A 53,821-nucleotide genomic window follows, 5' to 3' on the forward strand; every position below is an offset into this window, starting at 1 on the left:
ACGCTCGATGAACATGGCCACACGTTCCCAGGCATGCGCGAAGCAGGTGTCGAAAGGCTGGGCGTTACGCCACTCAAACGCACCCATGTCCAAGGCGTGGTCGCAGGCCAGGCTTTGGACCACTTCATCGGTCATACGCTCATGCTCGGAAAGAATGAGCCCGGACGATACCCCCGGCTGCCCGGCGACGAGGCAGGCACGCCAGTGGCTTGGCTCGGGCGCGATCCGGCAGATGACATCGCCGATCTGGCTGCAGGCGCCGACACCGATACCGAGCAGGTCATGCCGCTCGCGCCGGGGCACGCCGAGCAGATCGCAATGCCGCTGGCCGTCGCCGTTGCGCACCGGCAGTGCCAGCCCGGGCCGCTGATAGTGGTCGCCACCGAGCGCCTGGTAGCCGGCCGCACGCAGCAGCCTCCAGGCCTGCAGCCAATTCGCCGGCAACGGGTACCCGGGCAGCAGCGCCGGTGACGGCAGCACGATACGCTCCGGCGCCAGCTCCAGCACCCGCTGCAAGCGCTGCAGGAACGACTCATCGGCGTAGCACGGAACCCGCAGCTGGTAATAGCAGGCGGTGAACCCGACCTGCTGGGCTTGCGCCAGCATCGCCGGGCCATCGACGCCGGCATGATCGATCACCGTCATCCGCGTGCAACCGACCTCACGCAATGCCGCAGGCTGGACCTCACTGGCCGCATCCAGGCGCACCTCGACCTGCGGCCTGGCGATGGTGCACAGCTGGTTCGGCACGGCATCCAGCAGGCGTCCCAGCAATGCCGGCGGAAGGTGTTCGACAATGCCCGGCTGCAGCACCATGGCGGCCACTTCGCGGTCGCTGGCCAGCATGTTGGCGTGCAGGCCAAGGCACACCAGCAGGGCATCCAGAATGTTCTCCGCGCGCTCCATGTCATGTGGCGGGGCGCAGAAGCCCAGCGTCAACGCACGCGGAATGAGATGTTCGTTGCTGGCCTGCAGCGCGGCGCGCCAGCCGGCTTCGGCGAAGCCGGGGCTCAGCTCCGCCGGCGCCGGGAAAAGTACGTGCGCCGGCTGCTGCAGCAATGCGACATGCAATGTGGCGTCATCCATCCCGGCGGTCTCTACTGACATGCCTGCATCCTCGCGCACGGACCGCCGGGTTTCACTGATCTGGATCAAGCGCGGCGCTGTTTCTCCGCCACACCGGCATCGATGGCTTCGGGCAGGTCGGTCTCACGGTCCAGCTGCGGGAAGTTGCGACGCTCCATGCGGCGGATGGCGAAGTGCATCCACGCCAGGGAAATGCTGACCAGCACGAACAGCAGCATGAAGCAGCTGCTCCAGATGCCAAGCGCATCGTTCAGCGCGCCGAACACGATGGGCAGGATGAAACCGCCGAGGCCACCGATCATGCCGACAACACCGCCGACCGAGCCCACATGCTGCGGGTAATAGACCGGGATGTGCTTGTATACCGCGGCCTTGCCCAGCGACATGAAGAAGCCGAGCACGAACACCAGCACGGTGAACAGGGTCACGCTGATCGCCAGATGGAAGCTGATTTCGCCATGGATGCCCTGCACGATGTAGCGGGTATCCGGATAGGCCAGGATGAAAGTACAGATGCACGACACACCCAGCGTCCAGTACATCACCCGGCGTGCGCCGATGCGGTCGGACAGCCAGCCGCCCACCACCCGGAACAGGCTGGCCGGGATCGAATAGCACGCCGCCAACATGCCCGCCGTGGCTACGTCCATGCCGTAGGCGCCAACCAGATAGTGCGGCAGCCACAGTGCCAGCGCGACGAAGCCGCCGAACACGAAGAAGTAGTACAGCGAGAAGCGCCACACCTGCAGGTTCTTCAACGGCGCCATCTGCTGGGCGAAGGACATCGGTTTGACGCCGCTGCGGCGGCGTTCTTCCAGCGACGGATCTTCCTTGCTGAACAGATAGAACAGCACGGCGGTCACCGCCAATCCCACCGCCCACAACTTGGCCACCATCATCCAGCCGGACGCCACCATCACCAGCGGGGCCAGCAGTTTGGTCACTGCCGACCCGATATTGCCGGCACCGAAGATGCCCAGTGCGGTGCCCTGCTTCTCCGCCGGGAACCACTTGGACACATAGGTGACGCCGACCGAGAAATTGCCGCCGGCAATGCCGACGAACAACGCGGCCAGCAGGAATTGCGGGTAGGTCTGTGCATAGGTCAGCAGCCAGGTCGCCACCGCGCCGCACAGCATCACCAAGGTCATCACCTTGCGGCCGCCAAACTGGTCGGACCAGATGCCGAGGAAGACGCGGATCACCGAGCCGGTCAGCACCGGGGTGGCGATCAGCAGGCCGAACTGGGTGTCGTTCAAACCCAGCTGCTCGCTGATCTGGATGCCGATGATGGCGAAGATCATCCACACCGCGAAGCACACGGTGAAGGCGAACGTGCTCAACCACAACGCACGTTGTTGTTCGCCGCTGCTGATGTTCTGTAGATTCTGGCTCATTGCCACTCCTGGGGGGTTACGTCTTACTCGGCCTGTGCTTCGATGTCTTCAAGCCCGCGCACCGGGTAGCGCTCGCGCAGCTCAAGCAGGAACTGCTGCAGGTCGCGTTGGCGCACCTGTAGTTCCAGGTAGTCACTGATCTGCGCCCGCACCTGCTCGAAGCCGAGCGCTTCGCCGGTTTCGGCCGCCACCACGTCCACTACGTGGTAGCCCCAGCGCGATTCCACCGGGAAGCCCGCCAGCCCTTGGCGCAGGCGGAACACCTGGCGGTCGAACTCCGGCGTGGTCTGGCCGCGTTGCAACCAGCCCAGCTCGCCGCCTTTGCTGCTGGATGGGCATTGCGAGTGACGCGCGGCCAGGTCGGCAAACACATGCGGCTGTTCAAGCAGCTCGGCAATCAGCTTCTCGGCCTGGGTGCGCGCCTTCAACCGGCCGGCGATATCATCGGCCGGCGCCGCCAGCAGAATGTGGCGTACGCGGATGCGGTCGGGTGCACGGAACTTTTCCGGGTTCTGCGCGAAGTAGCGTTGGCAGTCGTCCTCGCTGGGAACGCGGTCCTCCAGCGTCTGCTCGATCAACTGCTGGATGCGCGCTTCCTCGCTGGTCTCCTGGCCGGCGCCGGGTACATCGGCCAGGCCGAGCCGCTCGGCCTCCAGCCGCAGCAGCTCGCGCACCACCAGTGCACGTGCCGCATCGGCACGTGACTGCTCGGGGCGCATCGCCCGATGGAATTGCATCTCGCGGGCGATATCGGCTTCATTGATTGCCGTGTCCTGCACGTACAGGCTGCATGGCGCCGGCTGGCCGAGGCCACGGGTTCCCGCATCCTGTTCGTGATGGTGGCCGGCTTCGGACGGCACCGACTTGTCCGAGTCGATCACCGTGATCGGAAGTATGCGTGGCAGGCTGCCCATGGCTTACTCCCGCGGACCGTAGCGCAGCGTGGCCTGACGACGACGCACCACCTGGTACGGCCGCCACAGGTAACTGAGCGGCACGCTCCACACATGCACCAGACGGGTGAACGGTGCGATCAGCACCAGCGTCAGGCCGAGGAAGATGTGCGCTTTGTAGACCCAATGCACGCCTTCGACATAGTCGGCCGCGCCGGCACGGAAGGTGACGATGTGCTGCGCCCACTCGGCCAACATCACCATCACCCCGCCGTCCAGATGGCCGGCCGAGACCTTGATGCTGTACAGGCCAAGACAGAGCTGGGCGAACAGCAGCACCAGCACCAGCGTGTCGCCAAAGCTGCCGATGGCGCGGACCCGTGCATTGGTCAGCCGCCGCACCAGCAAAATGGTGATGCCGACGAAGCACAGCGCGCCGAAGAAGCCACCGACCACCATCGCCAGCAACTGCTTCTGCGAGGAGGTGATGAAGGGCTCATACAACGCATGCGGGGTCAGCAGGCCGACAAAATGGCCACCGAGGATGGCGATGATGCCGATGTGGAAGCAATTGCTGCCAATGCGCATGCCGCGATCCGACAGCAACTGGGTGGAGCCGGTACGCCAGCTGTACATGGCCTTGTCATAACGCGCCCAGCTGCCGATCAATAGCACCGCCACCGCGATGTAGGGATAGAACTGGAAGGCGAACTGATTGAGGTAATTCATGGCTGGATCTCCCGCGGCTGCGCGCGTGCCGGTGAACGATGGGGTGGATCGCAATCCTGCGAAGGCGCATCGGTGCCGAAGCGCACCGCCTCTTCCTCCCACAGGCTGTCCATGGCTTCGACGGTGTCATCGCGCACTTCCTCGCTTGCCCGTTGCCGCAGCACCGCCAGGTTGACCTTGCCTTCGCCGGCCTCGACCAGGATTTCCAGCAACACCGCATGCGGCAGCTGCCGCTCTGCCGCACGCGCGGCGAGCATGCCGGCGATGTGGCCGATGTGGTGCAGCCAGTCCTTGGCCTCGGCCTGCGGCCGGTGCGAGAGGTATTCCAGCAACAGCGGCAGATAGTCCGGCAGTTCGCGCGCATCCAGCTCGAAACCGTTCTTGCGATAGGCGTCGATCAGGTCGACCATGGCCTGACCACGGTCGCGCGACTCGCCATGGATGTGTTCGAACACCAGCAGGCTCATCGAGCGGCCACGGTCGAAGGTGGATAACCAGCGGTCCTGCGCATCCAGCGGATCACTGGCCAGCAGCTCGCGTACGAAGGCCTGCAACTGCCCGCGACGGGCCGGCGACAGCGCCGGATCGTCGCAGGCCTCAAGCAGCTCCTCGCCATGCTGCCAAAGCTCGTCACGCGGGTAATCCAGCAATACACCAATCAGCTTGAGCACACTCATTTCGTCACCTCGTGCCGGTGCTGGCGATTTGGATGCACCGCAAAGGTGGTGTTCTTGCGCTGGCTGAACAGGTCGGCCGGGCTGTCACCGTTGCAGCCATTGCCGAAGGTGAAGCCGCAACCGCCACGTTCGCCGAAGGCGTCGTTGGCGTACTCGCGGTGCGCGCTGGGTATCACGAAGCGGTCCTCGTAGTTGGCGATGGCCAGGTAGCGGTACATCTCTTCGACCTGCGCCGGGGTCAAACCAACCTGCTCAAGCACGCGCATGTCTTCCACGCCATCGACGTTCTTGCCGCGCCGCCAGGCACGCATTGCCATCAAGCGTTCCAGCGCCCGCACCACCGGCGCTTCGTCACCCGCCGTCAACAGGTTGGCCAGGTAACGCACCGGAATACGCAGCGAAGCGATATCCGGCAGCTCGCCGCTCATGCCGACGTGGCCACGCTCGGCCGCCGACTGGATCGGCGACAACGGCGGTACGTACCAGACCATCGGCAAGGTGCGGTATTCCGGGTGCAACGGCAGTGCCAGCTTCCAGTCGATGGCCATCTTGTAGACCGGCGACTGCTTGGCCGATTCCAGCCAGCTGTCGGGGATGCCTTCGGCACGCGCGGCTTCGATCACCGCCGGGTCGAACGGATCCAGGAAGATGTCCAGGTGGGCCTGGTACAGGTCCTTCTCCGCCGCCACCGATGCGGCCTCGGCAATGCGGTCGGCGTCGTACAGCATCACCCCGAGGTAGCGGATGCGGCCCACGCAGGTTTCCGAACACACGGTGGGCTCGCCCATCTCGATGCGCGGGTAGCAGAAGATGCACTTCTCGGATTTGCCGCTTTTCCAGTTGTAATAGATTTTCTTGTATGGGCAGGCCGACACGCACATGCGCCAGCCACGGCACTTGTCCTGGTCGATCAGCACGATGCCGTCTTCCTCGCGCTTGTAGATCGCACCGGATGGGCAGGCTGACACGCAGGCCGGATTGAGGCAGTGCTCGCACAGGCGCGGCAGGTACATCATGAAGGTCTTCTCGAAGGCGCCGTAGATTTCCTTCTGCACCTTGTCGAAGTTGTAGTCACGCGAGCGCTTGGAGAACTCGGTACCGAGGATTTCCTCCCAGTTCGGGCCCCACTCGATCTTTTCCATGCGCTGCCCGGTCAGCAGCGAGCGCGGCCGTGCGGTCGGCTGATGCTTCAGCTCGGGCGCGTCGTGCAGGTGCTGGTAGTCGAAATCGAACGGCTCGTAGTAGTCGTCGATCTGCGGCAGGTCGGGGTTGGAGAAGATCTTGGCAAGCATGCGCCAGCGGCCACCGGCACGCGGCACCAGCTTGCCGGCGCTGGTGCGCACCCAGCCGCCGTTCCACTTGTCCTGGTTCTCCCATTCCTTGGGGTAGCCGATACCGGGCTTGGTTTCAACGTTGTTGAACCAGGCGTATTCCACGCCTTCGCGCGAGGTCCACACGTTCTTGCAGGTGATCGAGCAGGTGTGGCAGCCGATGCACTTGTCCAGGTTCAATACCATCGCAATCTGGGCACGTACTTTCATCACACCACCTCCCGTGCTGCGCCCGAGGCATTCGAGTTGGATTGCTCGTCATCCAGCCAATCGATCTTGTCCATCTTGCGCACGATCACGAACTCATCGCGGTTGGTACCGCAGGTACCGTAGTAGTTGAAGCCCCATGCCAGCTGCGCGTAGCCGCCGATCATGTGGGTGGGCTTGAGCACGATGCGGGTCACCGAGTTGTGGATGCCGCCACGGGTGCCGGAAATCTCCGACCCCGGCACGTTGATGATGCGTTCCTGGGCGTGGTACATCATCGCCATGCCCGACATCACCCGTTGACTGACCACCGCACGCGCGGCAATCGCACCGTTGACGTTGAACAGCTCGATCCAGTCGTTGTCCTCGATGCCGGCACTGCGCGCGTCGTCCTCGCTCAGCCACACGATCGGTCCACCACGCGACAGTGTCTGCATGATCAGGTTGTCGCTATAGGTGCTGTGGATGCCCCACTTCTGGTGTGGGGTGATCCAGTTCAGCACTATCTCCTTGTTGCCGTTGGAGCGCTTGTTGAGCAGCGGCTCCACCGTGCGGGTGTTGACCGGCGGCCGGTAGCTCATGAAGGCCTCACCGAAGTCGATCATCCACTCGTGGTCCTGGTAGAACTGCTGGCGGCCGGTGATCGTGCGCCACGGAATCAGCTCGTGCACATTGGTGTAGCCGGCGTTGTAGCTGACGTTGTCGTCTTCCAGCCCGGACCAGATGGGCGAGGAAATGATCTTGCGCGGCTGTGCCTGGATGTCACGGAAGCGGATTGCCTCATGTTCCTTGCCCAGCGCCAGATGCGCGTGCTCGCGGCCGGTGAAGGTGCTCAGCGATTCCCAGGCCTTGACCGCGACATGGCCGTTGGTTTCCGGGGCCAGATGCAGCACCACTTCGCAGGCATCAATCGCTGTGTCGATGGATGGTCGGCCCTTGCTGATGCCTTCCTCCAGCACGGTGTGGTTGAGCTTGCCGAGGAATTCAACCTCGTGCTTGGTATCCCAGCTCATGCCCTTGCCGCCATTACCGAGCTTGTCGAGCAATGGACCGAGCGAGGTGAACTTGCGGTAGAGATTCGGGTAGTCGCGCTCGACCACGGTCATGCTCGGCATGGTCTTGCCGGGGATGGCCTCGCACTCGCCCTTCTTCCAGTCGGCCACACCGAACGGCATGCCCAGCTCGTTGGGCGTGTCGTGCAGGGTCGGCACCAGCACCAAGTCCTTTTCAACACCGAGCACGCCCGGTGCCATGTCGCTCAGCGTGCGTGCAACGCCCTTGAAGATGTCCCAGTCGCTGCGTGATTCCCAGGCCGGATCCACTGCCTTGGACAGCGGATGGATGAAGGGATGCATGTCGGAGGTGTTGAGGTCGTCCTTCTCGTACCAGGTGGCGGTCGGCAGCACGATGTCCGAATACAGCGCAGTGGTGCACATGCGGAAATCCAACGTGACCAGCAGGTCGAGCTTGCCTTCCGGCGCCTCGTCATGCCACTTCACGTCCTCGGGCTTGACCGCGCCCATCTCGCCCAGGTCCTTGCCCTGCAGGCCGTGACGGGTGCCGAGCAGATGCCGCAGCATGTACTCATGGCCCTTGCCGGAGGAACCAAGCAGGTTGGAGCGCCAGATGAACATCATGCGCGGGTGGTTCTGCGCGGCATCAGGATCGGCGAAGGCAAAGTCCAGCGAGCCGTCCTTGAACTTGGACAGCGCGTAATCGGCCGGAGCGATGCCGGCCTGTTCGGCCTCGCGCACCAGCTGCAGCGGGTTGCGGTCCAGCTGCGGTGCACTCGGCAACCAGCCCATGCGCACCGCGCGCAGGTTGAGGTCGGCCAGGCTGCCGCTGTACTTGGATGCATCCGCCAGCGGTGACAACAGTTCGTCCACCTGCAGCTTTTCGTAACGCCACTGCCCGGTGTTGAAGTAGAAGAACGAGGTGCCGTTCATCTGGCGCGGCGGACGGCTCCAATCCAGGCCAAACGCCAGCGGCTGCCAGCCGGTCTGCGGACGCAGTTTTTCCTGCCCCACGTAATGCGCCCAGCCACCGCCGGTCTGGCCCACGCAGCCGCACATGACCAGCATGTTGATCAGGCCACGGTAGTTCATGTCGTTGTGGAACCAGTGGTTCATGCCGGCGCCGACGATGATCATGCTGCGACCATGGGTTTTGTCGGCAGTGCGGGCGAACTCGCGGGCGATCTCGATCACCTCGGCGCGTGACACGCCGGTGATGCGCTCCTGCCAGGCCGGCGTACCCGGCACATTTTCGTCGAAGCTCTTGGCGACGTTGACGCCGCCGAAGCCGCGATCAACGCCGTACTGCGCCAGCAACAAGTCATACACCGTCGCCACCAGTGCTTCGCCACCATCGGCCAGCGGCAGGCGGCGCAGCGGGATGTTGCGCTCAAGCACTTCTTCGGCCGGCGCAGCGGTCCAGCCGTCGCTCTCAATGCCACCGAAGTACGGGAAGCTCACTGCTTCGATACCGTCGTGGATATCGGCAAGGCTCAGCCGCAGGCGGGTTTCATGGCCATCACTGGCCTTCTCCTCGATGTTCCACTTGCCCTTCTCGCCCCAGCGGAAGCCGACCGAGCCGTTCGGCACGGTGATGTCGCCGCTGTTCTCGTCGAATGCCAGCGTCTTCCATTCGGGGTTGTTGCTCTCGCCCAGCCCGCCCAACTCACTTGCGCGCAGGAAGTGGCCCGGCACCAGGCGGCCGTCGGCGCGTCGCTCCACGCGCACCAGCATCGGCATGTCCGAGTACTTGCGGCAGTAGTCCTGGAAGTACTGCGAGGGCGTATCGACGTGGAACTCGCGCAGGATCACGTGGCCGAAGGCGAACGCCAGCGCGGCGTCAGTGCCCTGCTTGGGGTGCAGCCAATGGTCGGTGAGCTTGGCCAGCTCGGAATAGTCGGGGCAGATCGACACCGTCTTGGTGCCGTTGTAGCGCGCCTCGGTGAAGAAGTGCGCGTCGGGCGTGCGCGTCTGCGGCACATTCGAGCCCCAGGCGATGATGTAGCGGCTGTTGTACCAATCAGCCGATTCGGGCACGTCGGTCTGCTCGCCCCACACCTGCGGCGAGGCCGGCGGCAGATCGCAGTACCAATCGTAGAAGGAAAGACAGGCACCACCGAGCAGCGACAGGTAGCGCGCACCGGCCGCGTAGGACACCATCGACATCGCCGGAATCGGCGAGAAACCGACGATGCGGTCCGGGCCGAACTCCTTGGTGGTGTAAAGGTTGGAGGCTGCGATGATCTCGTTGGCCTCGTCCCAGTTCAATCGAACGAATCCGCCCATGCCGCGACGACGTTTGTACTCGCGCGACTTGGCCGGGTCCTGCACGATGCTGCCCCAGGCCTCGACCGGTGACATGGTCTTGCGTGCCTGCCGCCACATGCGCAGCAAGGTGCCGCGGATCAGCGGATATTTCAGCCGGTTGGCGCTGTACAGGTACCAGGAATAGCTGGCACCACGCGGGCAGCCGCGCGGTTCGTGATTGGGCAGGTCCGGGCGGGTGCGCGGGTAGTCGGTCTGCTGGGTTTCCCAGGTGACCAGGCCATTCTTGACGTAGATCTTCCAGCTGCACGAGCCGGTGCAGTTCACGCCGTGGGTGGAGCGCACGATCTTGTCGTACTGCCAACGGGCGCGATAACTGTTTTCCCAGTCCCGCCCTTCGCTCTTGCTGAACCCATGGCCGTCGGCGAAGGGTTGTGGATCACGCTTGAAGAACTGCAAGCGATCAAGGAAATAGCTCATGGTGAATCTCCGTTCGCAAACTGCTGCATCGTGGCTGTGTGTGTCATCTGGCTGCGGTGCATTGCTTTCTCAGCAGGGGGTTTCGGCCCCGCGCCGGTAGTACCACCACCAGGTGACGACCAGGCAGGTGATGTAGAACGCAATGAAGCCGTACAGCGCCATATCCGGGCTGCCGGTCAAGGTGATCGATGAGCCGTAGCTCTTGGGAATGAAAAAGCCGCCGTAGGCACCAATGGCGCCGGAGAAGCCGACCACGGCGGCCGATTCAATGCTGGCCTGGTGTGCAGCGGCCTTCTTGCCTTCGGCGCCTTCATTGGCCGACAGGCGCTCATGCAGGGTGCGGAAGATCACCGGGATCATCCGGAACGTGGTGCCGTTGCCGATGCCGCTGAGCACGAACAAGGCCATGAACGAGAGCAGGAAACCGTAGAAGTTGCCGCCCTGGCCATTGCTTGGCAGGAAGTGCAGCACGCCGAACACCGCCGCGATCATCAGTGCGAACACCCAGAACGTCAGCCGCGCACCGCCCCAGCGGTCGGCCAGGCTGCCGCCCACCGAGCGCATCAACGCGCCCAGCAGCGGACCGATGAAGGCATAGGCCAGCGGGTTCACATCCGGGAACTGGCTCTTGACCAGCATCGGGAAACCGGCAGAAAAGCCGATGTAGGAACCAAAGGTGCCGATGTACAACCAGCACATCAGCCAATTGTGCTTGCGGCGGAAGATCACCGCCTGCTCGGAGAACGAAGAGCGGGCGCTGGTCAGGTCGTTCATGCCGAACCAGGCCGCAATCGCGAACAAGGCGATGAAGGGCACCCAGATGAAGCCGGCGTTCTGCACGAACAATGGCGCGCCGCCATCGACCACCGCTTGCGGTGCACCGCCCAGCGCGCCAAACACGCCCACCGTGATCACCAGCGGCACTACCGCCTGCGACACCGATACGCCGACATTGCCCAGCCCCGCGTTCAAGCCCAGCGCCATGCCCTGGCGTTGCTTGGGATAGAAGAAGGAGATGTTGGACATTGACGAGGAGAAGTTGGCACCGCCGAAGCCGCAGAGGATGGCGATCAGCACGAACACCCAGTACGGCGTGGCCGGGTTCTGCACCGCGAAGCCCAGCCACAGGGTGGGAATCAACAAGGACGCGGTCGACAACGCCGTCCAGCGGCGGCCGCCGAAGATCGGGATGACGAACGAGTAGAAGATGCGCAGGGTCGCGCCGGACAGGCTGGGCAGTGCCACCAGCCAGAACAGCTGATCGGTGCTGAAGGCAAAGCCGATCTTGGGCAGGCTGATGGTCACCGATGAGAACAGCACCCATACCGAAAACGCCAGCAGCAGCGACGGTATCGAGATCACCAGGTTGCGGGTGGCAACCTTCTTTCCGGTGTGTTCCCAATAATCAGGATCTTCGGGTCTCCAATCGCTGATGACGCGACCCGGACCTGAACTGCTCTGTTTTGCGACATCGCGACTGGCACTCATGCATCGCTCCAAGGCTGTGTGATACGGCGCTGGCTTGCTGTGCTGTTTGCTTGCCCAGCCGCCACGGCGTCATTAAGCCCGGCGCCCCCTGGGGCAGTCTTGATCTTGATCAATCCAACGGCGCTCTCACGCCAACTACCTGACAAATATCAACTGAGGCTGACAACGTCCGCCGAATTGCGGCGCTGCGCACCGCGTTGACGCACGCTGTCACGTACATCCACATCGAACTGCAATTGCAACGGTTGCGCCTGCGTGTGCAGGGTGAAGCTCAAACCATCACGGCACGGCAGGCGTGCCTGCAGCGCCAGCACGTCCTCGCGGGGCAGCTTGACCATCAACGTGTGTGCATCGCCATCCAGCAGCGCCTCCGCCGTGTCGTGCAGCTGCAAGCGCTGCGACAGGGCTCCGGGCGTGCCAAGCCAGGTCTGGTTCTCCAGCACCTCGCCAGCGAGCAGGCGGGCCAGCTCGCTTTCGTCAACGCGCAGCCGTAGCGACTGCGACTGGATCTGGACTTTCATGAAGCAACTTCCTCCCATTGGCGGGGGGTATTGCAGTTCACAAGGCGGGCTTCGGCACCGGCTGGCAGCGGCAGTTCCAGGCCACCGAGGCGGCGTTGGAACATGCGTAGCGAGCGTGGCCCATCTGTACCCGTGACCATTTCGTACAGGAGGGTGCGACATGTGCCGTCGATGTTCAAGTACATCGGTACCGGTTCCCCTGAATAGGTCACACAAGACGCACCGGCATCACGCAGCTGTCGCAGCAGTGTCACGTCCAGCAGGGGCATATCGATCGGCACCACCCACGCCGGCCCGTCGTCCAGGGTTGCCACCACGCTGTGCAGCCCACCCAGAGGGCCACAGCGCGGCACCGAATCGGGCACCGAATCAAAGCCGGGGTAGTCACCGCTCACCTTTACCGGGTTGGCACCGAGTGCGCCCAGCAGCGCACAGCTGTGTTCAAGCAGGCTGCGCCCACGCCAACGCAGCAGCGCCTTGTCCTGGCCCATGCGGCTGGACAGACCGCCGGCCAGTACGATGCCGGCGACCGGCACCGGCTCAATGCGAGTGGTCGTGGACATGCCCGTCGATATGCGCGTGTTCGGTGTCGGGTTGGCACAGGCTGCAGCCTTCGCTCCACTCGCTGTCGCCATCCTGGTAATGCTCCTGCTTCCAGATCGGCGAACGGTGCTTCACGCCCTCGATCAACTGCCGGCAGGCACGGAAGGCCTCGTCACGGTGCGGGCTGCCAGCAGCCACCACCACCGCGACATCGCCAACGGCAAGGCGGCCTTTTGCATGGGCCACGTACAACTTGATGCGCGGGCCAAAATCAGCCGTGATAGCGGCGATCAAGCGCTCGAACTCATTCAATACCAGCGGCTCGAACAGGTCATAGGTGATGCCCAGCACCGGCCGCCCCTGGTTCAGATCACGCACCTTGCCGATGAAGACATCGATGCCGCCGAAGCCGGGATCGGAGACGAAGGCGATGCCTTCGCTGGGATCAATCGGCGCATCGGTGCGGTCCACCACTTTCCACTGGTTCTCGAAGCTCATTTCAGCCTCCACTTACCGGCGGCAGGATGGCCACCCGCCCGTCGCTGGGCAGCAGTTCGTTGTCACGCAATACGCGCTGTTCATCGGCAAAGGCCGAGTAATCCACCAGCCCGGCACGAAACTGCGGGAAGCGCTCCTGCAGCAGTGCACGCAAAGCCCGGCGCAGGTCGCTGACCTGCCCGCCTTCGACCGCCACGCTGAGCTGGCGCTGCGCATCCAGCTCCGAGAACGCACCAAACAATTGAACGATGATCTCTTTCATGCCATCTCCTGCAGGCTCAGCTGCACCGGCTCGCGGTGGCCCCAGCCCTGTACACGTACCAGACTGCCGGCCGCGGCCAGATCGTCATCACCCTCCAACACCACCCACGCATTGGCGCGCAGCATGGTCTTGAGGCGGAACGACTCCTGCCCGGCCAACACACTCACACTCAAACGCCCGCTCGCATCGGCCTGCACCTGCGCGCGCGCATGGAAACGCAGGCCCGGCGGCTTGCGCACATCGGCCTGCAAGGGCAGCTGCAGCGCGGTTTCTTCGGCCAGCCCCAGCATGTGCCGCAGCACCGGTTCGGCGAAGAAGCGCAGCCCTACCGCTGCGGAAATCGGATTACCCGGCAGGCCGAAGTACAGCGTGCCATCGGCCAGACGCGCGAACAGCAGCGGCTTGCCAGGACGAATGGCCACTTTGTGGAACAGGATCTCGGCACCGCGCGCGCGCAGCGCATCGGGAATGAAATCGTAGCGCCCCTGCGACACCGCGCCGGTGCTCAGCACCACGCGGGCGCCTGCAGCCAAGGCTGCGTCCAGTGCCGCATCAAAGGCGGCCACGTCATCGCTGACCACGCCGTTCCAAACGACGTCGGCGCCAGCCGCACGCAGCCGGCTGAGCAGGAACGGGCGATTGCTGTCGCGGATCTGCCCGGACTGCAACACCGCGCCCGCGTCGCTGATCAGTTCCTTGCCGGTACTGATCACCGCCACCGGCGGCTGCTGTTGTACCTGCACGGCGGCAACGCCGAGCGCATGCAGCAAGGTCATCGCGTTGATATCCAGCGTCGCACCTGCGGCAAGCACGGTTTCACCCTGCGCCACGTCCTGCCCACGCAGGCGCACGTGCTGGCCCGGCTTTACCGTTGCCTGCAGGCGTATGCGGGTGGGACGGCCGTCGACGGCGTCCAGCACCTCGATCTGTTCAACCGGCACCACGCTGTCCAGGCCCGAGGGCATGCGCGCGCCGGTCATGATTTCCCAGGCCTGCGCCGCATTACCGTCCGCGGCACCATCACCTGCGGCCTGCCAACCCTGCACCTGCAGAATGCTGCCTGCCGCCAGCGGCTGGCCGCCTGCGCGCAGGGCAAAGCCGTCCATCGCCGCGTTGTCGAACGGCGGCAGATCCTGCGTGCTGAACACCGGTGCGGCCAGTACACGATCAGCCGCAGCGGCAATCGCCACCTGTTCGGCACGGGCCGATGGGGCCGCGGCAAGCAACTGCTGCAGGGCCTGGGCATAACTGATCATGCGTGCGCGCCCCCATCCATCATGGCCAGCGCGTGACCCAGCACCGGCGTGAGGATGTTCATGCACTGCGCGGCCGCACGTGGGCTGCCCGGCAAGGCGATCACCAGCAATCCATCAAGCTGCACCACCTCGGCGCGGCTCAGCCAGGCCAGCGGGGTGTGCTGTGCACTGAGCCCACGCAGCATCTGCGCCAATCCCGGCACCGCACGGCCACCCAGGGCCTGCAAGGCTTCCGGGGTGAGATCACGCGGGCCAAGACCGGTGCCGCCCGTGCACAGGCATAGGCGCACGCCATCGGCCGCCAAGGCGCGCAGGCGCGCGACCAGCGGTTCGATGCCATCAGCCAGCACTTCATTGCTGACCACTTCACCGCCCAGCGCCTGCAGGCCCTTGACCAGCACCGGCCCGGATTCGTCAACGTAATCGCCACGGCTGGCGCGGTCGCTGAGGGTGATCACCGCACAACGCGCTGCACCCAGGGTCTTGGGCGGACGCGGGCGGAAACGTTCCAGCTCACCTGCATCCATGCCTTGCGGGTGCGTCCACACGCCGCTCTTGCCGCCTTCCTTGAACAGCAGACGGATGCCGCTGATCTCCAGCGCTGGCTCGACCGGCTTGCTCAGGTCATACAGGGTAAGCAGGGCCGCATTGACGCCGGCCAGGGCTTCCATCTCCACGCCGGTGCGGGCCTCGCTGGCACATTCGCACCACACCCGGATCGCCTGCCGCTCCGGCACCGGCGCGCAGTACACGCGTACCAGTTCCAACGGCAGCGGGTGGCACATCGGCATCAATGCCGAGGCCATCTTGGCGCCCTGCAGGCCGGCAATTTCCGCCATCACCAGCGCATCGCCCTTGGGCAGGCGCCGCTCCACGATCAACGGGTAGGCAATTGGCCCTGCGATCAGCTCACCCACCGCCACCGCGCGACGGCGGGTGATGCGTTTGTCGCGCACATCGGCCATATGGAATGCCGCACTTATCTGCCCACTCATTGCTTGTCTCATCCTCCAATCGAGGCCAGGTGCGGGGTAAGCCCGGTCTGGCCGAAATGCAGTCCATGCCCGGCCGCCTTGAGCCCGAGCTGGGTGGTGATGCGTGCCAGCAGTGCGTCCTGGTCATCATCGGACTGCAGCAAGGGCCGCAGCGCCACGCCAAAATCGCCGAACAGACACAGCCGCAGATCACCCCGTGCGGTTACCCGCAGGCGATTGCAGCCTTTGCAGAAATCCTTTGAATACGGCGCGATTATGCCGATGCGGCCGCGGTAATCGGGGTGGCCGAACTCACGCGCAGGGCCGGCATCGCCGCCACGCTGGCGCTCGCTCCAGCCAGCGGCCAGCAGTTGCTCGATCACCACATCGGCGCGCAGGTGATGGCGCTCGAAGTACTCGCGGTTGTCGCCGGTACGCATCAGCTCGATGAAGCGCACGCTCATCGGCCGCTCGCGCAGGAACTCCATCCACGCCGGCAGTTCGTCGTCATTGAGCCCGCGCAGCAACACCGCGTTGAGCTTGATCGACTGCAGCCCCAAGGCCTGCGCCAGAGTGAGGCCTTCCATGATCTCGGGCAGGCGGTCGTGGCCGGTGATGGCGTGGAAACGTTCGCGCTGCAGGCTGTCCATGCTGACGTTGAGCGCGGTCAGGCCGGCCCGGTGCCAGCCCGGCAGATGCCGCGGCAGCAGGCAGCCATTGGTGGTGATGGCCACCTTGCGGATGCCCGGCACCTGCGCCACGGTGGCGATGATCTGGGTCAGGTCCTTGCGCAGACTAGGTTCGCCACCGGTCAGACGGATCTTGTGCATACCCAGCATGGCAAAGGCGCGGACCAGCCGCGCAATCTCGTCCACCGCCAGGAACTGCGGGCGGCCATCGGCCTGGTAACCATCGGGCAGGCAATAGCTGCAACGGAAGTTGCAGGCCTCGGTCAGCGACAGGCGCAGGTATGGAAAGCTGCGACCGAAGCCGTCGGTGAGTTGGCTCATGGCTGTTTCACCTCCTGACTCCACGTTTCCACGCTCGCCCGGCATGCCGGGGTGCCCTCGCCTGTATTGAATGGCTGTCAGCCTACGTGGCGAATTGCGTCGATGGCATGACTTAAATCAATTCAGACCCCAGCCGTGCCCCCGATGCCTGTGGCAGCATGGCCTTTCCACGGATACCGCCAATGTGACGCCGATCATGATGCTCAGTGATTTCAACGACCTGCTCAGCGCATCCGCGCAACAAACCGAGCCACAACGCCTGCTGTTCGTGTTCGTGAAGGCCGAGCTGCCCGAGTCTCCGACGGCCGATCAACACGCCCGCCACGACAATGGCGAAGGCGGAACCCTCACCGCCGTGTTGTGCGTGGACAAGGCCCCGCAGGACATCACCTCGTTCGCCGCACTGGCAGCCGAATCCGCCGCTACCGGCCAGGCCTGGGACCTGGTGTTCGTCGCCGCGCTGGATGGGCGCGCAGGCATTGCCCCGTCCAGTGATGAAGCCGCACAGCCACTGCGATTGATGGTCAATGCCGTCAACGACGGCCAGATCAGCCGCTTCGCCGCGTTCGACCGCGACGGCACGCCCGTACAGTTCTACTAGCTCGCCAGCTGCAGCAGCAGGAAAAACACCACCAACACGGTGTTCACGCCCCATGCCACGGTCAGGCCGCGCGCGGCCATGCCGTAATTGGGGTTGTGCGCACTGGGAGCGGCCCGCCATACCGCAGGAATGATCCAGCCGGTGTAGAGCAGCAGCACCGCAAACAGACCCAGCAGCAAAGGGGTGCGTCCCTGGTCCAGCGCCCATAGCGCGGCGGCCCACAACAGGTTGCTGGGGATCACCCCCTGCAGCCAGAACACCCGCCACAGCCGTGACGGCGGCAGCTTGTCGTCTGAGGTATGCATCGAACTGACAGCAGTCATGGTCTGGACTCCTGGGTTGGGCAGCACTGTACCCGAGCTTGCACCTGCCGGACGAGCGGGTCAAATCCGCAGGCGAACCACCGTGCAAGGGCAGCGCAGAGGGCGGTGACGCCGGCGTGTTCCGGCACGCATCGTCAAGCGCGTGGACCGTTGCTGCCTGGCGTGATCTGCACGCCGATCAGGCGCGAACCACCAAGGTCACTTACCGCCGTCCGCGCTTGCCCTCGCCCGGTCCGCCGCGTTCAGCCACAACCCGCGCGTTCTCCATCGCCAGATCAAACACTGCCATGCGGTAAAAGCAACGGTAGCGATGACGAGCGAACGCATACCCGCACCAACGCGAGCACAGCGCGGCGCGGGCGCCCATATCCAACTTCCCGTCCGAACAAAAACGGCGCATTGCATCTGTTGCCATCCACCAACCTGTCCAACAGCGCAGTGCGCCCAACATAGGCGCCGGGCGATGCCGTGCATGCGGTTTCCACTACTTCGGCAAGCAGCGATGCCCGGGCGATCCTTTCGCAATCGGTTGCGGAGCACGCGGCCTTCCAGGCAGCGAATCAATTCCCCCTTGGCCGCTGCGGGCAAGTGCGCACAGCGTTGCTCCCAGCACAAGATGCCGGTCGTAATGGCGCGGCGTTCAGCACCGGTTTGGCTTGAGCTGAGATGCTGCCAATCACCTACATCGGCATGACGAACCATCCCAAGCACGCAAATTCCAAGCGTCCTTCGGGCTCGTAGAATCGAGCTGCCGGGGACATCACGGCAACACGGCAGCCAGCCTTGCTGGCCGCAAGCGAACTTTTCCGATTGAGCAACCTGCAACAGGAAACATCAATGAACGTCCGCGAACTCCTGCAGTCCAAGAAGCAAACCGTAGTCACCATCGACAGTGAAGACACTATCGGTGCAGCCGCGCACAAAATGAGCGCGAACAAGATCGCAGCACTGGTGGTGATGAAGGACGACGCACCGGTTAGCATCCTTTCCGAAAAGGACATCGTGCGCAGCGTGGCCGACGACGGCCCGCAAACGGTACGCCGGGTCATCTCCAGCCTGCCCTCAACCGGTCTGGAAGTAATCTCGCCCGAAGCAAGCCTCAAGCAGGCCATGGCATTGATGACGTACTCGCACCACCGCCACCTGATGGTCACCGAGACCTCCAAGCTGGTCGGCATCATCAGCCTGGGCGATATCGTCAAGAACCTGCTCAGCGAACTTGAGCTGGAGAAGGCCGTGCTGCAGGACATCTACACCGCCGCGCACTGAGCCCCCGGCGAGCGTGCAAGCCTGCCCGTGCATCTAACAAGCACGGCCATCAGCGCAACCACGCTCGCCAGATCAGCAGTGATCGCCCGTTGACGATAGCGCACCACCGGCAGCGCGCCGCCGCGCCTTGATCCAATCCTGACCTTGATGACCTCCCTTTACCTGCGCCGCCGGTAACAGCCGTGCCGCGTGAAGGACGTCTGGAAAAATGGATGCGGTCGGAAACAAGCGCTTAACCCTGAACTTGGCAGCATGCGGGTACACTTTGACGCAGCCAATGCCATGACCGCCGCACGCAAATTCCCACAAAGAACCGCCCTGTTGTGCCCCGCGATGGGCACCGCCCTGGCGTGTTTCATCCGGGCCAACTGATCATGGGGCTCAGCGCACAGGTACTCTCAGAGGAGCAGTGGCTACGGTTGAGCGCATCGCACAAGCATCACGGCAGCGGGCCAGAGTTCTGGGAAGCGTATCGCGACATACTGGACACGGCCGCACTGCATGGCGATGGGGCTGCCGCTGCCAATGAACTGGCAAGACTCGCCGTGCAACTCGGCGTGACCGAAACCGCGCTCTTTCTCTGAGCCAGACCATGGACAACGAACTGCTGACAGAAAGCATTGGTTGGGCTGCATCGGTGATCCTGCTGGCCACGTTGATCCGGCAGATCGTCAAACAGGCCCAGGCTGAGCACCCGGAAACCCTCTCCACCTGGCTGTTCGTTGGGCAGGCAGCGGCTTCAATACTGTTTGTCATCTACTCCGCGCTGGTAGGCAACACGATCTTCGTAATCACCAACAGTTGCCTTCTACTTACCGCGCTGGCGGGGCAGTGGGTGTCGCGCCGCAAGCGCAGGCGCGCCACGTCCGCTGAGCGCTGACGGCTCCGCCAACTCGGGATATTGCTTCAGAGCACGAGCTCACTGTCCGTATGGCTCCGCAGCATCTGCCGCCCTGCAGAATGGCGCCGGCATGCGCGGAGCTGTTCATGGATCCGGGGCCGACGGACGCGTGGACGAACGACCCAGTGGGCAATCTGCGTCCGGCTACGCTTCCTCCTCGATATCGGGTGGCTGCACGCGACGCTCGCGGCTGGTGTCCTGATCCTGCGCCATTCGTCCCTGGCGCCGCGCGGGCTCTGCCATCTCCAGTAATTCGCAGCTGTCGGAAGCGAGCAAGCTTGGGCTTGTTTCCAGGGGTGTTGTCATTGTCGGCATCCTGATTCATGGGCAGCGTTCCCGAAAGCAAACAACCACACGCTGCAAGGAGTTCCTGTCACGGAATGTCAACGGCGCGTAGACATTCACTGCTGCGATTGAACGCCACACTTCGCCGGGCAAGCCTTCAATGAACAGGGGCCGCAGCGGGCGATCACTCTTCACAACTTGCTGGCAGACCTGCACGCGCTGCTAGCAGCACGTGGATCAGATTTACTGTTGCCAGCACGGCCGCATCAATGCCGGCATCGTCCAATTCCACGAGGCACGAAGATGATACGAGACCGCAAGGATCCGCCCGAGCCTTCCGAGGAGCGCGACTGCCCCGAGTCAGGCCAACAGCGTCGCCAGCGCAAAGAGCACGAGAGTTCCAATCACGACGAGGCGCTGGAAGAAACCTTCCCCGCCAGCGACCCGGTATCGCCTTTCGTTCCTGCCAAGGCGCCGGATTGATCAAGCGTGGGGTGGCCGGCGTTCCGGCGACCCCACGCCCTCAGGGTCGATCGCTACGTGCGTTTACTGCCATGGCGGGCAACATGCATGCATACACCGGTGTTCGCATTTGGCCATCCCCTTGCCGCCGCGCAATCCCGGCAGACTCAGAGATAGTCTTTGCGGGCCTTTTCCGCGCGTGCGGCACCGATGGCGGTCTCCACATCCTTCTGCTCCTCGGGCGGAGGCAGAACCGCAGGAATGCCAAGACTCTGCAGCCAGAGCTCCCGGGCCCAACCGGCGGTGTGGTAAAGGTGATGGTCTTCCTGCTTCTCAACGGCTTCATAAGCCTGCTTGAGTATTTTTGCCGAAGCGCCGCCCTGTTCGGCAACCTTGCCGATCAACTCCCAATTCTGGTGGTCCTTGGTTTCCGCCAACACAACGCATTCGGCTGCAACCAACTCGGCTGCGGCCGGCGTGTCGTTCTTGATTGCCATTTCGATGGCGGCTACCAGCGATTTGCCATGATGGGCAACTACCTGCCGGCCGGGACTGGCCATCTCGGTATCAAGGCCGAGCTCCTTGAAAACCCGCGTAAGTATTTCTTCATGGCCACGGGTTTCTTCGAGATAACCCTCCCACTCTTCACGCAGGTCGTCGTTCTGTACCGCCTTCAAGGCGGTCGTGTAGATCTTCTGCCCACCGCGCTCGGTCTCAAGTGCCTGAAGCAGCAACTCGGTGACCTGGGCGCTATCTGTCTTTCTGGCCATGACGGCTCTCCTGAGGGACGAACGTGTGGTGTAGCGGCAGCGACGATAGCGATGCGTGAGCGCCCGTGAATGCAACGCGAACACGCACCGGCCGTGTGTGCAGAAGATATGGAAGGCATCGCCAGTCGCGGAGCCCCCGTGCTGGCGCATGTCAAAGTCAAATGGCGAACTACGGATCTGCGCGTAGTCGTGCTATTGCGTTGCCGTCGCGGCAAAAAGAACGAGTAATCCGATCAATCAGCATGGGAGAAGCAGATTTCCACGCGAACCCATGGCAGCGGCGTGCGTACGCCAAGGGTGATCGTCAACCCACCATCAAGGCCCAAGGGGCTTTGGATCCGGAAAAGCGGTAACGCAACCCTTCGTGGTCCACCTGCGTGGCGATGTTCCCGAGGTTGTCGATCATTACATGCAGATCAATCAAGGCTGCCGCCGCCCTGCTCGCAGCGTGGCGCAGCAAGTCATCAAGTGGTACGCGTTCAGTACGCAGCAACTTCACCGCGCGACGTCCCAGTCCCGGACCTTCCAGGAACATGTTCAAACCGTTCAAGATACTTCTCCCTTTGCGGGACCCACCCTGTACTAGCCTCACTGGTATACAGCAAACCAACTCCTGAATTGGCAACCCGCCCTCACACCTCCTGCGGGGCTTCAGCTGCTGGATACCGCCGCCACCGGAATGGACTGGCTTGCCATCGCCGCAACACTGGCCGCCAAAACGTATGCGGATGCCTCACGAGCCACCGCCATGCGCAGAGCGTAAAGCCTGCTGCAATGTGATCAATAGCGCGGGGCTGGAATCTCAAAAGCCGAGTTGATTGGCCACACCAGGTTCGATGTGCTGAAACCTTGAGCCTCGCCGATTTTCAGCCATGCTTTGGCGATTGCGGGTTCAACAACCGGCTTCCTGTACAGCAGACACATGTGCTTCCGGTCCGGCTGCCCCAGCAGCGCGATCTGCCCCGCGACGTCGACCTTGATGATGTAGATTTCACCTCGAAAGAAGGGCATCCAATGAACTGTTCCGGGATAGTCCACTTTCCATCTTGAATTCGCACTGTCAGTTGCAGTCGCCTCACCATGGAAGACTTTTTTGCCCAAGGTACTGTGCGTGTAGGTACTCACGACATCGATGAAGCCATCCTCGCGTAGCGTGTAGTCGCGGAACACGTCCCGCATCTGCAGATCATCACCGCTGGTCGGCGTCCGTACGACCTCGTACCAACGTCCCATGTGCGCCTCGACATCCACATAAGGCGCCCGCCATAGTTCCGGTTTCATTTTTATCGCGTCCATAAGACAGGTATGCATGGGCATCATTAAAGCCACTTGGCGCCAACGTTGGCCGTGAAGGCTGACGACAGGGCTTTCACGCTGCAGTGCGGGATCGGAATGCTGATACCTGCAGAAACAGCGCGCACGGCAGCAAGGAATCAGCCTAAAACCGCGAAGCTCAGAAAACGGAGATGAGCCACGGCCTTACCGTCCACCACGGCGCCTGCATCGCTCTTGCGCAACCGCTGGTTGAAGATGTTTTCTGCGTGCGTCGCACTGCCATAGGCGATTTCCAACCAGCCGCGCCAATGCTGCGCGGGTCATCGCTGTGCTGAGGGTTCGCCCATGACGACCGCCACGGCCGCCATCGCATCCTCATAACGTTTGCCTGCGTAATACGAATAATGCGCTCGCGGGCTCAATCGCTGACCTGACAACCGGATTGCAAAGAAGATCGAGAAGAAGTTCCGCGCCATGCGCATGGATACTTCGTGGCGCTTTCCGGTGGCGGGGCTGTACGCCCGCTTCGCGCCAGTCGCACTGCTCCAACAACGCGTGCCGCTACTGGCGGGGTTGCGATTGCTACCTGGTCGCTAGTACGGCAGTAACGGTATTCTTCGGCGCGGTGCCCCGCCTGTGCACGGGCGGGCTACGGCTTATTCGATGGAGTGGAGGGATTGATGACAGCGGGTTCCACAGCAAAGGTCGGCTCCACATCGGTAATGCGCTGGGTGGGAACGCTGCTGGGTCTGGTGCTGAGTGCAGGCTTGCTGTCAACGATTCTCCAGGACCGCTCAGCGCGCCTGCAGGCAGCGCAACACCAGAGTGCGGCGATAGCCCAAGGCGTGGACCGGCTGCTCCGCTACGAGATACGCAACCTGGAAAGAGCATTGAACGGCATGGCCGCCGAGGCTGACGGCTTCGCAGCCGATCCTTCCCATTGGGATCTGCCCGAAACCATCCGCGGTGTCATTTCACGTAATGGCGAGCTCCAGGATATCGATGTGTTCGGTGCTGATGGGAGCTTGCTCCACGGCGGCGTGAACGCGCCTACCGCGGCGTCAGCCGTATTGCAGCCATCACTTCAGACCGGCCAGTTGGGTGTGGGCGCGTTGCTGAAGCAGGGTCGCGCGCAGCCTGTCGTGCAGCTGGTGGTACGCACGCCGCACGGGAACTGGCTGGTGGCGCGGCTGCGCACGTCGGAACTGCAGTCGATGCTGGAGGACGTCGATGTGGGCAGGGACGGTGGCACCGCCATCATGACCCCGGCCGGTGTCGTGCTTTCGCACCAGGGCGCAAGCCTGGACTACGCAGACCTGCCCGGCGGCCTGGCAGAACAGCCGCCGCGACTACATGCAGGCGCTGATGGCGATCTGCTGACCAGTCTGGCGTCCAGCAGCGGTTATCCGTTCGTGGTGGCGGCGGCCCTGTCCAGGAACGAGGCGATGAAGCCCTGGAGAAACTACAGCGCATTCGCGGTGTCGCTGTTGGTGTTGTATTGGTTTGGCATGTTCTATCTGATGCGGCGGATGGCGGCATCGGAGGCAGTACGTCACAACGTACATGTTGAACTGCAGCGTCACGCGGACTGGCTCGGCAAGGCGCAGGAAGCCTCGCGCGCGGGAGTCTGGGCGATGGATACGGGCCGCGACCAGGTACGCGCCTCGGCGCATGCGGCAGAGCTGTTTGGTTTCCCGCGTGCCGAAGGCATGCTGCCGCTGAAGGAATTCTTCAACCGCATGCATGACGCGGACCGGCCACGGGTTGAGCAGGCATTCGCGCAGGCGTGGGAAAGCGGCAGCCCCTTCCGTGCCGAATACCGCATCATGCTGCCCGATGGGCAGCAGCGCTGGATAAGCGCGCGCGGCGCTCCGGTGCATGACCACGACGGGGTGCTGCGCATGACCGGCACCATCATGGATATCACGGTCCGCCGGCTGCAGCAGAGTGACCTGGAACGCGCCGAATCACAGTTCCGCGAACTGTTCGAGCGCAATCCACTTCCGTTCTGGGTATTCGACATCCAATCGCTGCGCTTCCTTGCGGTGAACGCGGCGGCGGTACGTCGTTATGGCTATTCCCGTGAGGAATTCCTGGCGATGACCATTCTTCAGATCCGGCTGCCCGAGCAGGCAACGGCGGTACAGGAGTCGGTCGATGATCAGGCCGAGCCCCGTGATTCGCAGCCCATCTGGTTGCATATGACCCGCGACGGCCGCCGCATGCACGTTCGCGTCTATAGCAGCAGCATCCGTTTTGACGGCCATGACGCGCGCCTGGTGCTGGCTGAGGATGTCAGCGACCGGGTGGCCTATGAGGCCGATCTGAAATGGCGTGCCGCGCACGAAGAAAGCACCGGCCTCCTGCACCTGCGTACGCTGCTGGAACGGGTGGATGCAGCCCACAGGGGAGCAGCCCCCAGCAGCCCTTACGCCATCATCCACATCCAGCTCCGTGACCTGGAACTGATGTCCTCCACCTTCGGGCGCGGAACCCGGGACGCCCTCATCCGCAGCATCGCGCGGCGCCTGCAGCGGATAGCCGAAGGCCACGGGCACTTGGCCTATGCACCGGCGGACGCGTTCGTGCTGGCGATCACGCAGGGCGAGAACTGGAACGATCTGGTGGATGCGCTGGGCGCGGCCTTTACCGAGACCATCGAGTCGGTGACCGGCGTGCATCGCTTGGAAGGCTGGATCGGCGTTGCCTTCCAACAGCCTGAAGAACTGGCCGAGCAGGTAGCCGGGCACGCCGTGCTGGCGGCCTTCGAGGCGCGCGCGCAGAACCTGCCAACGATGCATTACTCACCGCGCATGGCCGAGCATGCGGCGGACCGGCTGGCGACGGTGCACCGGCTGCGCAGCGCATTGGCCAACGCCGAGTTCGAGCTGTTCTTCCAGCCCATCAAACGGGTGCGCGATGGAAGCATCATCGTCGCCGAAGCGCTGCTGCGCTGGCACACCGAGGACGGCTATGTCTCCCCGGCTACCTTCATTCCGCTGTGCGAGGAATCCGGGCTGATCGTGCCACTTGGCGAATGGGTGATTGACGCAGCGGCGCGTGCACGCCAGACATTGGGCGCGTGGGGCCACGACGGCATCGCCATCGCCATCAACGTGTCCGCCGTGCAGTTCATGTCCGGCACGGTGTCGAGCATGCTGCGCGATGCACATCTGCGTTACCACCTGCCACGCGGCGCCCTGCATGTGGAGCTGACCGAAAGCGCGATGCTGCAGCGCCCGGAAATGGCACAGGCAACGATGGAGGAGCTACGGCGGGACGGTGTCTGCGTTTCGATAGACGATTTCGGCACCGGCTTCTCCAGCATGAGCTACCTGCGCGACCTGCCGCTGGATCACCTCAAGATCGACAGGAGCTTCGTACAGAACGTGCACAGCGACCCGCGCAATGCGTCCATCTGCAATGCGCTGGTCGCGTTGGGGCATGGCTTGGGGCTGAGCATTGTTGCCGAAGGCGTCGAGAGCCCCGCCGAGTTCGAATGGCTGGCCGCGCATGGCGTTGATTGCGTGCAGGGCTACTACATCGCACGCCCCATGCCTCTGCAGGCGTTCATCGAGTGGGTGGAAGCCAACGCTGCCTAGCCGCTCAGGTGCCGCCAGCGAGAAGCGACAGCAACAGCACCAGGGACAGCCATTGCGCCTGCAGAACTCGAACCGCGTACGTTCACTCGTCACCTTGTTCCGCTGTTCCTACGCGTGGCGCCGCTAGAACCAGCGGCGGCGGCGGCCCAGCAAGGTCATCGCTACCGAGAACAGCAACAACCCGACCACGATCGACCAGAAGCCCGCATCGCGCGTCTGGAACAGGCTGGCTTCGAAATTCATCCCCAACGCGCCGACGAACGTGGCCAGCACACCGGCGATCACGGTGACGAACGTCAGTACCCGCATCGATCCGTTGGTGCGCAGCGCGACCTGGCCACTGAACAGCTCGAAGCTGCCGACGACCAGTTCGCGCGCGTTCTCGATCATGTCCATGGCCCGTTCGAATCGTGTGTCCAGCGCGACGAAATGACGCTCTGCATCCCTGCTCTCCGACGGCCGGAAATCAGGCCGCGACAAGGTGCCGAACACGGCACGGTGCGGCGCCAGCATTCGACGCAGGCGCGACGCCCAGCGCCGCAACCGTTGCAGCTCCTGGAGGTTGGCTTCGATGTCATTGCTCGACATGTCCGATTCCAGGTGCTCGACGGCACATTCGAAATCGCTGACAGCGTCGAAGTACCCGGATAGCTGGCGGTCCAGCAGCGTGGCGACGAAGCTCTCCGACGACAGGCTGCCGATGACGGCGCCATGCGCAGTTTCACGCAAGGCGGCCAGAAACGGGATTTCCTCGCTGTGGTAGGTGATCACACGGTTGCGCCCCACCACGCAGGTCAGTACGGCACCACTCACCAGCTCGTCGCCCTGTGCCGGCGCTACGGCGACGGCGCGCGCCCAGAAGTACTCTCCCTCGCGTTCCACCAACGGCGTGCTGCCAGACTCCAGCAGCGGCCGTACAAGCGCGGGCAGTTCGCAGGCGCGCCACAGGCTATCCAGTGTCTGCTCGTCGGGTGCCGACAGATCCACCCACAGCAACTCATCTTCCGTAGGCAGGCATTCGCCCATGTCGGCCAGGCTCAACTCATGTGGCGGTGCATTGGATCGGAACAATCGGGCAAAGAAACCCGGCACGGCGGCCCTGCTTTCCATCTACCGCTCCTCCTTCAAACACAGGCAACCATTGATGGCGGTACGTTGTGTCCTGTCGCACCCCAGCGCTGCACATCGCAACGCTGGGGACCCGCTGCGGCTGCAGCTGCCTGTGGTGTAGCCAGCCCACCGATAACGACGCGTGAGCAGGCGTGAAGCGAACGCAGGCGTGTTGTATCCGCATGCATCAACACAGTGTGTTCACACAAATCCACGGACTACCAACGACCGTACATGGAGCATGCAGATCAACTCAGAACGTGGTGATGAGCATGACCAGCATCTGGATGGCCTCTCATCCCTTCGTTCCCACCCCACAGGTACTGAGCGGTGACATCAATGCCGACGTGGTGGTTGTCGGTGCCGGCATTACCGGCCTGCTGACGGCGTGGCGGCTGTGCGACGCGGGCTACCAGGTGGTAGTTCTGGAGGCAGGGCTGGCCGGGCAGAAGAACACCGGTGCCTCCACAGGCAACCTCTATGCCGCCACGTCGCAGATGGCAGGCATGCTCGACAAATGGGGGAAGGATGTCGTGCGCGAGGTGGTTGCCGCACGCATGCACGCCATTGCCGGGGTCGAGACACTGGTCCAGCAACAGCTGATTGAATGTGGTTTCGCGCGCGCGCCGCTGCAGTGGGGTATCGAAGGCAGCGGCCAGGTCGAGTTGCAGGCGTATCAGCGGGAGCTCGCGGCATACCAGACTGCCGGCCTGAATCCGCAGACGGGCCGGAGCAGCCTGCCCTTCGCGTTGACCGAATCGTTCAACGTGGAAGCACAGGCGCAGTTTGATCCCTACCGGTTCTGTCGTGCCTTGCTTGCCCAGCTGAGCCAGCACGCTGCGGTATTCGAGCAGAGCCAGGTCACCGACATCGACGCCCGCGCGGGCCGGGTGACCACGGCCAACGGGACGGTGCACGCCACCCACATCGTTCTGGCAACGCATTCACCGGCGGGCTTCAACCTGCTGCAGGCGGAAATGGAGGTGTACCGCGAGTACGGCATCGCGGTCCCGGTCGAGACGCCGCCTGCCGAAGGCATTCATTGGGTGACCGACAGTGGCCGCTCGCTGCGCTCGGTACCGGGGCGGCAGTCGCCGTTGCTGGTAGTCGTCGGCGAAAAACATCGCACCGGCGAATGGTCTCCTGCGCAGGACCCTGTCGGCCGCCTGCTTGACTATGCGCAGCAACGGTTCGTGGTGAACGGCCCGGTGGCGGCAAGCTGGTCAGCCCAGCAGTTCAAACCCGCTGACGGGCTGCCCTATATCGGCAGCAGCGCACATGAAAATGTGTGGGTCGCCACCGGTTTCCAGGCCGATGGCTTGACCTGGGGTGCGCTTGCGGCCGAGTTGATCGTCCAGGGCATCGAAGGGCAGCAGCCCAGCGACCTGGCACATCTGCTCAGTCCGCTGCGGATAACGCCGATCAAGTCGGCCGCTGGCTGGGCCAGAACCAATGCCACGGTGATCAAGCATATGGTCGGCGACCGCCTGAAGGCGGGAGCCGACGATGGCACGGAGATCGCACCGGGCTCCGGACGTATCGTGGGCCGTGGCGAGAACCGTTGTGCCCTGTATCGCGACCCAAGCGGCATGTTGCATGCAATGTCTCCGGTCTGCCCGCATCTGAAATGCATCGTGCAGTGGAACGGGGAAGCCAGCAGTTGGGACTGCCCGTGCCACGGCAGCCGCTTCAGCCCCACCGGTGAACTACTCGAAGGCCCCGCATTGACGGGACTGGCAAGTAAACGAGCGCCTTCCTAGGCCATCCCTTCATGCACGCGCAGCCGCGCGGGTGAGCAACCACGGCAAGGCCAGGCCCATGCCGAACGCTGCGTAGATGCAGAACATGTCCACCGGTTGCAGCCGTCGCTCAAAGCCCGGCGTCATCCGCGACGGTACGACCTTGTAATCGACCAGATACGCAGTGACAGCTGTTGCTGCAGCCAGCGTTACAACCGGCTGCGGTGAGCAGCGGCCCCGCCGCAGGGTTTCATACCCCGTTGCCCAGAACACGGAGGACGCATGATGGATCAGATACCCCGTAACGGTATGGCGAATGCTCCAACCTGTGCGACGGTGCGCCTGGCGCGGCCAGATCCATTGGCTGGTGGCATTGGTGCCGGCGGCCGCCGCATTGCTGCGGCGGTAGCTGAACCACGAGACCAACACGCTGGACACCACACTGGCGCAACTTCCGGAGCACAGGGCGCGCACGAACAATTGCTTCACCGTGCGCCGCTGTGTGTGTTCATCAGCGGCGGCACCGGGTTGATCGGCAAAGCACTGGCGGAGCGACTTGAGCGTTGTGGACATGGGGTCATCCTGGGAGTGAGGGACGAAGCCGAAGCTTCACGCAGTCAGCCGGGTGCGCGCTTTGTCCACCTTGATTTCACCGGCCGCCCCGATCCATCCGTTGTTGCGCTGCTGGCCGGCGTGGACGTGGTGGTGAATGCCGCAGGCATCTTCAACGAGACCTCCACGCAGAGTTTCGACGACGTGCATGTGAAAGGCCCGTGCACTCTGTTCGACCTTGCCGCCCAGGCCGGTGTGAAGCGCATCATCCAGATATCCGCACTCGGCGCGGAGCTGCATGCTGACACGCGTTATTGGCGCAGCAAGGCCCGGGGGGATCGCTGTGCGAGCGCGTTTGCAGGAACCGCCGTGGTGGTGAGGCCTTCGTTGGTATATGCCGCGTTGGGCGCCAGCAGTGTGCTGTTTCAGCGTCTGGCAGTGCTGCCGTGGCTGCCGTTGCCGGCCACAGCCGGCGAGGTGCAACCTATTCACCTGGATGACCTGGTCGATGGCCTGGTCGCGCTGGTGCAGCACCCGCAACCGCCGCCGCTGATTGCCGCTGTAGGCCCGGTTGCGCTGGGCATGGATGCCTATCTGCGGGCGCTTTCTCCAGCACCGGTCAAGCGCCGTATCGTGTGGCGCATTCCAATGCGCGTGGCCCTGCCGTTGGCAAAATGCCTGCAGAAGCTTCCCGGCAGCACCGTCAGTACGGATGCGCTGAAGATGCTCGCCCATCCAAACACCGCCAATGCTGCGCCATGGGCGGCCCTGGTCGGCAGGCCGCTGCGGCGGCCGGAGCAGTTCGTCGAACCAGCGCGTCGGCAGCAGGCCCATCAGCTGGCGGTGCTGGCCAACATGCTGCCGGTGCTGCGGCTGAGCCTGTCACTGACGTGGTTGGTAACTGCGTGGGTGTCGGCATTTGTTTACCCGCAGGCGGCCAGCCTCGACTTGCTGGTGCGCGCGCAGGTTCCGCTGGTGGTGGCACCACTGGCGCTGTACACGGCAGCACTGCTGGACGCGGCACTGGCATTGGCAATGTGGGTGCGGCGCTGGCGACGCGGTGTGTATCTGCTGCAGATAGGCCTGATGCTGGTGTACAGCGTGATCATCAGCCTGTGGCTGCCCGAGTACTGGGCCCACCCCTACGGGCCGATGGTCAAGAACCTGCCGATGCTCGCATTGACCGCACTGCTGCTCTGGCTGGAGAGTCCGCATGGACGTCGTACTCGTTAAATACCTGCATATTCTTTCCTCGACGTTCCTGTTCGGAACCGGCGTGGGCACTGCGTTCTACCTGTTGTTGATCAGCCGCGAACGCGACCCCGCCGTGGTTGCGCCGGTTGCACGCCTGGTGGTGATTGCCGATTGGTTGTTCACCGCCACCACCATCATCCTGCAGCCACTGTCGGGGCTGTACCTGGCCCATCGCATGGGCATAGCACTGACCACGCCCTGGCTCTACTGGTCGGTGGTGCTGTTCATCCTGGCCGCGCTCTGTTGGTTGCCGGTGGTCTGGCTGCAGATGAAGCTGCGCGACATCGCCGAGGCAGCTGCAGCGTCCGGGCAGCAGCTGCTGCCGCTGCGCTACTACCAGTATCTGGGCGCATGGGCCGCGCTGGGCGTGCCGGCCTTGATCTCGTTCCTGATCGTGTTCTACCTGATGACCGCCAAACCCGCGCTTGGCTGAAACCACGCTTATGCAATCGAAGGATGGAACACCTGGAGGTGACTATGGAAAATACTACGCACTACCTGTCAGACGATGAGCGAATGACCCTGCAGACCGCCTACCAGCTGCACGGGAGCGGCGCCGAATTCTGGGAGACCTACCAGACGCTGCTGCGCCTGGTCACGACACGGACGGGCGACCACGCCAATGTCGCCAACGAACTGGCAAGCCTGGCTGTACAGATAGGGGCCACCGACGAAGCGCTGTTCGTCTGAGCTATCGGGCCGCTCGCAATCGTGAGCCAATGCAGGAATGCGGCCCCACTCCTTGCCGGCTCATCCCATCGCGCAGGCAACTGTGGATGACATCATGCCGACGGTATCGCCGACGTTTTCGGCAGCGGCACTTCCACCACGCACTCCACACCTCTGCTGGTCAGCTCATAGGACGTCCGCGCTTTGAGCTGATAGGGCAATGCCCGTTCGATCAACTCCCGGCCATAGCTGCCCTTGCGCTCGGGATGCGGCTCGACCTCGCCGTAGAACTCCTCACTCCAGGTCATCTTCAATGCCGGCGTGCCATCTTCCCAACGATGGACATGCCAACGCACGGTCAGCTTTCCGGTGTCGGAACCGAGCGCGCCGTACTTGGCTGCATTGGTCGCCAGTTCGTGCAGCGCCAAGGCAAATGTCTGCAATGTGGTCGAACGCAAGCCCACGCCTGTTGGCCCGTCAAGCACCACGCAGCCGCGTTCGGCACCGTGCGCTTGCAGCTCCTGATGCAGCAGCTTGTCAAACGCCACCTTGCCGCCGTCGTCCAGACTGGACAGCAGCGACTGCACCCTCGCGATGGCTTCGATACGGTTGCCGTAAGCGTCGCGGAACTGGTCAATACTTTCGCATTCACTGAGCGTGCGGTCGGCCACCGCACGGATCACCGCCATCAGGTTGCGGGTGCGATGCTGCAGCTCGGCCATCAGCACCTGGGCACGGCCAGCGGCTTCCTTCTCTTCGGTGCAGTCATGGCCAATGCCACCGATGCGCACCACGCGCCCTTCGGGATCAAGCAATGGGAACTTGGTATTGCGCATCCAGCGGATGGCACCGTCTCCTCTGAGAATCCGGTACTCGATCACCATCCGTTGGCCCGTGCGGACGCGCTTCAGTGCGTCGTGCACCTTGTGCTGGTCTTCGGGGAGTATGTGGCTGAGCCAGCTTTCCAGTGTCGGGTGAGCCAGCATGGCGCCGCATTCGGAGCCATAGAGCCGCTCGAAAGCATGGCTGAGGTATTCCAGGTCCAGCGTCTCGGCGTTGCGTATCCACAGCACGTCCGAAGATGCATTGCTGAATTGTGCAAACCGCGCCGTGCTCTCCTGCAGGGCGCGCCCGGTGTCGATGTGATCGGTGATGTCATGGATGGTGCCAACCACACGCTCCGGTTCATCGACCGGCTGCGACAGGAACAGACGCTTCAGCAGCAGGCAACGTTGCTGGCCATCGGGCAACCAATACCGGAAGCGACAGGTAAATTCGTCGTATTCCTCGCCCGCCCGCAGCAACACCGTGCGCAGCGCTTCCCGGTCCCGCTCATGGACGCGGGCCAGCAAGGCCTGCATGGTTGGCGCAATGACGCTGGGGCGATAACCGCAGATGTCGAAGCGGCGGTCTGCCCATACGATGGAATCGTCCTCTACCTGCCACACCCAACCCGCAAGATCAGCCGACACCACCGGCGGAATCCCCATGTCCGAGCCACCGCGTTCGGGATCAATGGACATCGCCGCTGATATCCAGCAGCGCCGCCAACTTTTCCCTTACCTGCTCCACACCAAATGGTTTGGTGCACTGCGGGCTGTCGGCATAACGCGGCGGCACCAGCTCCCGGTCGTAGCCTGAGGTGAACAGCAACGGCACGTGTTCATTGCTCAGTCTGTCCGCTACTGGATACACGCTTTGCCCACCCAGGTTGACATCCAGGATCGCTGCATCCGGCAGCGGGCACGTGTCCAACAGCACATCGGCGTCTTCGAGGTTTGCAACCGGCCCCAGAACTTCGGCACCGTCGCCTTCAAGAAGATCGCGCAGACACTGAGCCAGAATGTATTCGTCTTCGACCACAAGAATCCGTCGTCCGGCGAGATTGCTAGGCATCAGGGCGGTTCCTTTGAATCTGAATGGAAATATCAGCCCGTCCGTGTTCTGCAAGCGTGAAAGAAGCGAACAATGAAGTGAGGCCGCCTTCAAACAACCAGGCAATGGCCGTGTGGCAAGAGTCAACGTGTATGCGCTTCAACTGACGACGACGTAACGCCTGCGGGACTACGGTTTGCCTGTGTTGGCAGGCGCCGCCCACACCCGCTTCCGCGCGCCGCGGGCAGACAAACGTCATCCTCGGCAACGCCGGCGCCTGCGTACCCCCACGTTCAGCGGACACCGCCAAATGGACAATCAGCGCCTGCACCACCTTCGCAACGACTTGAACGTTGTGACCTTGGGCCTGTCCTTGCTTAGAAGGCAGTTGGATGGCAAGGCGCCGACAGAGGCGCTGGACACACTTCGCCACATTGAAAAGGCTGCCGAGCGTTGCGGATCGGCCATCCGGTCTCAAAGTCAGGCGACGAAAGCCTGAGACCGCTGGCACCCATTCATCCAACGTGGGTGCCGATAGCAGCGCAGGAATCCGGGGCACCGAAGAAGGCGCTTTGAAGGCGTTGCAGATGCCTGCTGTTTCATCCGTACGTCACCGCCTGCCGATCCAGGAGATTGAGATGGTCCGCCGCAACCACGACAGGGGCAACGTGCTGCAAACAGTCCGCTTGCCTGCGCTCTCGCACGTCCCCAGCACGGATCGCGAATGCCGTGATCGGAACCATGAAGATCAGAAAACCGTTGCCAACGGCGTTCACGGATGCCGCAAAGGTACGCAAGCGCGTACCCACGCAAGCACAGCCGCACTGCGCTCGCGGCACCGCGCTCCATCCTCGAAATGGGCCACCGCACATTCCCTGCGTCAGCCAACGGAAGGCGATGCCATGACGCGGAGCTCAAGGTGACCAAGGCGCTGCCAAGCCGGCTTCCCCCACCCTTTCATTGGGTGGAAGAGCAGGACCGGAAGCATCTGTTCCTGGGCAGCACAAAGGTGCTGGAAATCTGCAAGCGCAACCGCGGATGGATAGTGCATATCTTTCTGCAGGACCCGGAACGCCCGCAGCCGATCGTCGCGGTAGGCTCGGCCAACGCAGGCATGCGCTGGGGTGCGAACTGGGCAAAGCTGCGCGTGCGCCTGCTCTCATCTCTCGCAGCAGCCAAGGATGATCACACGCCCACAACACCGTCCTGAACAGGCCACGGTGACCGCTTTGAAACGCCTTTCAAACGCTTTCTGATGCAGTTGTTGCCGGTTGGCCACGCAATGAAGGAGGGCAGCCAAGGCGACAGGTGATCATCTGCTCACAGCGATCCACGGATGCACAACACAGTGCTTGCCAAGATGCTGGTGTGCGCTGGACTCAGGCACCCCGCATCCACGCTTACGCATACAGCGAAGTGGTCAGCGCCTGCATCCAAACAAAGGAAATGCCCAATGAACATCCGCATCCTCACAACTGCACTTTCCTTGGCCTGCACCATTGCATTGGCCGGCTGCCGGGGTGAACCCGACCATCCCGCGCCGTCAGACCCAGCGCCGAGCACACCTGCCACCGCGTCTGCCGCCGGCACCGCCAGCCCTGACGCGGCCGCCGAGAAACCAACAATGCCGGATCAAAGCGCCGGTGAACGCTCCGCGCTCGGCGTGTTGAACGCCATCAACGATCACGAGATCGCCGCTGGCCGCCAGGCGCTGGAGAAAAATGTCAAAGGCGAGGTCGCCGACTATGCGCGGCTCATGATCAACGAGCACACACGCAACAAAGAGCAGACCAACGCGCTGAATCCGGATAACCAGAGCGCGGATGCCAAAACCCAGGCGGCCGCCGGCCAAGCGCTGCTCGATCAGATCAACAGCAAACAGGGCGATGCCTACAGCAAGGCGTATGTGGCGGCGATGATCACCGGGCATACCGACGCATTGGCTGCTCTGGACGACAAGCTGATCCCCGCTACAGCCAGCCCGCAGGCCAAGGCCCATCTTCAGCAGACACGGGAGCATGTGGCGCGTCATTTGACCCAGGCCCGCGCACTGGCCAAGGACGAGAAGCAGGCCGCGCCCGACAAGGCTGATTGACCTTCATCCCGCTCTACCAGGCTGACCGATGTTGAGCCCATCCGTACCGAGGAGAACACTCATGGCAAAGCTGCCGTTCAATCCAACGGGCACTGCAAGCCACCAGAACAAGCCGCACACCGCTGACAAGCTTCGCAACGACAAGGCGTTGTGGAAGGACCATGACATGTCCGACGCGCAACACACCGCCAAGCCGGAGGACTACGAGCGTCCACCACCGCCCGCCCGAAAAGAAAAATGATCTCCCACGTTGAACAATAAAAAAGGCCCCGCGATGCGGGGCCTTCTGCTTTTGGAGCTCAATCAACGATTGCGCTCTTACTCGCTGCGGCTCTGGTCCTTCCGGTTCTGATCGTTCTGATCATTGCGGTTCGGGTCCTTGCGGTTCTGATCATTCTGATCAGTGCGCTTCTGATCGTTCTGGTTCTGATCGTTCTGGTTCTGGTCATTGCCAGTCTGATCATTCGGATTCTGATCATTCTGGTTCTGCTCATTGCGGGTCTGTTCGTTTTCGCGTGGATTCTGGCTCATGGTGTTTCTCCATCCCCGCCAGCGGAATGCTGCGGTACGGTGTCATCCTCGCGCCTGCCGCATGTTGAGGAAGTGCACAGGTGTGACGCGCATGTGCATTGTCTCGACGGTTCAGCAGAACAACTCGCGCCTACGCTTCATGGCGCGATCAATGCAGGTTCCCGGGCCGGATTGCGGTGGGCTTCGATGGCGGCAACAAAGTCTGCTATCACGTCATCGTTGAGATCCTCGGCCATGAGCAGCAGCGGGTCGTGTTCAAGCACGCCTGGCCCTGCAGTCTCCAGCACCGCCTTGGCATCACCAACGAACAGCAGAGGCTTGCCATGCCGATAGGCGTCGCGTACGTGCTCCAAGGCGCGCACGTCCCGCGAGAGCGTATCCACCGCCTTCATTCCCGACGCGACCACCAAGGCGTCGAACAGCACGCCTGGCTCGTTTTCCAATGACGCATCTGCATCGATGACGCCGCCCTCCTCGCTTTCCAGCGCCCCCACATGCGGCCCTACAAGGCGCACCATCGCACCCTGCGCGCTCAGTGCCTCGGCCAGCACGACGAGGTCGCCCTGCCGGCTTCCATCCGCCACCAGGATGGCGATACGGCGCGTGTGCACACCACCTTCGCCTGGCCGCGCCAGCAACGACAATGCAGGCGAGTTGGCAACTTCTACTTTCACCTTGCCTTTTGAAATGCTTGGCATGCGCGGTGGCAGCGGCATACCCAGCCCCTGCGCCACCTGCGCTGCGAGTGCCTCAGATGCATTACGGAGCATGGACACCACGCGTTTGCGCACCGCCGGCACTGTAACCTTGCTCAGCTCGAACCGGAACGCCTCGGCGATGTGGCGCTGCTCCGCTTCGGTCTGGCTTTCGTAGAAAAGCGTGGCCTGGGCGAAGTGCTCCGCAAATTTCTCGGGTTTGGCACGGACTTCGTCGCCCTGTACGGGCTCGGCGAAAGACACAAAGCCGGCACCGCCGGCCTGGAAAGGGCAACCGCCCGCCAGCGAGTTGGGTTCGTAGGACACCCTGCCCCGATGTACCGCTTGGCGGTGCATCCCGTCGCGCTGATTGTTGTGCACCGGAACAACAGGCGCATTTATCGGAATCTCATGGAAATTCGGCCCGCCCAACCTGCTTATCTGCGTGTCCACATACGAATGAATGCGACCGGCCAGCAGCGGATCGTTGCTGAAATCAATGCCGGGAATCACATGCGCCGTGCAGAACGCCACCTGCTCGGTTTCGGCAAAAAAATTGTCGGGATTGCGGTTCAGCACCATGCGCCCGACGGGCTGCACCGGCACCAGTTCCTCCGGCACCAGCTTGGTTGCATCCAATACATCAAAGCTGAAGCTTTCCGCCTGTTCTTCGGTGAACACCTGCACGCCCAACTCGTACTCCGGATACTCGCCGGCTTCGATGGCTTCCCACAGGTCGCGGCGATGGAAGTCCGGATCCGCACCGGCGATCTTTACCGCCTCATCCCATACCAGCGAGTGCGTGCCCAGCTTCGGCGACCAATGGAACTTGCAGAACACGGACTTGCCGCGCGCATTCACCAGCCTGAAAGTATGGACGCCGAAGCCCTGCATCATCCGATAGCTGCGCGGAATGGCGCGGTCGGACATCTGCCACATCAACATATGAGTGGATTCCGGCATCAGCGACACAAAATCCCAGTACGTATCATGCGCCGATGCTGCCTGCGGCATGGCGTGGTGCGGCTCTGGCTTTACCGCATGCACCAGATCAGGAAACTTGATAGCGTCCTGGATGAAGAAAACCGGCATGTTGTTGCCAACCAGGTCCCAGTTCCCCTCCTCGGTATAGAACTTGACCGCGAAGCCGCGTACATCGCGTGCCGTGTCCTTGGAGCCGCGCTCGCCGGCAACGGTTGAGAAGCGCACGAACACCGGCGTTTGCTTGCCGGCTGTCTGGAAAGGCGCGGCGCGGGTCAGCGCGGAGAGGTCTTCATACGCTTCAAAGTAGCCGTGTGCGCCAGAGCCGCGTGCATGAACGATACGCTCGGGAATACGTTCGTGATCGAAGTGGGTGATCTTCTCGCGCAAGATGAAGTCTTTCAACAGCGCAGGCCCGCGTACTCCAGCTTTTAGGCTGTTCTGGTTGTCAGCAACCGGCACCCCTTGATTCGTGGTGAGCTGCTGATCCATCGCATCGTTGCGTGCCCGCGGCAGCGCCCCGCCACCCGAGTCCTGCCCTGGCGCAGCGGCAATCCCCGTCTTTTCGTTTGCGTTCGATTCGCTTGTGGTACTTGCACCCGCTGCGGTGGAGGGGGCAGTGAAGTGCTCACCCTCCGGTGGCGACAGTGCGTTTTTCCGGCCGTGCTCGGCCGCCTTCTGTGCATTGTGTGCACGCGCTGCGGACCAGTCATCCATGGCTTTCGGCACCGCATCCACGTCACGGACAGGTTTACGCGAGCTCGCCTGCGCCGGGCCGCTGTCAGAACGTGCGGCGGATTTTTCCGGATGAGTGGGTGATGAGGGATGTTTGCGGCTGGCCATGACAGGGACTCTTCTGGACGGCTCTCAAACATAGTCACATGGGGTGAAACACACGTGATCCGAATGTCGGTTCCAATCACGGCGGGTTGACCGCAGCCAGCGCAGTTTCCAGCGACACCCAGCCGTCGAGATGATCATGAGAGCACTCACCTATCAGGGCGCCAACAACGTAAGCATGGAAACCGTACCCGATCCTGAAATCATTGCAGCTGACGACATGATTCTGCGGGTGACGGCAACTGCCATCTGCGGATCGGACCTGCATATTCTTCACGGAAAGATTCCGGGCATGAAAGATGGTGACATCCTCGGCCACGAATTCATGGGTGTTGTCGAAGAAGTTGGTTCGGAGGTGACGCGCGTGAAACCTGGCGACCGGGTGGTTATTCCCTTCGTCATCGCCTGCGGTCAGTGCTTCCATTGCTTGCTGAATGAGTACGCCGCCTGCGAAACCACCAATAGCGGCCCCGGTGCGGCAATGAACCCGAAGAGCATCAAGCCGCCAGCGGCGTTGTTCGGCTACAGCCATATGTACGGCGGCATTGCAGGTGGACAGGCGGAACTTGTGCGCGTACCCAAAGCCAACGTCGGCCCATTGGTGGTGCCGGATGTGCTCAGCGATGAACAGGTATTGTTTCTCTCGGACATTCTGCCAACCGGCTACCAGGCAGTGCTCAACGCGGGGGTCAAGCCCGGTTCAACGCTGGCGATCTTCGGTGCCGGGCCGGTGGGCTGCATGGCCGCAGCCTGCGCGCGCATGCTCGGTGCCGAAACCATCTACATGGTCGACCACAACCCTTACCGGCTGGAATTCGCACGCGATACCTATGGCGTGCTGCCGATCAACTTCGACCAGGACCACGACCCGGCCGAGCTCATCATCCAGGCAACACAGGGGCGCGGTGTAGACGCCTGTATCGATGCGGTGGGTTTCGAGGCCAAGGGCAGCACCACCGAGACCGTGCTCACCACGCTGAAACTGGAAGGTTCCAGCGGTAAAGCGCTGCGCCAATGCATAGCCGCGACGCGGCGCGGCGGCACGGTAAGCGTACCGGGTGTCTATGCCGGCTTCATCCATGGTTTCCTGTTTGGCGACGCGTTCGACAAGGGCCTGACCCTCAAGATGGGCCAGACCCACGTGCAGGGCCTGATGCCGGAATTGCTGGAGGCCATAGGCGAGGGACGACTGAAACCGGAAGTGATCATTTCCCACCGCATGAAATTGCAGGATGCAGTACGCGGCTATGAGCTGTTCGACGAGCGGCAGGACAACTGTCGCAAGGTGGTACTCACCCCATGATTGCGGCGGCTATTGGCGATGCCAAACGGAACTGACATCGGCACGCAAGCAAGAGCCCCTCAGCGAGGGGCTCTTTGCACGGCATTCCTGCCGCCATCATCAGCGCCTGCGCAACGGCAGCCAGCAGGCGCGGCGGGGAAGTGCGGTTCCGCGCTTACTTGTTGGCCGCGAGGGTAAGACCACTCGCATCAACGCGTTTCACGCCCTGGATGCCGCCCGCAGTGGCGACCGCCCGCTCCTTCTCTGCGGCACTGCCGACCATGCCGCTCAGCGCAACCACGCCGTTGACGGTCTCAACCTTGATTTCCATGCCCGGTACATTGCTGGTGGTCAGCAGGTCGGCTTTCACCTTGGTGGTGATCCACGTATCGCTGCCCGGCTGCTGGGAATCCGTCTGCGTGGTGTGCCCGGCCTTGGCCTTGTCATGTGCCGTTGGCGGGTTGCCCGCGCTTGCCACCGCAGCGGCCATGCCCAGTGGAATCACCAGCATCATTGCGAATCGGCTCATGTTTGCTCGGTTCATTGACGTGTCCTTGAACGGAGCAGGAGAGCTCCATCGCCAGCGTCTGCCTGTTGCGGTTAACGAGGCGCATCCCTGCACCCAAGCGTGCTCATCTACCGATGACATTGATGTACGCAGTTCTCACTGCAGCAGTGTGGATGATGATCAGCGCGGTTCCGTGTGCTGCGGGGGCCCTGATCCGCGCGTCGCTTGATGTGGATACGCGCGGCACCCGTGCGGTGGCGACGCTGTTCCCTGCCGCCAACTGAAGCTTGCGGCGGAGCGGTCAATTCATCTTGATCGGCTTGAAGGCCGTCATCCGCATTCCTGCAGGCGTTGAGCGCCTATGAAGAACCGGGTATCGGCGTGTTGGCGCGTTCATCCATGATCACCTCGCCATCTTCCTTGACGAACGCAGCAGCCAGTGGCGGCAGGATGGCCAAGACGGCTTCCGACGGGCGCGCGAGCCGCACGCCCAGGTCGGTTTCCACAAACGGTCTGTTGATCAGAATCGGATGCGCCAACATGGCATCGATCAGTTCATCGTCGGTAAGGCCCGGATCGTCCAGGCCGAGCTCGGCGTAAGGCGTTCCTTTCTGGCGGATTGCCTCCCTCACGGTCAACCCAGCCTTGTCGATCAGCTCATGCAATCGCGCCTTGGTTGGCGTGTCGGTCAGGTAGTCGATGATCACCGGTTCGATGCCGGCATGCCTGAGCAGAGCAAGCACGTTTCTGGAGGTTCCACAGTTGGGGTTGTGGTAGATCGTCGCCTTCATGCTGCGGCTCCTGCGGCCGCGGCAGAAGTTGTGGCGCCGGACGCTGCAGCAAGCGCTGCCACCGCCGCCTCACCCTTGCGCTCGCTGTAGCGATCAACCAGGTAGTCACTGCGATCCCTGACCAGCAGCGTGAACTTCACCAGTTCCTCCATCACGTCGACGACGCGGTCGTAATACGCCGATGGCTTCATCCGCCCCTGCTCATCAAACTCCTGCCAGGCTTTTGGTACCGACGACTGGTTGGGGATGGTGACCATACGCATCCAGCGGCCGAGCAAACGCAAGGCGTTCACCACGTTGAAGGACTGCGAGCCGCCGCTGACCTGCATCACCGCGAGCGTGCGGCCTTGGGTGGGGCGAATGCCGGCGTCCTCCAGCGGCAGCCAGTCGATCTGGTTTTTCAGTACGGCAGTCAATGTTCCGTGTCGTTCCGGACTGACCCAGACCTGGCCTTCAGACCACAGCGAGGCCTCGCGCAGTTCGCGCACCTTCGGGTGATCGGCCGGCACTGCATCCAGCATTGGCAGCTCATGAGGATCGAATAGCCGGGTCTCGGCACCGAAGTGCTCCAGCAGGCGCTGTGCCTCCAGGGCGAGCTTCCGGCTGAAGGACTGGGGCCGGAGCGAGCCGTAGAGGATCAGGATGCGCGGCCTGTGTGTACTCGGGCGCAGCACGTCCAGATCGGAGTGGGCAGGCTGTTGCACAGCGCCGGCGTGGATATTGGGTAGGTCGAGCACGGCTTGTCCCTCTTCATCATTTCCACTATTCTAGAACTATGGAACATATAACTGCAACGCGGGCGCTGGCCGCACTCGGTCACGGAACCCGCTTATCGATCTACCGCCTGCTTGTCGAAGCAGGCCGCGGCGGCAAGCTGGCCGGCGAGATCGCCGAGGCACTGACGCTTCCCGGCGCCACCCTGTCCTTCCACCTGAAGGAGTTGTCCGCCGCCGGCCTGGTCAGCTCAGAACAGCGCGGCCGCACGGTCTGCTATCGCGCCAACTTTGACGCCATGACCAGCCTGGTCGATTACCTGACCGAGAACTGCTGCGCGGGCGATCAATCCTGTGGCACGCCAGGGCACTGCTGATGAATGACATGGCTGCGGCGCCTGCCGGGCGCCTGTCATTCCTGGATCGCTTCCTGACCGTCTGGATCTTCCTGGCAATGGCGGTCGGCGTGGGCCTGGGCGCAGCCTTCCCCGGGCTGCAGTACCGAATAGACGCGCTGAGCGTTGGCACCACCAACCTGCCCATCGCCATCGGCCTGGTCCTGATGATGTTTCCGCCACTGGCCAAGGTGGACTACGCGCAACTGGGCGTGGTGTTCAAGGACAAGCGCGTACTGGCGCTGTCACTGATCCAGAACTGGCTGATAGGGCCGGTTCTGATGTTCGCCCTGGCGGTGATCTTTCTGCGCGACCAGCCGGGGTATATGACCGGGCTCATTCTGATCGGCTTGGCGCGTTGCATCGCGATGGTTCTGGTCTGGAACCAGCTGGCAAAAGGTGACAACCAATACGTCGCCGGATTGGTCGCATTCAATTCCCTGTTCCAGATTGCACTGTTCAGCGTCTACGCCTGGTTCTTTCTTTCCTGGTTGCCAACTGCGCTGGGGCTGCACGGCGTGGTGCTCGATGTAGGTTTCTGGCCGGTTGCCGAGGCTGTCCTGATCTACCTGGGCATCCCCTTCGCTGCCGGGTATCTGGTGCGCCGGGCGTTGACCCGGTCGAAGGGGCTTGATTGGTATGAGCACAGGTTCCTGCCCGCCATCGGCCCGATAACCCTGGTCGCGTTGTTGTTCACGATCACGGTGATGTTCGCCATGAAGGGCGGCGATGTACTCAAACTGCCGTGGGATGTGCTGCGCATCGCTGTCCCGTTGACGATCTATTTTCTGGTCCAGTTCACCGTCAGCTTCTTCATGGGCAAGCTGATCGCCAAAGACTATCCGCGCACTACCGCCATCGCGTTCACAGCGGCGGGCAACAACTTCGAGCTTGCCATCGCTGTGGCGGTAGCTGCGTTCGGCATCAGCTCGCCGGTCGCATTCGCCGCCGTCATTGGCCCACTGATCGAAGTGCCGGTTCTGATCCTGCTGGTACACGTCGCGCTCCGGCTGAAGCGAGGTTTCGCGTAGCGCCTCCTCACGGAGGCGGTGCGGGCAAGCCTTCGCTATCAGCTGGAGTGCGCACCGGGGCAGTAGTGGCCTGCTCCACTATTGCGCCGAGCGGGCTAATGGGTGGGGTTCGCGCGCTTCAGCGAAAGCGATCACTCTTCCTGTCCACCGCCGCCATCAACCTCATCGCGGTGGCCCAAGCTGTAATCCACCTGGCAGTTCTGGCAGAAAAACGTACGACGGTTGGTGGTCCCCATATACCGCTTGCTTACCGGCCCGCCGCATTGCGGGCAGGTTCGTCGGGTATGCACCTGCCAGTGCTGCTTCAGTACGAAGGCGCGCTTCCATTCAAGGAACTGGAAACTGTAGAGGCGCGCCTGGTTGATCAGTTGCGTGAGTTTGCGCGGCGGCAAATCACCGACACGGGTGGCTGGATGCACGCCGGTCAGGAACAGAACTTCATTCTTTATGATGTTGCCCACGCCGGAGAAAATGGTCTGATCCAACAGAGCGTCGCAGACCATCAGCGCCGGTGCGGCCTTGAGCTTGCGCCGCGCCAGTTTCGGGTCCCATGCATCATTCATGACGTCGGCGCGCCAATCGTATACATCGTCCAGTGGCTGTTCGATCAACTTCACCGAGCACGCATAGAAATTCATTTCACCGCTGTCAAAGTGCAGCGAGACCCTCGGCGGTGACTCCTTGCGTTCATCGATACGCCAACTGCCAAACATCAGCAGATGGATGCGCAGGCTGACGTTGCTGAACTCGAGCAGGAAGTGTTTTCCCCAGGCGCGTACCGCCTTGACGCGCCTGCCTTCCAGTCGCGCAAGGTCCAAACGGCTGTTGCCGGAAGCCTTCCGCACCGTATGGCCCTTGAACCGGGCAGCGGCCTCGCACAGCAGAACGATGGAAGGGCCCTCAGGCATCGGGCTTCTTCCGCAGCAGCGCCTGCAGACACAGGGCATCGGCGACGGCGGAGCCATCGGCGGTATTGTCAAAAATCACCCATGCTTGGCCACTGACATCGCGCTTGGCCAGATCGCCGGCCAACGTCCGCAATGCCGGCTCGCCGTAACGGCCGTAGTACATCCGCGGTTGCCCATGCCAACGCCAATAGCTCCAGCTGCGGCTCCCGCCAGGCCATGCTGCGAGCGGGAAACGGGCAGGATTGGCGGCTACACGGGCGATGTCGTGCGTCCGCAACATCGCATCCGCAGCCTCGCTGAACCAGCTTGCATGACGCGGCTCGCAGGCCACGCGTGCTGTCGTACGCCTGCGCAAAGCGCGCAGAAAGGACGAGGCAACCCGGCCGTCGTAAGCCAGGCTGGGCGGCAACTGCAGCAGCAGCGCGCCCAGTTTCCCGCCTAGCTGCTGCACCGCTTCCAGAAACGGATCAAGCAGCGGCGCTGCACCACTCAGCCGCAGCTGGTGCGAAATGGTCTGTGGGAATTTCACCGAGAAGCGAAACCCTGCAGGCACCACCGAAGCCCAACGCGCATAGGTCGCCGCGCGGTGTGGCCGGTAAAAGGATGAGTTGATTTCCACGACCGACAACCGCGTCGCATAGCGCTGCAGCGCGCTGCCGCCGTTGCCGAAAGCCGCAGCGTGCGCCGAAGGCAGCGACCATCCTGCGCAGCCCACCAAGGTGTCATGCATTGCGGTATTGCGAGCTGATCGGTTCATCGCACAGAACATCAGCCTGCATGCGTAGCGCGACGGTGAAAACGGTTCATGGAAGACGTGAAACCGCCTCTCCCTACCTTCCGCATCGTGGCCTGTCTGCCCGAAGGCGCTCCGCTCGCATATCGAGAGGGGACCGGTGCATGAAGGGCTTGCCCCAACGCCCTCCATCGGACATGCGCATCCACATGCTCCCCTGCGCACACAAGCGCGACCACAACCCACAAAAAAGCCCGCGTTTCTGCAGGCTTGCTGTGAACTCTGAACTTGCTTGGACGCCATGAAACCAGGCGTTGGTGCCGCTTATCCGAATCGAACGGATGACCTACTGTTTACAAGACAGTTGCTCTACCAACTGAGCTAAAGCGGCAAGACGCGTTACCTGCTGCGGTTGCGCGATGGTCGCGCTGCAACCGGTGGGAAGCTGGTTCGAAATCCGGTACTTCCCGAACCCCACCGTGGCGGGGCGCGCCATTCTACCGCAGACGCGCGCAATCCAACGACTGTTGCTGGGCGGCCGCTGCACGCTGCTTCAAGCTGGCCGGGGTGGCGGTGCCGGCGGTGGCGGCATCCACCCACCAGCTGGGCGCGATTTCGGTACCGCTGGCGGCCAGCTTGGCCGGGAAGCCGGCGGCGGTGAGACTGGCCAGGCGGCGCTCCGCGCCTTCGCGGTTGCGGTATTGGCCGAGGGCGACGGCATTGGCTTCCTCGCCCTGGGAAACAATGAAGTAATCACTGAAACCGGCGTCGACGATGCGCTTGGCGGTGGCCTGGGCTTCCTCGCGCGAGGCTGCCGGGGCGATCAGCACCCGGTAGCTGTTGGCGGCCTTGCCGGGCACTTCGCGCAGGCGCGGGCGGGCCGCATCCGCGCCCAACGCGGCCAGCGCTGCCTGTGCCTGGGCCTGGCTGGCGTAGGGGCCAAGGCTGGCGCATTGCACGGCGGCAGCGGGTTTCGGCTCGGCCGGCTTGGCCTCGGCGGGAGGTGCCTGGACTGTGCTGGTTGCGACAGCTGCAGGCGCTGGCGCAGCTTCTGCCGGCTTGGCAGCGGCAACTGGTGCTGCAATGAGCGGGGCAGCAGCGGCGGTCGCGGCTACCGCAGCGGCCGGCGGCGCGGCTACGGCAGTGTTTTCCGCCGCAGGCGCTGGCAGTACTTCCAGCGTGACAACGCCGGGCTCGGCGCGCGGCACGGCGGCCACCGGTTCGGCGCGCGGCGCCATCCACCACAGCGCGACACCCACGTTGAGGATGGCCAGCAGAACGATAAGAAGACGGGTCAGCATGCGGCGATCCTACCGTTCACACGCGTCATGGTGAACCGCCCAGCGCGCCAGACCATCGAGCACCAGTGCGGGCCGGTAATCGGCGTCGGCCAACAAGGGCAGCAAGGGCAAGGCGCCGCCGCCGTGGACCACCAGCTGCGGCGGGGTGCCGAGCAAGGTCTGCGCCTGCCGCAGGCTGCGCTCGACCAGCGCCACGGCCGCACCGTCGCAGCCGGATGCCAGCGCATCGGCGGTGTCGTTGGCGAACTCGGCGTAGTCGCCGCCGCTGGCAGGCAGCTGCACAGCGCGCGCATGCAAGGCTTCACGCATGACCGTGGGTGAGGCAGCGATTCGACCGCCCCGGTGCAGGCCGTCCGCATCGATCAGATCGATGGTCAGCGCGGTGCCCACGCCTACCACCAGCACCGATTGCCGCGCGGGTGCGACGGCCAGCAATCCGAGGAAGCGATCGACCCCGAATTTCTCGGGCCGCGCATAGGCCACGCTCACCCCGGCGCAGCGCGGCAAGGTCCTGGCCACCTGCACCTTGCCGAAGCGGCCTTGCAGGATCTGCAGGACTTCTTCGGTCAAGGCCGGCGCCGCCACGCTGGCTACCCAGGCGGTGTCGCCCCTAGGCAGGGCCTCCAGCGCGCTGGCGGTGATCGCCTCGGCACCGTGCGCCCAGGCCTGCACGCTGCCGGCACGGTTGCCCTGCAGCGGTGCAAATTTGAAACGCGAATTCCCCAGATCAAACAACCAATCGCTCATGCCGCCCTCACGCTGACTTCGCCGGCATGGAAACAGGTCTCCTGCCCCGCAATGCTCACCCGCAACGCACCGTCCTCGGCCAGCCCGCAGGCCACGCCATCGTGCAGCACGCCCGCTTCTTCCACCCGCACCGCGCGCCCGCGCAACACATCCATCGCCGCGTAGCGCGGCAGGAACGGGGCCAGCCCGTGCTGCTCGAACTGCTGCAATGCCGGCAGCAAGGCCGCCAGCAAGGCCGTCACCACCGCATTGCGCGACACCTCGGCGCCGGCCAGCGTATCCAGATCGGTCCATGGTTGGCCAATCTCGGCGGCATTGGCCGCTGGCATGCGGACATTCAAACCCAGCCCGATCACCGCCCGCGCCGGGCCGGCAAACTCGCCACCGCCCTCCACCAGCAGGCCACCGAGCTTGTGCCCGTCCACGACCACGTCGTTGGGCCATTTCAGGCCGGCGTCCTTGAAGCCCAATTCATGCAGGGCCTCGACCACCGCCACGCCCACCGCCAGGCTCAGGCCGCCCATCCGCGACAGGCCGCCGGCGAAGCCACGCGACAGCGACAGATAGATATGCGCCGCCAGCGGCGAGGCCCAATGGCGGCCACGACGCCCCCGGCCGCCGGTCTGGCGCTCGGCCAGCAGAACGGCCGTTCCGCGCTCAGGCGCGCTGCGCTGCAGCAATTCTGTGTTGGTCGAGCTCAATGTCCAGCCGATTTCCAACTCCGCCAACAGCGCCTGCACGGCCGTAGGCAGGCCGCCACGGATCCGTGCCAGGTCCAGCAATTCCAGCGGCTGGGCCAGGCGATAGCCATCGCCGGCACGGCCTTCGATCGCCACCCCAGCGGCGCGAAGCCCTTGAATACGCTTCCAGACGGCCGCCCGGGTCAGCCCCAGCTCGCGCGCCAGCGCGTCGCCGGACAACGCCCCGGCACCCAGCTTGGCCAGCAATTGGCGGTCATCCACAGCAGTACCCTCACGACAGACTTGGAAATTATGCGGCAAGCCTTACAGGCCGCCCAGCACCGGCCACCCAAACCGGGAGAAAAAGCAGGCTAGAATCGGGAATTAGCCCGCTCTTGGATGTTGACGATGCGCCACCTCGCTCATTGCCTGATCCTGTTGCTGGCGCCAGTTGCAGCGCAGGCTTCGGACGCGCTCGGCGGCGCTGGCCAAAGTGCGTGCAGCTACGCCCCGGCTGAAGTGGAGCGGGTTGCGGCCCCGGCCGCCGCGGTTGGCATCGCCAACGCCCCGCCGGCAACCCCGGCCCCGGCCAAGACCGTCACCCCGCGTACCGGTGGCGGCAGCGACGATGACCTGCTGCCACGCCTGCGTGCACCGCGCTGGCACCGCCTGTTGCCCGGGATGTTCCGCTGATCCAGTCGTTGTTGCGCTGGTTGCAGCGCATACCGCCACCGCTTGATGACACCCTCTGGCAGCAGACCTGCCAGCAATGCCCTTGGCTGCACGGTTTGTCGGCTGTGCGCGAGCGCAAACTGCGCGCCCTGGTGGAACTGTTCCTGCAGCGCAAGACCATCACCCCGGTTGCCGGGCTGCAACTGGATGACGGCCAGCGCATGCTGCTGGCCGCGCTGTGCTGCCTGCCACTGATCGAATTCGGCCGCGAAGGCCTGCATGGCTGGTCGGAGCTGGTGGTCTACCCGGATGCATTCCGCGTACGCCACAGCCATACCGATGCGGCCGGCGTGCTGCATGAGTGGGATGACGAACTGATTGGCGAGGCCTGGGGCAGTGGCCCATTGATTCTGTCGTGGGCGGATGTGCAGGCCGATATTGCCGAGCCGCAGGCCGGCTTCTGCGTGGCGGTGCATGAAATGGCGCACAAGATCGATGCGCTCGATGGCGCCATCGATGGCACCCCGCCATTGCCGCGCGAATGGCAGCGGCAATGGGCGCGGGATTTCCAGCAGGCCTATGACGCGTTCTGCGCGCAGGTGGATGCGGATGTTGAAACCGTGATCGACCCTTATGCGGCGGAGGCACCGGAGGAGTTCTTTGCGGTGGTCAGCGAGTACCACTTCTCCGCGCCGGAACTGCTGGTGCAGACGATGCCGGCGGTGGCTGCGCACCTGCGGCGGTTTTATGGGCCGGTTGAAGGCGGGCTGCGGTAGAGCAGGATCAACTGCCAACCCCTCCCCAGCCCTCCCCTTGGCTACGCCAAAGGGAGGGGGCAGAGCGCATGCCCTGCTCCCTCCCTTGCGCACGCAGTGCGTAGGGAAGGGCTGGGGAGGGGTTTGTTTTTGACTTTGGCTTTGGGGCTCCCCCGCACAGCCAACGCAGCGAACACACACGGCCGGCGAACCCTCAGCCTTTCCGAGGTCAGATGCCCGGCGGCAAGGTCACTTCAAAACGGGCGCCGCCCAGTTCCTCGGAACGCTTGACCTGCAGTTCGCCGCGATAGGCCTTGATCAGGTCCTGCACGATCGACAGGCCGATGCCGTGGCCCTGCACGCGCTCATCGCCACGCACGCCACGCTGCAGCACCTTGGCGATATTGTCCTCGGCAATGCCCGGGCCATCGTCGTCCACCGCCAGCATCAGGCCGGCACGCTTGCCGTTGCCTGCGGTAATCGGCCGCGCCGTCAGCAGTACCCGGCGGTTGGCCCATTTGAAGGCGTTTTCCAGCAGATTGCCCAGCAGCTCCTGCAGGTCGCCCGGCTCGCCGTAGAAGTTCACGCCCGGCGTTACTTCGAACTCGCAGAGCACACCCTTGGCGGCGTAGACCTTTTCCAGCCCACGCACGATCTCTTCGGCCGTGGTCTCGATCGGCACCGGTGCGGAGAACAGCTTGTGCCCGGACGATGCCGCACGCGCCAGCTGGTAGGACACCAGATTGTTCATGCGCTGCAGCTGCACGCCTACCTCTTCGCGCAGTTCGCCATCACTGCTGTTGCCGCTTTCCAGCTGGGTGCGCAGCACCGCCAACGGCGTCTTCAGGCTATGCGCCAGATCGGCCAGCGTGTTGCGCTGGCGTTCGAGGTTTTCGCGCTCGCTTTCGATGAAGGCGTTGATGCTTTCGGTCAGCGGTTCCAGCTCGCGCGGATGCAGCTCGCTCATGCGCTCGCGCTCGCCGCGTTGCACGCGGGTCAGTTCGTTGATCACGCGCTTGAGCGGGCGCAGGCTCCACTGCAGCACCAGTGTCTGCAGCAACAGCAGGATCAGGCCGGTAACACCCAGCCAGAACCACACCGCAGCGCGGAAGCTGCGCAGCTGCATGCCCAGCGCGCGCGAGTCCTCGAGCACGTAGATGGTGTACGGAAATTCGGATTCGGGCGCGCCATCGCCACCCCATACCAGGCCTATGCCATAGCGGTAGACCTCGCCGGGCGTGCCGTCGATCTGGGTGATGGGCAGTGGGCCTTCGAAGACTTCCTCGCGCGGCTTGAGCGTACGCTCGCTCACATCCGGCAGCATCGGGCCTTCGGCCGACATCGAGTTGGCGACATGGCCGGGCATCACAACCTGCAGGTACAGGCCGCTGCCAGGCACATCAAAGCGCGGGTCCGGTGGCTGTTCGCGGATGTACAGTGAGCCATCGCGGGTGAAATCGATGCCACCGGCATAGGCGGTGGCGTAGTTCTTCAGGCGCTCGCTGAGGTTGTCACGCGCGGTCTGGCCGAACGCGGCATCCAGCGCATAACCGGCCAGCGCAAGGAAGGCCACCAGGCCCACCGAGGCAGCCAGCAGCTGGCGGGCCTGCAGGGAGCGGGGCCGCCAACGCTTCAATAGCCACTGACGGCCCGTCATGATGCAATGCCCCTACGGGGCTCAGCCCTCGTTGCGCGGAATCGCGAAACGGTAGCCGCGGCCACGCACGGTTTCGATCGGCTTCAACTCACCGTCCGGATCCAGCTTCTTGCGCAGGCGGCCAATGAACACTTCCAGCACGTTGGAGTCGCGGTCGAAGTCCTGCTGGTAGATGTGTTCGGTCAGGTCGGCCTTGGAGACCAACTCACCGGCATGCATCATCAGGTACTCCAGCACCTTGTACTCGTAGCTGGTGAGGTCGACATTGCTGCCGGCCACGCTCACCGTCTGTGCGGCCAGATCCAGCGCCACCGGGCCACATTCCAGGGTCGGCTTGGACCAGCCAGCGGCGCGGCGCAACAGCGCGTTGACGCGGGCCAGCAACTCTTCGACGTGGAACGGCTTGACCAGGTAGTCGTCGGCGCCCTGCTTCAGGCCCTCGACCTTGTCCTGCCAGCTGGAACGCGCGGTCAGGATCAGCACCGGGAATTTCTTGCCCTCGTCACGCAGCGCGCGGATCAGCTCCATGCCCGACATCTTGGGCAGGCCCAGATCGATGATGCCCACGTCGAACGGCACTTCGCGGCCCATATACAGGCCTTCCTCGCCATCCTGAGCGGCATCCACGGCAAAACCTTCGCGCTTGAGGCGGGCCGCAAGGGTTTCCCGCAGCGGGGCTTCGTCTTCAACCAGAAGGATACGCATGAACTCTCCCTAGTACTTTGGGCCGGCCAAGCGGCCAGCGTGTGTATTCAATAACCACAACCACTATCGCTGTTCAGGAGTTATCGCCGCGTGGTGGCAGCTCCGCCCGCTGGTCGCGCGGGTGGTCTCGTGAAGGCGAAGGGTCGTCCATGTAGCGTACGCGCCCACGGTCATCCATGTATTTGACACGATTGATGTCACGGCCGTCATACGGCACGCGCTCAGCGCCAAGAATGCGCCCACCGGTTTCACGCTGCACACGCCGCACCGCATCGGACAACGAGCGGTCATTGGCCGGCCGGCCGGCGCGTGCGACGCGCTCGCCACCTTCAATCCCGCGGGCGTGTTCGCCCCGCGATGGCTGCGGCTGCTGGGCCGACGCCACGACCACGCCCGGACCGGCCACGACCAGCGCGGCAATCAGAGCGACGAGCAGACGACGACGGGAAAGCGAGTGCATGTGACAGATCCTAGCGGACGGCGAGGCAACGTTCAAAATTCGTAAACAACGGCCCGGGGAGATTTTCCATGGACCTCACGAAATTGAGCCAAATTCTTGATTTTTAGGGGTGAATCCGATCTGAACCCTGCCCCTGCCCCGTACACCCGTTCAGCAAAATGGCCGGACAAACAGCGGGCCGCCGCCGGGGTCCAGCGCTCAGGCTACCCGCGCAGCCTGGCGGCGGGTGACCTGCAGCGCCTGCTCCAGCAGCGTCCAATCGGCGCCGGGCAGGTGCGCACCCTCGCTGAGCACCTGGCGGAAGCCACGCCCGCCGGGCTGTCCGTGGAACAGGCCAAGCAGGTGACGGGTGATGTGCTTCAAGGCCAGGCCGGCCTCCAGCTGCGCCTCCACATACGGGCGCAGCGCCAGCAGCAGTTCCTCACGCCCACGCAGCGGCTGGCCGGTCTGGGCACAGTCCAGCGCGTGCAGCACGTAGGGGTCGTGGTAGGCCGCGCGGCCGAGCATCACCCCGTCCAGGTGCTGCATGTGCTGCTGGGCGGCCTCGACCGTGGCGATGCCACCGTTGATCACCACCGGCAGCTGCGGGCGCTCGCGCTTGAGCTGGTAGGCCCATTCGTAACGCAGCGGCGGGATCTCCCGGTTCTCCTTGGGCGAGAGCCCCTTGAGCCAGGCATTGCGGGCGTGAACCACCACCATCGCGGCACCGGCCTGGGCCTGGCGGTCGACAAAACCGGCAAAAACCTCGTAGTCCTTGTCCTCGTCCACACCCAGGCGGCACTTCACCGTGATCGGGATATCCACCGCCGCCACCATTGCCGCGACGCAGTCCGCCACCAATTCAGGTTCGCGCATCAGGCAGGCACCAAAGCGCCCGGCCTGGACGCGGTCCGACGGGCAGCCGCAGTTGAGGTTGACCTCGTCATAGCCCCAATCGGCGGCAATCCGCGCAGCCTGCGCCAGCGCGGCCGGATCGCTGCCACCGAGCTGCAGCGCCAGTGGCTGCTCGACCGGATTGAAACCGATCAGCCGCTCACGGTCGCCATGGATCACCGCATTGGCATGCACCATCTCGGTATACAGCCGCGCACCCGGCGCCAGCAGCCGATGGAAAACCCGGCAATGCCTGTCGGTCCAGTCCATCATCGGCGCAACGGACAGGCGCAGGGAGTCGGCGTAGCGGGTGTTTTGAGGCAGGGAAGGCATGCAGCGCGGGATCTTGTGATGCGTGGATGGCACTATTTTCGCCTAATTCGGCCGCCCTCGTTGGGCAAGCCGCGAGAGCCTTCAGGTTGGGGAACATATTGGAAGCCACGATCCACCGGCAACTACTGCCCCTGCGGGCTCCAAACGGTCCAGTGCAGGCATCAAAAAAATTCCGAGACTGAACGCTCAAGCTAAGCACTCCGCGCGGGTGTATCTCACCGAAGCGCGCACCCGGCGCAGCAGCGCGTTCTTCTGGACCCTCATGGTCTGTGCGCAAATGCCCGGCAGCGAGCAGCACAGCGCCAGGAATCGGCAACTTCGCCAGCCCAACTGGATCTGTTCGCATGAGGAGCGACCGCGGACAGCTGGACAGCTTTAGCCATGACCCACGGCGAAAGGCGGATGCCAATCGAGCGGCAGCCGAAGAGGCTAGAAAAGCCTTTCAGTTCCTTCCGATCATCCGCGGGGAACGCGTCAACCACTATCTGGCCAACGCCGCCCGCTTGGACGCCCTGGCAGACCAATGCAGCAAGCAAGGACACAACCAATGACCACCACTACCGTCTTCCTGCTGCTCGCTGAGTTCGGTACCGGTCACATCCCCTTGAAGAAGTGCTGCCAGCACTTTGGGATGAAGCCGGAGGAAGCGAACAAGCGCGCTGCGCGCCAAGCGCTACCCATCCCGGTCTTCCGCCTGGGCAGCCAGAAGTCGCCGTGGCTCGTTGCTGCGGACGTACTGGCAGCCTACATCGATGGGCAGCGCGACGAGGCCACGAAGCAGTGGCTGAAGCTGCAACGCGCATCGTGAGAGCAAACCC

59 protein-coding genes and 1 tRNA gene (1 of these 60 running past the window's edge) are annotated in these 53,821 nt (G+C 63.4%); 21 read left to right on the forward strand and 39 right to left on the reverse strand.

Translation table 11 applies throughout. The annotated features are described in order from the left end of the window. From ABE493_RS04205 to moaA, 15 genes are all read right to left on the reverse strand, one after another. On the reverse strand, nt 1-1,107 hold the 5' portion of the coding sequence (locus ABE493_RS04205) for a coproporphyrinogen III oxidase (protein ID WP_346497590.1). The gene continues 105 nt to the left of window position 1, outside the view; 1,107 of the gene's 1,212 nt are visible here — the first part of the coding sequence; the start codon lies at nt 1,105-1,107; its stop codon lies beyond the left edge, outside the window. A 44-nt stretch (nt 1,108-1,151) separates the two neighbouring features. Continuing rightward, a complete protein-coding gene (locus tag ABE493_RS04210) occupies nt 1,152-2,483 on the reverse strand; it encodes an MFS transporter (protein WP_346497592.1) in 1,332 nt (443 codons plus the stop codon). A 23-nt stretch (nt 2,484-2,506) separates the two neighbouring features. Then, nucleotides 2,507-3,397: a peptidylprolyl isomerase gene (locus ABE493_RS04215; RefSeq protein ID WP_346497594.1), complete on the reverse strand. Its 891-nt coding sequence runs from the start codon at nt 3,395-3,397 to the stop codon at nt 2,507-2,509. A 3-nt stretch (nt 3,398-3,400) separates the two neighbouring features. Continuing rightward, the gene (gene narI, locus ABE493_RS04220; protein WP_346497596.1) at nt 3,401-4,105 is read right to left on the reverse strand and encodes a respiratory nitrate reductase subunit gamma; all 705 of its coding nucleotides are present in this window, start codon (nt 4,103-4,105) and stop codon (nt 3,401-3,403) included. After that, nucleotides 4,102-4,782 (reverse strand): nitrate reductase molybdenum cofactor assembly chaperone, encoded by a 681-nt coding sequence (gene narJ / locus ABE493_RS04225; protein ID WP_057627037.1) that lies wholly within the window; start codon nt 4,780-4,782, stop codon nt 4,102-4,104. The genes narI and narJ overlap by 4 nt, the downstream gene beginning before the upstream one ends. Continuing rightward, a complete protein-coding gene (gene narH / locus ABE493_RS04230) occupies nt 4,779-6,323 on the reverse strand; it encodes a nitrate reductase subunit beta (RefSeq protein ID WP_099589916.1) in 1,545 nt (514 codons plus the stop codon). Before narH ends, narJ begins: the two co-directional genes overlap by 4 nt. Beyond that, on the reverse strand, nt 6,323-10,078 hold the full coding sequence (locus ABE493_RS04235; protein WP_346497599.1) for a nitrate reductase subunit alpha: 3,756 nt from the start codon (nt 10,076-10,078) through the stop codon (nt 6,323-6,325). The genes narH and ABE493_RS04235 overlap by 1 nt, the downstream gene beginning before the upstream one ends. Before the next feature lie 69 nt (nt 10,079-10,147). Beyond that, nucleotides 10,148-11,566 (reverse strand): NarK family nitrate/nitrite MFS transporter, encoded by a 1,419-nt coding sequence (locus ABE493_RS04240; protein WP_346497601.1) that lies wholly within the window; start codon nt 11,564-11,566, stop codon nt 10,148-10,150. 149 nt (nt 11,567-11,715) lie between these two features. Continuing rightward, nucleotides 11,716-12,087 (reverse strand): DUF7009 family protein, encoded by a 372-nt coding sequence (locus ABE493_RS04245; RefSeq protein ID WP_346497603.1) that lies wholly within the window; start codon nt 12,085-12,087, stop codon nt 11,716-11,718. Next, nucleotides 12,084-12,650 carry a molybdenum cofactor guanylyltransferase gene (gene mobA / locus ABE493_RS04250; protein ID WP_346497605.1) on the reverse strand — a complete coding sequence of 189 codons (567 nt, stop codon included), beginning with the start codon at nt 12,648-12,650 and terminating at the stop codon, nt 12,084-12,086. The genes ABE493_RS04245 and mobA overlap by 4 nt, the downstream gene beginning before the upstream one ends. After that, a complete protein-coding gene (locus ABE493_RS04255) occupies nt 12,628-13,128 on the reverse strand; it encodes a molybdenum cofactor biosynthesis protein MoaE (RefSeq protein ID WP_346497607.1) in 501 nt (166 codons plus the stop codon). The genes mobA and ABE493_RS04255 overlap by 23 nt, the downstream gene beginning before the upstream one ends. A gap of 1 nt (nt 13,129) precedes the next feature. Continuing rightward, entirely contained in the window at nt 13,130-13,390 is a 261-nt protein-coding gene (locus ABE493_RS04260; protein WP_057627030.1) for a MoaD/ThiS family protein, read from the reverse strand. Beyond that, complete coding sequence (locus tag ABE493_RS04265) at nt 13,387-14,646, reverse strand: molybdopterin molybdotransferase MoeA (protein ID WP_346497609.1); 1,260 nt, start codon at nt 14,644-14,646, stop codon at nt 13,387-13,389. The genes ABE493_RS04260 and ABE493_RS04265 overlap by 4 nt, the downstream gene beginning before the upstream one ends. Further along, the gene (gene moaCB / locus ABE493_RS04270; RefSeq protein WP_346497611.1) at nt 14,643-15,641 is read right to left on the reverse strand and encodes a bifunctional molybdenum cofactor biosynthesis protein MoaC/MoaB; all 999 of its coding nucleotides are present in this window, start codon (nt 15,639-15,641) and stop codon (nt 14,643-14,645) included. The genes ABE493_RS04265 and moaCB overlap by 4 nt, the downstream gene beginning before the upstream one ends. An 8-nt stretch (nt 15,642-15,649) precedes the next feature. After that, nucleotides 15,650-16,630, reverse strand: coding sequence for a GTP 3',8-cyclase MoaA (gene moaA / locus ABE493_RS04275; RefSeq protein WP_346497613.1), 981 nt, complete (start codon nt 16,628-16,630; stop codon nt 15,650-15,652). 196 nt (nt 16,631-16,826) lie between these two features. Between moaA and ABE493_RS04280 the strand changes: the two genes are divergently transcribed. Beyond that, nucleotides 16,827-17,231: a hypothetical protein gene (locus tag ABE493_RS04280; protein ID WP_057627026.1), complete on the forward strand. Its 405-nt coding sequence runs from the start codon at nt 16,827-16,829 to the stop codon at nt 17,229-17,231. Here ABE493_RS04280 and ABE493_RS04285 read toward each other — a convergent pair. Then, nucleotides 17,228-17,554 (reverse strand): hypothetical protein, encoded by a 327-nt coding sequence (locus ABE493_RS04285; RefSeq protein ID WP_346497615.1) that lies wholly within the window; start codon nt 17,552-17,554, stop codon nt 17,228-17,230. The genes ABE493_RS04280 and ABE493_RS04285 overlap by 4 nt on opposite strands. An 837-nt stretch (nt 17,555-18,391) precedes the next feature. Here ABE493_RS04285 and ABE493_RS04290 point away from each other — a divergent pair. From ABE493_RS04290 to ABE493_RS04305, 4 genes are all read left to right on the forward strand, one after another. After that, nucleotides 18,392-18,823 (forward strand): CBS domain-containing protein, encoded by a 432-nt coding sequence (locus ABE493_RS04290; RefSeq protein WP_346497617.1) that lies wholly within the window; start codon nt 18,392-18,394, stop codon nt 18,821-18,823. A gap of 419 nt (nt 18,824-19,242) precedes the next feature. Continuing rightward, nucleotides 19,243-19,407, forward strand: coding sequence for a hypothetical protein (locus ABE493_RS04295; RefSeq protein ID WP_346497619.1), 165 nt, complete (start codon nt 19,243-19,245; stop codon nt 19,405-19,407). An 8-nt stretch (nt 19,408-19,415) separates the two neighbouring features. After that, nucleotides 19,416-19,703 (forward strand): hypothetical protein, encoded by a 288-nt coding sequence (locus tag ABE493_RS04300; protein ID WP_346497621.1) that lies wholly within the window; start codon nt 19,416-19,418, stop codon nt 19,701-19,703. 609 nt (nt 19,704-20,312) lie between these two features. Continuing rightward, complete coding sequence (locus ABE493_RS04305; protein ID WP_346497623.1) at nt 20,313-20,492, forward strand: hypothetical protein; 180 nt, start codon at nt 20,313-20,315, stop codon at nt 20,490-20,492. A 146-nt stretch (nt 20,493-20,638) separates the two neighbouring features. Here the strand turns inward: ABE493_RS04305 and ABE493_RS04310 are convergent, their stop codons facing one another. The 4 genes from ABE493_RS04310 to ABE493_RS04325 all read right to left on the reverse strand — a co-directional run bounded on the left by ABE493_RS04310 (nt 20,639) and on the right by ABE493_RS04325 (nt 22,812). Then, nucleotides 20,639-21,391, reverse strand: coding sequence for a hypothetical protein (locus ABE493_RS04310; protein ID WP_346497625.1), 753 nt, complete (start codon nt 21,389-21,391; stop codon nt 20,639-20,641). A gap of 154 nt (nt 21,392-21,545) precedes the next feature. Continuing rightward, nucleotides 21,546-21,791 carry a hypothetical protein gene (locus tag ABE493_RS04315; protein ID WP_346497627.1) on the reverse strand — a complete coding sequence of 82 codons (246 nt, stop codon included), beginning with the start codon at nt 21,789-21,791 and terminating at the stop codon, nt 21,546-21,548. A gap of 230 nt (nt 21,792-22,021) precedes the next feature. Further along, a complete protein-coding gene (locus ABE493_RS04320) occupies nt 22,022-22,537 on the reverse strand; it encodes a lipocalin family protein (RefSeq protein ID WP_346497629.1) in 516 nt (171 codons plus the stop codon). A gap of 137 nt (nt 22,538-22,674) precedes the next feature. After that, nucleotides 22,675-22,812 carry a hypothetical protein gene (locus ABE493_RS04325; RefSeq protein ID WP_346497631.1) on the reverse strand — a complete coding sequence of 46 codons (138 nt, stop codon included), beginning with the start codon at nt 22,810-22,812 and terminating at the stop codon, nt 22,675-22,677. A gap of 384 nt (nt 22,813-23,196) precedes the next feature. On the opposite strand from ABE493_RS04325, the gene ABE493_RS04330 reads away from it, so the two are divergent. Then, nucleotides 23,197-26,118 (forward strand): EAL domain-containing protein, encoded by a 2,922-nt coding sequence (locus ABE493_RS04330; protein ID WP_346497633.1) that lies wholly within the window; start codon nt 23,197-23,199, stop codon nt 26,116-26,118. Between the two features lie 123 nt (nt 26,119-26,241). Here ABE493_RS04330 and ABE493_RS04335 read toward each other — a convergent pair whose 3' ends face one another. Next, the gene (locus ABE493_RS04335) at nt 26,242-27,228 is read right to left on the reverse strand and encodes a magnesium transporter CorA family protein (protein ID WP_346497635.1); all 987 of its coding nucleotides are present in this window, start codon (nt 27,226-27,228) and stop codon (nt 26,242-26,244) included. A gap of 272 nt (nt 27,229-27,500) precedes the next feature. Between ABE493_RS04335 and ABE493_RS04340 the strand changes: the two genes are divergently transcribed. Then, nucleotides 27,501-28,988 (forward strand): FAD-dependent oxidoreductase, encoded by a 1,488-nt coding sequence (locus ABE493_RS04340; protein ID WP_346497637.1) that lies wholly within the window; start codon nt 27,501-27,503, stop codon nt 28,986-28,988. 9 nt (nt 28,989-28,997) lie between these two features. Here ABE493_RS04340 and ABE493_RS04345 read toward each other — a convergent pair whose 3' ends face one another. Further along, on the reverse strand, nt 28,998-29,540 hold the full coding sequence (locus tag ABE493_RS04345) for a hypothetical protein (protein WP_346497744.1): 543 nt from the start codon (nt 29,538-29,540) through the stop codon (nt 28,998-29,000). Here ABE493_RS04345 and ABE493_RS04350 point away from each other — a divergent pair. Genes ABE493_RS04350 through ABE493_RS04360 form a run of 3 tightly spaced genes read left to right on the forward strand, consistent with a single transcriptional unit; the run spans nt 29,472 to nt 31,463 of the window. Beyond that, nucleotides 29,472-30,752: an SDR family oxidoreductase gene (locus ABE493_RS04350; RefSeq protein WP_346497639.1), complete on the forward strand. Its 1,281-nt coding sequence runs from the start codon at nt 29,472-29,474 to the stop codon at nt 30,750-30,752. The genes ABE493_RS04345 and ABE493_RS04350 overlap by 69 nt on opposite strands. Beyond that, nucleotides 30,733-31,206, forward strand: a complete 474-nt coding sequence (locus ABE493_RS04355; RefSeq protein ID WP_346497641.1) for a DUF2269 family protein — start codon at nt 30,733-30,735, stop codon at nt 31,204-31,206. The genes ABE493_RS04350 and ABE493_RS04355 overlap by 20 nt, the downstream gene beginning before the upstream one ends. Nucleotides 31,207-31,250: 44 nt before the next feature. Further along, nucleotides 31,251-31,463: a hypothetical protein gene (locus tag ABE493_RS04360; RefSeq protein ID WP_346497643.1), complete on the forward strand. Its 213-nt coding sequence runs from the start codon at nt 31,251-31,253 to the stop codon at nt 31,461-31,463. 92 nt (nt 31,464-31,555) lie between these two features. On the opposite strand, the gene ABE493_RS04365 is transcribed toward ABE493_RS04360, so the two are convergent. Then, a complete protein-coding gene (locus ABE493_RS04365) occupies nt 31,556-32,965 on the reverse strand; it encodes a sensor histidine kinase (protein ID WP_346497645.1) in 1,410 nt (469 codons plus the stop codon). Further along, entirely contained in the window at nt 32,955-33,338 is a 384-nt protein-coding gene (locus tag ABE493_RS04370; protein WP_346497647.1) for a response regulator, read from the reverse strand. Before ABE493_RS04370 ends, ABE493_RS04365 begins: the two co-directional genes overlap by 11 nt. A 289-nt stretch (nt 33,339-33,627) precedes the next feature. On the opposite strand from ABE493_RS04370, the gene ABE493_RS04375 reads away from it, so the two are divergent. From ABE493_RS04375 to ABE493_RS04390, 4 genes are all read left to right on the forward strand, one after another. Beyond that, nucleotides 33,628-33,816 carry a hypothetical protein gene (locus ABE493_RS04375; protein ID WP_346497649.1) on the forward strand — a complete coding sequence of 63 codons (189 nt, stop codon included), beginning with the start codon at nt 33,628-33,630 and terminating at the stop codon, nt 33,814-33,816. A 420-nt stretch (nt 33,817-34,236) separates the two neighbouring features. Further along, nucleotides 34,237-34,527, forward strand: a complete 291-nt coding sequence (locus ABE493_RS04380) for a hypothetical protein (protein ID WP_346497651.1) — start codon at nt 34,237-34,239, stop codon at nt 34,525-34,527. Nucleotides 34,528-34,770: 243 nt separating this feature from the next. Further along, nucleotides 34,771-35,412 carry a DUF4142 domain-containing protein gene (locus ABE493_RS04385; RefSeq protein ID WP_346497653.1) on the forward strand — a complete coding sequence of 214 codons (642 nt, stop codon included), beginning with the start codon at nt 34,771-34,773 and terminating at the stop codon, nt 35,410-35,412. 61 nt (nt 35,413-35,473) lie between these two features. Beyond that, a complete protein-coding gene (locus tag ABE493_RS04390) occupies nt 35,474-35,653 on the forward strand; it encodes a hypothetical protein (protein ID WP_346497655.1) in 180 nt (59 codons plus the stop codon). 77 nt (nt 35,654-35,730) lie between these two features. Here the strand turns inward: ABE493_RS04390 and ABE493_RS04395 are convergent, their stop codons facing one another. After that, nucleotides 35,731-35,943, reverse strand: a complete 213-nt coding sequence (locus tag ABE493_RS04395) for a hypothetical protein (protein WP_346497657.1) — start codon at nt 35,941-35,943, stop codon at nt 35,731-35,733. Between the two features lie 137 nt (nt 35,944-36,080). Beyond that, nucleotides 36,081-38,111, reverse strand: coding sequence for a catalase (locus ABE493_RS04400; RefSeq protein WP_430980714.1), 2,031 nt, complete (start codon nt 38,109-38,111; stop codon nt 36,081-36,083). Nucleotides 38,112-38,598: 487 nt separating this feature from the next. On the opposite strand from ABE493_RS04400, the gene ABE493_RS04405 reads away from it, so the two are divergent. Then, on the forward strand, nt 38,599-39,762 hold the full coding sequence (locus ABE493_RS04405) for a zinc-dependent alcohol dehydrogenase (protein WP_346497661.1): 1,164 nt from the start codon (nt 38,599-38,601) through the stop codon (nt 39,760-39,762). A 154-nt stretch (nt 39,763-39,916) separates the two neighbouring features. Here ABE493_RS04405 and ABE493_RS04410 read toward each other — a convergent pair whose 3' ends face one another. Then, nucleotides 39,917-40,270 (reverse strand): BON domain-containing protein, encoded by a 354-nt coding sequence (locus ABE493_RS04410; protein ID WP_346497663.1) that lies wholly within the window; start codon nt 40,268-40,270, stop codon nt 39,917-39,919. 122 nt (nt 40,271-40,392) lie between these two features. Here ABE493_RS04410 and ABE493_RS04415 point away from each other — a divergent pair, with 122 nt between their 5' ends. Continuing rightward, nucleotides 40,393-40,533, forward strand: coding sequence for a hypothetical protein (locus tag ABE493_RS04415; protein ID WP_346497665.1), 141 nt, complete (start codon nt 40,393-40,395; stop codon nt 40,531-40,533). 75 nt (nt 40,534-40,608) lie between these two features. On the opposite strand, the gene arsC is transcribed toward ABE493_RS04415, so the two are convergent. Continuing rightward, on the reverse strand, nt 40,609-41,040 hold the full coding sequence (gene arsC / locus ABE493_RS04420; protein ID WP_346497667.1) for an arsenate reductase (glutaredoxin): 432 nt from the start codon (nt 41,038-41,040) through the stop codon (nt 40,609-40,611). After that, nucleotides 41,037-41,759: an arsenical resistance protein ArsH gene (gene arsH, locus ABE493_RS04425; RefSeq protein ID WP_346497736.1), complete on the reverse strand. Its 723-nt coding sequence runs from the start codon at nt 41,757-41,759 to the stop codon at nt 41,037-41,039. Before arsH ends, arsC begins: the two co-directional genes overlap by 4 nt. A gap of 56 nt (nt 41,760-41,815) precedes the next feature. Between arsH and ABE493_RS04430 the strand changes: the two genes are divergently transcribed. Together ABE493_RS04430 and arsB are read left to right on the forward strand one after the other, a co-directional pair. Next, nucleotides 41,816-42,130: an ArsR/SmtB family transcription factor gene (locus ABE493_RS04430; protein ID WP_346497669.1), complete on the forward strand. Its 315-nt coding sequence runs from the start codon at nt 41,816-41,818 to the stop codon at nt 42,128-42,130. A gap of 8 nt (nt 42,131-42,138) precedes the next feature. Further along, nucleotides 42,139-43,179, forward strand: a complete 1,041-nt coding sequence (gene arsB / locus ABE493_RS04435) for an ACR3 family arsenite efflux transporter (RefSeq protein ID WP_346497738.1) — start codon at nt 42,139-42,141, stop codon at nt 43,177-43,179. Between the two features lie 131 nt (nt 43,180-43,310). Here arsB and ABE493_RS04440 read toward each other — a convergent pair whose 3' ends face one another. The 6 genes from ABE493_RS04440 to birA form a co-directional block, all read right to left on the reverse strand. Next, nucleotides 43,311-44,087 carry a DNA-formamidopyrimidine glycosylase family protein gene (locus ABE493_RS04440; protein ID WP_346497671.1) on the reverse strand — a complete coding sequence of 259 codons (777 nt, stop codon included), beginning with the start codon at nt 44,085-44,087 and terminating at the stop codon, nt 43,311-43,313. Continuing rightward, nucleotides 44,080-44,844, reverse strand: a complete 765-nt coding sequence (locus ABE493_RS04445) for a DUF72 domain-containing protein (RefSeq protein ID WP_346497673.1) — start codon at nt 44,842-44,844, stop codon at nt 44,080-44,082. The genes ABE493_RS04440 and ABE493_RS04445 overlap by 8 nt, the downstream gene beginning before the upstream one ends. A 291-nt stretch (nt 44,845-45,135) precedes the next feature. Further along, a tRNA-Thr gene (locus tag ABE493_RS04450) sits at nt 45,136-45,211 on the reverse strand. Nucleotides 45,212-45,317: 106 nt separating this feature from the next. Continuing rightward, nucleotides 45,318-46,121 carry an SPOR domain-containing protein gene (locus ABE493_RS04455; RefSeq protein ID WP_346497675.1) on the reverse strand — a complete coding sequence of 268 codons (804 nt, stop codon included), beginning with the start codon at nt 46,119-46,121 and terminating at the stop codon, nt 45,318-45,320. Between the two features lie 9 nt (nt 46,122-46,130). Continuing rightward, entirely contained in the window at nt 46,131-46,868 is a 738-nt protein-coding gene (locus tag ABE493_RS04460; protein WP_346497677.1) for a type III pantothenate kinase, read from the reverse strand. Continuing rightward, on the reverse strand, nt 46,865-47,830 hold the full coding sequence (gene birA / locus ABE493_RS04465; protein WP_346497679.1) for a bifunctional biotin--[acetyl-CoA-carboxylase] ligase/biotin operon repressor BirA: 966 nt from the start codon (nt 47,828-47,830) through the stop codon (nt 46,865-46,867). Before birA ends, ABE493_RS04460 begins: the two co-directional genes overlap by 4 nt. A 126-nt stretch (nt 47,831-47,956) precedes the next feature. Between birA and ABE493_RS04470 the strand changes: the two genes are divergently transcribed. Together ABE493_RS04470 and ABE493_RS04475 are read left to right on the forward strand one after the other, a co-directional pair. Further along, nucleotides 47,957-48,241 (forward strand): hypothetical protein, encoded by a 285-nt coding sequence (locus tag ABE493_RS04470; protein ID WP_430980713.1) that lies wholly within the window; start codon nt 47,957-47,959, stop codon nt 48,239-48,241. 8 nt (nt 48,242-48,249) lie between these two features. Then, entirely contained in the window at nt 48,250-48,996 is a 747-nt protein-coding gene (locus tag ABE493_RS04475; RefSeq protein ID WP_346497683.1) for a zinc-dependent peptidase, read from the forward strand. Between the two features lie 208 nt (nt 48,997-49,204). Here the strand turns inward: ABE493_RS04475 and ABE493_RS04480 are convergent, their stop codons facing one another. The 4 genes from ABE493_RS04480 to dusA all read right to left on the reverse strand — a co-directional run bounded on the left by ABE493_RS04480 (nt 49,205) and on the right by dusA (nt 53,003). After that, complete coding sequence (locus ABE493_RS04480) at nt 49,205-50,632, reverse strand: ATP-binding protein (protein WP_346497685.1); 1,428 nt, start codon at nt 50,630-50,632, stop codon at nt 49,205-49,207. Nucleotides 50,633-50,653: 21 nt separating this feature from the next. Then, complete coding sequence (locus ABE493_RS04485; RefSeq protein WP_057627010.1) at nt 50,654-51,337, reverse strand: response regulator transcription factor; 684 nt, start codon at nt 51,335-51,337, stop codon at nt 50,654-50,656. A 73-nt stretch (nt 51,338-51,410) separates the two neighbouring features. Continuing rightward, nucleotides 51,411-51,797: a PepSY domain-containing protein gene (locus ABE493_RS04490; RefSeq protein WP_346497688.1), complete on the reverse strand. Its 387-nt coding sequence runs from the start codon at nt 51,795-51,797 to the stop codon at nt 51,411-51,413. 198 nt (nt 51,798-51,995) lie between these two features. Beyond that, nucleotides 51,996-53,003 (reverse strand): tRNA dihydrouridine(20/20a) synthase DusA, encoded by a 1,008-nt coding sequence (dusA, locus tag ABE493_RS04495; RefSeq protein WP_346497690.1) that lies wholly within the window; start codon nt 53,001-53,003, stop codon nt 51,996-51,998. A gap of 547 nt (nt 53,004-53,550) precedes the next feature. On the opposite strand from dusA, the gene ABE493_RS04500 reads away from it, so the two are divergent. Then, the gene (locus ABE493_RS04500) at nt 53,551-53,811 is read left to right on the forward strand and encodes a pyocin activator PrtN family protein (RefSeq protein WP_346497692.1); all 261 of its coding nucleotides are present in this window, start codon (nt 53,551-53,553) and stop codon (nt 53,809-53,811) included. Nucleotides 53,812-53,821 lie beyond the last annotated feature (10 nt).

Origin of the sequence: Stenotrophomonas terrae (genome assembly GCF_039674165.1) — a bacterium.
Taxonomy (GTDB): domain Bacteria; phylum Pseudomonadota; class Gammaproteobacteria; order Xanthomonadales; family Xanthomonadaceae; genus Stenotrophomonas; species Stenotrophomonas terrae_A.

What these genes read in the sequence shown, in the direction of transcription:
- ABE493_RS04210 (WP_346497592.1), bottom strand. Translation starts at nt 2,483, where the DNA reads ATGAGCCAGAATCTACAGAACATCAGCAGCGGCGAACAACAACGTGCG.
- ABE493_RS04215 (WP_346497594.1), bottom strand. Translation starts at nt 3,397, where the DNA reads ATGGGCAGCCTGCCACGCATACTTCCGATCACGGTGATCGACTCGGAC.
- narI (WP_346497596.1), bottom strand. Translation starts at nt 4,105, where the DNA reads ATGAATTACCTCAATCAGTTCGCCTTCCAGTTCTATCCCTACATCGCG.
- narJ (WP_057627037.1), bottom strand. Translation starts at nt 4,782, where the DNA reads ATGAGTGTGCTCAAGCTGATTGGTGTATTGCTGGATTACCCGCGTGAC.
- narH (WP_099589916.1), bottom strand. Translation starts at nt 6,323, where the DNA reads ATGAAAGTACGTGCCCAGATTGCGATGGTATTGAACCTGGACAAGTGC.
- ABE493_RS04235 (WP_346497599.1), bottom strand. Translation starts at nt 10,078, where the DNA reads ATGAGCTATTTCCTTGATCGCTTGCAGTTCTTCAAGCGTGATCCACAA.
- ABE493_RS04240 (WP_346497601.1), bottom strand. Translation starts at nt 11,566, where the DNA reads ATGAGTGCCAGTCGCGATGTCGCAAAACAGAGCAGTTCAGGTCCGGGT.
- ABE493_RS04245 (WP_346497603.1), bottom strand. Translation starts at nt 12,087, where the DNA reads ATGAAAGTCCAGATCCAGTCGCAGTCGCTACGGCTGCGCGTTGACGAA.
- mobA (WP_346497605.1), bottom strand. Translation starts at nt 12,650, where the DNA reads ATGTCCACGACCACTCGCATTGAGCCGGTGCCGGTCGCCGGCATCGTA.
- ABE493_RS04255 (WP_346497607.1), bottom strand. Translation starts at nt 13,128, where the DNA reads ATGAGCTTCGAGAACCAGTGGAAAGTGGTGGACCGCACCGATGCGCCG.
- ABE493_RS04260 (WP_057627030.1), bottom strand. Translation starts at nt 13,390, where the DNA reads ATGAAAGAGATCATCGTTCAATTGTTTGGTGCGTTCTCGGAGCTGGAT.
- ABE493_RS04265 (WP_346497609.1), bottom strand. Translation starts at nt 14,646, where the DNA reads ATGATCAGTTATGCCCAGGCCCTGCAGCAGTTGCTTGCCGCGGCCCCA.
- moaCB (WP_346497611.1), bottom strand. Translation starts at nt 15,641, where the DNA reads ATGAGTGGGCAGATAAGTGCGGCATTCCATATGGCCGATGTGCGCGAC.
- moaA (WP_346497613.1), bottom strand. Translation starts at nt 16,630, where the DNA reads ATGAGCCAACTCACCGACGGCTTCGGTCGCAGCTTTCCATACCTGCGC.
- ABE493_RS04280 (WP_057627026.1), top strand. Translation starts at nt 16,827, where the DNA reads ATGATGCTCAGTGATTTCAACGACCTGCTCAGCGCATCCGCGCAACAA.
- ABE493_RS04285 (WP_346497615.1), bottom strand. Translation starts at nt 17,554, where the DNA reads ATGACTGCTGTCAGTTCGATGCATACCTCAGACGACAAGCTGCCGCCG.
- ABE493_RS04290 (WP_346497617.1), top strand. Translation starts at nt 18,392, where the DNA reads ATGAACGTCCGCGAACTCCTGCAGTCCAAGAAGCAAACCGTAGTCACC.
- ABE493_RS04300 (WP_346497621.1), top strand. Translation starts at nt 19,416, where the DNA reads ATGGACAACGAACTGCTGACAGAAAGCATTGGTTGGGCTGCATCGGTG.
- ABE493_RS04305 (WP_346497623.1), top strand. Translation starts at nt 20,313, where the DNA reads ATGATACGAGACCGCAAGGATCCGCCCGAGCCTTCCGAGGAGCGCGAC.
- ABE493_RS04310 (WP_346497625.1), bottom strand. Translation starts at nt 21,391, where the DNA reads ATGCGCCAGCACGGGGGCTCCGCGACTGGCGATGCCTTCCATATCTTC.
- ABE493_RS04320 (WP_346497629.1), bottom strand. Translation starts at nt 22,537, where the DNA reads ATGGACGCGATAAAAATGAAACCGGAACTATGGCGGGCGCCTTATGTG.
- ABE493_RS04330 (WP_346497633.1), top strand. Translation starts at nt 23,197, where the DNA reads ATGACAGCGGGTTCCACAGCAAAGGTCGGCTCCACATCGGTAATGCGC.
- ABE493_RS04335 (WP_346497635.1), bottom strand. Translation starts at nt 27,228, where the DNA reads ATGGAAAGCAGGGCCGCCGTGCCGGGTTTCTTTGCCCGATTGTTCCGA.
- ABE493_RS04340 (WP_346497637.1), top strand. Translation starts at nt 27,501, where the DNA reads ATGACCAGCATCTGGATGGCCTCTCATCCCTTCGTTCCCACCCCACAG.
- ABE493_RS04345 (WP_346497744.1), bottom strand. Translation starts at nt 29,540, where the DNA reads ATGTCCACAACGCTCAAGTCGCTCCGCCAGTGCTTTGCCGATCAACCC.
- ABE493_RS04355 (WP_346497641.1), top strand. Translation starts at nt 30,733, where the DNA reads ATGGACGTCGTACTCGTTAAATACCTGCATATTCTTTCCTCGACGTTC.
- ABE493_RS04360 (WP_346497643.1), top strand. Translation starts at nt 31,251, where the DNA reads ATGGAAAATACTACGCACTACCTGTCAGACGATGAGCGAATGACCCTG.
- ABE493_RS04365 (WP_346497645.1), bottom strand. Translation starts at nt 32,965, where the DNA reads ATGTCCATTGATCCCGAACGCGGTGGCTCGGACATGGGGATTCCGCCG.
- ABE493_RS04370 (WP_346497647.1), bottom strand. Translation starts at nt 33,338, where the DNA reads ATGCCTAGCAATCTCGCCGGACGACGGATTCTTGTGGTCGAAGACGAA.
- ABE493_RS04375 (WP_346497649.1), top strand. Translation starts at nt 33,628, where the DNA reads ATGGACAATCAGCGCCTGCACCACCTTCGCAACGACTTGAACGTTGTG.
- ABE493_RS04385 (WP_346497653.1), top strand. Translation starts at nt 34,771, where the DNA reads ATGAACATCCGCATCCTCACAACTGCACTTTCCTTGGCCTGCACCATT.
- ABE493_RS04390 (WP_346497655.1), top strand. Translation starts at nt 35,474, where the DNA reads ATGGCAAAGCTGCCGTTCAATCCAACGGGCACTGCAAGCCACCAGAAC.
- ABE493_RS04395 (WP_346497657.1), bottom strand. Translation starts at nt 35,943, where the DNA reads ATGAGCCAGAATCCACGCGAAAACGAACAGACCCGCAATGAGCAGAAC.
- ABE493_RS04400 (WP_430980714.1), bottom strand. Translation starts at nt 38,111, where the DNA reads ATGGATCAGCAGCTCACCACGAATCAAGGGGTGCCGGTTGCTGACAAC.
- ABE493_RS04405 (WP_346497661.1), top strand. Translation starts at nt 38,599, where the DNA reads ATGAGAGCACTCACCTATCAGGGCGCCAACAACGTAAGCATGGAAACC.
- ABE493_RS04410 (WP_346497663.1), bottom strand. Translation starts at nt 40,270, where the DNA reads ATGAGCCGATTCGCAATGATGCTGGTGATTCCACTGGGCATGGCCGCT.
- ABE493_RS04415 (WP_346497665.1), top strand. Translation starts at nt 40,393, where the DNA reads ATGTACGCAGTTCTCACTGCAGCAGTGTGGATGATGATCAGCGCGGTT.
- arsC (WP_346497667.1), bottom strand. Translation starts at nt 41,040, where the DNA reads ATGAAGGCGACGATCTACCACAACCCCAACTGTGGAACCTCCAGAAAC.
- ABE493_RS04430 (WP_346497669.1), top strand. Translation starts at nt 41,816, where the DNA reads ATGGAACATATAACTGCAACGCGGGCGCTGGCCGCACTCGGTCACGGA.
- arsB (WP_346497738.1), top strand. Translation starts at nt 42,139, where the DNA reads ATGGCTGCGGCGCCTGCCGGGCGCCTGTCATTCCTGGATCGCTTCCTG.
- ABE493_RS04440 (WP_346497671.1), bottom strand. Translation starts at nt 44,087, where the DNA reads ATGCCTGAGGGCCCTTCCATCGTTCTGCTGTGCGAGGCCGCTGCCCGG.
- ABE493_RS04445 (WP_346497673.1), bottom strand. Translation starts at nt 44,844, where the DNA reads ATGAACCGATCAGCTCGCAATACCGCAATGCATGACACCTTGGTGGGC.
- ABE493_RS04455 (WP_346497675.1), bottom strand. Translation starts at nt 46,121, where the DNA reads ATGCTGACCCGTCTTCTTATCGTTCTGCTGGCCATCCTCAACGTGGGT.
- ABE493_RS04460 (WP_346497677.1), bottom strand. Translation starts at nt 46,868, where the DNA reads ATGAGCGATTGGTTGTTTGATCTGGGGAATTCGCGTTTCAAATTTGCA.
- ABE493_RS04470 (WP_430980713.1), top strand. Translation starts at nt 47,957, where the DNA reads ATGCGCCACCTCGCTCATTGCCTGATCCTGTTGCTGGCGCCAGTTGCA.
- ABE493_RS04480 (WP_346497685.1), bottom strand. Translation starts at nt 50,632, where the DNA reads ATGACGGGCCGTCAGTGGCTATTGAAGCGTTGGCGGCCCCGCTCCCTG.
- ABE493_RS04485 (WP_057627010.1), bottom strand. Translation starts at nt 51,337, where the DNA reads ATGCGTATCCTTCTGGTTGAAGACGAAGCCCCGCTGCGGGAAACCCTT.
- ABE493_RS04490 (WP_346497688.1), bottom strand. Translation starts at nt 51,797, where the DNA reads ATGCACTCGCTTTCCCGTCGTCGTCTGCTCGTCGCTCTGATTGCCGCG.
- dusA (WP_346497690.1), bottom strand. Translation starts at nt 53,003, where the DNA reads ATGCCTTCCCTGCCTCAAAACACCCGCTACGCCGACTCCCTGCGCCTG.
- ABE493_RS04500 (WP_346497692.1), top strand. Translation starts at nt 53,551, where the DNA reads ATGACCACCACTACCGTCTTCCTGCTGCTCGCTGAGTTCGGTACCGGT.